Below are 55,506 nucleotides of genomic sequence, written 5' to 3'. Positions count from 1 at the left end.
GCTCAGTCGGCCCCGGTCATCCTGGAGTCCATGACCTTCCCGGACCCGGTCATCCACGTGGCCATCGAGCCCAAGACCAAGGGCGACCAGGAGAAGCTGGGTGTCGCCATCCAGAAGCTCTCCGAGGAGGACCCGACCTTCACGGTCGAGCTCGACGAGGAGACCGGCCAGACCGTCATCGGCGGTATGGGCGAGCTGCACCTGGACGTCTTCGTCGACCGTATGCGCCGCGAGTTCAAGGTTGAGGCCAACGTCGGTAACCCGATGGTGGCCTACCGCGAGACCCTCAAGCGCAAGGTCGACAAGGTCGACTACACGCACAAGAAGCAGACCGGTGGCTCCGGCCAGTTCGCGAAGGTGCAGATGTCCTTCGAGCCCCTCGAGGTCGTTGAGGCCGCGGAGGGCGAGGAGAAGAAGCACTACGAGTTCGTCAACGCCGTCACCGGTGGCCGCGTGCCGCGTGAGTACATCCCCAGCGTCGACGCCGGCGTCCAGGAGGCCATGCTCACGGGTGTCCTCGCGGGCTACCCGATGGTCGACGTCAAGGCGACCCTCATCGACGGTGGCTACCACGAGGTCGACTCCTCCGAGATGGCCTTCAAGATCGCCGGCTCCATGGCGTTCAAGGAAGGTGCGAAGAAGGCCCACCCGGTCCTCCTCGAGCCCGTCATGGCCGTGGAGGTGCGTACCCCCGAGGAGTACATGGGCGATGTCATCGGCGACCTCAACTCTCGCCGTGGCATGATCCAGTCGATGGAGGACGCCGTCGGTGTGAAGGTCATCCGGGCGGCGGTCCCGCTGTCCGAGATGTTCGGCTACGTCGGTGACCTGCGCTCCAAGACGCAGGGTCGCGCGGTGTACTCGATGTCCTTCGACTCCTACGCGGAGGTCCCGAAGAACGTCGCCGACGAGATCATCGCCAAGGCCAAGGGCGAGTGACGCCCCCGGCTTCCGGGGGTCGGACGCAGTCCGTCCGACCCCGGGACCACGGGCCCGCAAGGCGCGGGACCCGCGTAACCAGTAATCTTTCCAACAACCCATCAGTAGAGATTCTCGACTCGGGCACGGCTAGCATGTGGTTAGTCGAATCACGACGAAGAGAACTCCCCGAGTCCCAGGAGGACACAAGTGGCCAAGGCCAAGTTCGAGCGGACCAAGCCGCACGTCAACATCGGAACGATCGGTCACGTCGACCACGGCAAGACGACGCTGACTGCCGCGATCTCCAAGACGCTGCACGACCTGTACCCGGACCTCAACCCCTTCACGCCCTTCGACGAGATCGACAAGGCTCCCGAGGAGCGTCAGCGCGGTATCACGATCAACATCGCGCACGTCGAGTACGAGACCGAGAAGCGTCACTACGCCCACGTTGACGCCCCTGGCCACGCCGACTACATCAAGAACATGATCACCGGTGCCGCCCAGATGGATGGCGCGATCCTGGTGGTCGCCGCCACCGACGGCCCCATGGCCCAGACCCGCGAGCACGTCCTGCTCGCCCGTCAGGTCGGTGTCCCCACCCTCCTCGTCGCCCTCAACAAGTGCGACATGGTCGAGGACGAGGAGCTCCTCGAGCTCGTCGAGATGGAGGTGCGCGAGCTGCTGTCCTCCCAGGAGTACGACGGCGACAACGCCCCCGTCATCCGGGTCTCCGCCTTCCAGGCGCTCGAGGGCGACGCCGCCTGGGCCGAGAAGATCAAGGAGCTCATGGACGCGGTCGACGAGTACATCCCGACCCCCGAGCGCGACATGGACAAGCCCTTCCTCATGCCCGTTGAGGACGTCTTCACGATCACCGGTCGTGGCACCGTCGTCACCGGCCGTGTCGAGCGCGGCAAGCTCCCGATCAACTCCGAGGTCGAGATCCTCGGTATCCGCGAGGCCCAGAAGACCACGGTCACGGGCATCGAGATGTTCCACAAGCAGATGGACGAGGCGTGGGCCGGCGAGAACTGCGGTCTGCTCCTGCGCGGCACGAAGCGTGAGGACGTCGAGCGCGGCCAGGTTGTCGTCAAGCCCGGCTCCATCACCCCGCACACGGACTTCGAGGGCCACGTCTACATCCTCACCAAGGACGAGGGCGGCCGTCACAACCCGTTCTACTCGAACTACCGTCCGCAGTTCTACTTCCGCACCACGGACGTCACCGGCGTCATCACGCTGCCCGAGGGCACCGAGATGGTCATGCCCGGCGACACCACCGAGATGACCGTTGAGCTCATCCAGCCCATCGCCATGGAGGAGGGCCTCGGCTTCGCCATCCGTGAGGGTGGTCGCACCGTCGGCTCCGGCCGTGTCACCAAGATCCTCAAGTGATCTGATGCAGCAGGTCCTGTGAACGCAGCAGGCTGCTGACGACGTCGAATCCCCCCGGTTCCATACGGAGCCGGGGGGATTCGTCATGCCTGGGTCCGGCCGACGGGGGAGAGGCCGACGCAGCAGGCCGACGACGACGGCGGCCGGACGGTGGGCGGCACATGCGGGGTGGGTGGTGTGGTGACGACGGCGGCACCCCACGGGGCGCTGCCGACGCCCGCGACACGCCCGAGCGCGTGGACCGGGTGGGCGGTCTCACAGGAGAGGACCGCCCCCTCGGCTTTCCTCATGAGCCGCGGCGCTGCTAGCGTTGCCTGGCCGGTGCGTGACAGCGCGCCGACCACCTCCCGGGGTCGTCCCGGGAACCAGTCTGACGGACCCGGTGCCCACCGGGTTTCCGTGTGTCCAGACCGGTCCCTCATTGTCAACAGTGAGTGCGTGTGAGCAGGTCGCGTCAGCGACACGCCCGAGCGCGTGGACCGGTCTCCGAAAGCAAGAGAGGTTAGGCGCCATGGCGGGACAGAAGATCCGCATCCGGCTCAAGTCCTACGACCACGAGGTCATCGACAGCTCGGCGCGCAAGATCGTCGACGTCGTGACTCGCGCAGGTGCGACGGTCGTGGGCCCGGTGCCGCTGCCGACCGAGAAGAACGTGTTCTGCGTCATCCGGTCGCCCCACAAGTACAAGGACAGCCGTGAGCACTTCGAGATGCGCACGCACAAGCGGCTGATCGACATCATCGACCCGACCCCCAAGGCCGTCGACTCGCTCATGCGCCTCGACCTGCCCGCGGACGTCAACATCGAGATCAAGCTCTGAGGACTGAAGCCATGACTACGCTTAACCAGCCGGCTCCGGCCGCGCCTGCCAAGGCGCTGCTCGGCACCAAGCTCGGCATGACGCAGATCTGGGACGAGAACGGCATCATGCGTCCCGTCACCGTGGTCCGCGTCGACACCAACGTCGTGACCCAGGTCCGCAACGTCGAGACCGACGGCTACGAGGCCGTCCAGCTCGCCTTCGGCGAGATCGACGAGCGCAAGGTCACCAAGCCCCTCCAGGGCCACTTTGCCAAGGCCGGCGTCGCCCCGCGTCGCCACGTCGCCGAGATCCGCACCTCCCTCGCCTCCGAGTTCACCCTGGGCCAGGAGCTCACCGCCGACATCTTCGAGGTCGGCCAGCTCGTGGACGTCCAGGGCACCTCCAAGGGCAAGGGCTTCGCGGGTGTCATGAAGCGTCACGGCTTCAAGGGCGTCTCCGCCTCGCACGGTGCGCACCGCAACCACCGCAAGCCCGGCTCCGTCGGCGCCTGCGCCACCCCGGGTCGCATCTTCAAGGGTCTGCGCATGGCCGGACGCATGGGCCACGCGACCACCACCGTCCAGAACCTCAAGGTTCGTGGCGTGGACGCCGTCAAGGGCGTCCTGCTCGTCAACGGCGCCATCCCCGGCCCCAAGGGCTCGGTCGTCGTCGTCCGCACCGCGGTGAAGGGAGCCTGACACCATGGCTGACGTTCTCTCCGTCGACATCGTTGACTCCAAGGGCAAGAAGACCGGCACCGCCGAGCTGCCCGCCGAGATCTTCGACGCCGAGCTCAACATCCCGCTCATGCACCAGGTCGTCGTCGCCCAGCTCGCTGCTGCGCGTCAGGGCACCCACGCCACCAAGAACCGCGGCGCCGTCCGCGGTGGTGGCCGCAAGCCCTACCGCCAGAAGGGCACCGGCCGCGCCCGTCAGGGCTCGACCCGCGCCCCGCAGTTCGTCGGCGGTGGGGTTGTGCACGGCCCGCGGCCGCGCGACTACACCCAGCGCACCCCCAAGAAGATGAAGGCCGCCGCTCTGCGCAGCGCCCTGTCCGACCGCGCCCGCAACGGCCGCGTCCACGTCATCACCGAGTTCCTGGCCTCCGAGACCCCCTCCACCAAGGGCGCCCTCGCCGGCCTGCGCAACCTCACGGACCGCAAGGCCCTGGTGGTCGTGGAGCGTGCGGACACCCTGTCCGCCCTGAGCCTGCGCAACCTGCCCGACGTCCTTGTGACCTGGGCCGACCAGCTCAACACCTACGACGTGCTCGTCAACGATGACGTCGTTTTCACTGCCGCCGCCCTGGACACCTTCCTCGGCAAGGGTGAGGAGGAGTCCAAGTGAGCCTCGAGAAGAGCAAGAACCCCCGCGACGTCATCGTCGCGCCGGTCGTCTCCGAGAAGTCCTACGCCTGCATGGACCGTGGCCAGTACACGTTCCTCGTCGCGCCGGGCTCGAACAAGACCGAGATCAAGCAGGCCATCGAGGCCATCTTCGGTGTCAAGGTCGAGTCGGTGAACACCCAGAACCGTCCCGGCAAGACCCGCCGGACCCGCACGGGCCTGGGCAGGACGAAGGCCACCAAGCGCGCGATCGTCACGCTGCGTGAGGGGACCATCGACATCTTTGGCGACGTGGCTAAGTGACACGGAAGGTAAAGAAACGACATGGGAATCCGTAAGTACAAGCCGACGACGCCGGGACGTCGTGGCTCCTCCGTGGCCGACTTCGTCGAGATCACGCGCAGCGAGCCCGAGAAGTCCCTGGTGCGCCCGCTGAGCAAGTCCGGCGGTCGCAACAACAGCGGCCGTGTCACCTCCCGTCACAAGGGTGGCGGCCACAAGCGCGCCTACCGCATCATCGACTTCCGTCGTCACGACAAGGACGGTGTGCCCGCCAAGGTCGCTCACATCGAGTACGACCCCAACCGCACCGCCCGCATCGCCCTCCTGCACTACGCGGACGGCGAGAAGCGCTACATCATCGCCCCCAACAAGCTCGGCCAGGGCGACATCGTTGAGGCCGGTCCGAACGCTGACATCAAGCCCGGCAACAACCTGCCGCTGCGCCACATCCCCACCGGTACCGTGGTGCACGCCGTCGAGCTGCGTCCCGGCGGCGGCGCCAAGATCGCCCGCAGCGCCGGCACGTCCGTCCAGCTGGTCGCCAAGGAGGGCAAGTACGCGCAGCTGCGCATGCCCTCCGGCGAGATCCGCAACGTTGAGGCCGCCTGCCGCGCGACCGTTGGTGAGGTCGGCAACGCCGAGCAGTCCAACATCAACTGGGGCAAGGCCGGCCGTATGCGCTGGAAGGGCGTTCGCCCGACCGTCCGCGGTGTCGTCATGAACCCGGTGGACCACCCGCACGGTGGTGGTGAGGGCCGTACCTCTGGTGGTCGTCACCCCGTGTCCCCGTGGGGCAAGCCCGAGGGCCGTACCCGTCGTCCCAACAAGTCCAGCGACCGCCTCATCGTGCGTCGTCGTCGGACCGGCAAGAAGCGCTGATAGGAGCCTGATATGCCGCGCAGCCTGAAGAAGGGTCCCTTCGTCGACGACCACCTCATGAAGAAGGTGGACGCCCAGAACGAGAAGGGCACCAAGAACGTCATCAAGACCTGGTCCCGTCGTTCGGTCATCACGCCGGACTTCCTCGGACACACCTTCGCCGTCCACGACGGTCGCAAGCACGTCCCGGTCTTCGTCACTGAGTCCATGGTGGGCCACAAGCTCGGTGAGTTCGCTCCGACCCGTACCTTCCGCGGGCACGTCAAGGACGACCGCAAGTCGCGTCGCTGACGCCGACGGAAGTCAGAGAGGCAGAGAACATGGAAGCCAAGGCGCAGGCCAAGTACGTGCGCTGCACGCCGATGAAGGCCCGTCGCATCGTGGACGTCGTCCGCGGCAAGAACGCCCTCGAGGCCGTCAACGTGCTCCGTTTCGCCCCGCAGGCCGCTGCGGTGCCGGTGCGCAAGGTCATCGAGTCCGCCATCGCCAACGCCCGGGTCAAGGCCGAGCGAGCCGGTGAGCGGTTCGACGAGAGCGAGCTCTACATCACCGAGGTGTTTGCTGACGAGGGCCCCACCCTCAAGCGTTTCCGCCCCCGCGCCCAGGGGCGCGCCGGCCGGATCCTCAAGCGCACCAGCCACATCACCGTCATCGTCGGCCCCAAGGCCGACTCCGCGAAGAAGGAAGGAGCCCGGTAATGGGGCACAAGGTCAACCCGACCGGGTTCCGCCTGGGCATCACGACGGACCACCGCTCGCGCTGGTTCGCCGACTCCACGAAGCCGGGTCAGCGCTACCGCGACTTCGTCGAGGAGGACGTCAAGATCCGCCGCCTCATGGAGGACGGCATGGAGCGTGCGGGTATCTCCAAGGTGGACATCGAGCGTACGCGTGACCGCGTCCGCGTCGACCTGCACACCGCCCGCCCGGGCATCGTCATTGGCCGTCGCGGCGCCGAGGCCGAGCGTCTGCGCGGTCAGCTCGAGAAGCTGACCGGCAAGCAGGTTCAGCTCAACATCCTCGAGGTCAAGAGCCCCGACCTCGACGCCCAGCTCGTTGCCCAGGGCATTGCGGAGCAGCTCGCCAGCCGAGTCTCCTTCCGCCGCGCCATGCGCAAGGGCATTCAGTCCGCCATGCGCGCCGGCGCCAAGGGCATCCGTGTCCAGTGCTCCGGCCGTCTCGGCGGCGCCGAGATGAGCCGCAGCGAGTTCTACCGCGAGGGCCGTGTGCCGCTGCACACCCTGCGCGCGAACATTGACTACGGCTTCTACGAGGCTAAGACCACCTTCGGACGTCTCGGCGTCAAGGTGTGGATCTACAAGGGCGACATGACGGAGCGCGAGTTCGCCCGTCAGCAGGCCGAGGCCGGCCAGCGTCGTGGTGCGCGCAACGACCGCCGTGGTGGCCGTGGCGAGCGTCGCGGCGAGCGCGCCCCGCGTCAGAACGAGCAGCAGGCCGAGCAGGCGCCGGTCGCCGAGAACGCTGCCGCAGACCAGGGAACGGAGGCCTGAGCCGTGCTCATTCCTCGCCGGACCAAGTTCCGCAAGCAGCACCGCCCGCGTCGTTCGGGCATGTCCAAGGGCGGCACCCGCATCGCCTTCGGTGACTACGGCATCCAGGCTCTTGAGCCCGCCTACATCACCAACCGTCAGATCGAGGCGGCCCGTATCGCCATGACCCGCCACATCAAGCGTGGCGGCAAGGTCTGGATCAACATCTTCCCGGACCGCCCGCTGACCAAGAAGCCCGCCGAGACCCGCATGGGTTCCGGTAAGGGAGCCCCCGAGTGGTGGATCGCCAACGTCAAGCCCGGACGCATCCTGTTCGAGCTCGGCGGCGTCGACGAGGCCCTCGCCCGCGAGGCCATGCGCCGCGCACAGCACAAGCTTCCGATGAAGACCCGTTTCGTGACACGTGAGGGTGGTGACGTCTGATGGCAATCGGTTCCCAGGGGCTGACCCCCACCGACCTCGACGCCATGGATAACGAGCGCCTCTCTGAGGAGCTCTCCAAGGCCAAGGCCGAGCTCTTCAGCCTCCGGTTCGCCTCGGCGACCGGCCAGCTCGAGGACCACGGCCGTCTCAAGGCTGTGCGTCGCGACATCGCCCGCATCCACACCATCGTGCGCGAGCGTGAGCTCGGCATCCGTACCGCTCCGAGCAGCCAGGAGTCCAAGTGAGCGAGCAGAACACCACCCCCGTTGTCGAGGGCGAGCGCCCTCACCGCAAGGTCCGCCGCGGCTACGTCGTGAGCGACAAGATGGACAAGACCATCGTCGTGTTGCTTGAGGAGCGCTACAAGCACTCCCTCTACGGCAAGGTCCTCCGTCGTTCCAAGAAGGTCAAGGTCCACGACGAGAACAACGAGGCGCACCCCGGTGACCTCGTCGTCATCATGGAGACCCGGCCGCTGAGCGCCACCAAGCACTGGCGCCTGGTCGAGATCGCCGAGCGGGCCAAGTGACCCTCGGCTGACCCCGGCACCCAACGCGACGCCGTCGCCGTCCCTCACGGACAGCGACGGCGTCGTCGCCTCGCGGGTTGGGCAGAACCCGGTGTCCGGGATGTTGCTGGGCCCGGTACCCGTGGGCTTCTCCGGCGGCGAGGACTATCAGTTCTGAGAGCCCGGTGTCCGGGATGTTGCCGGGCCCGGTACTGGTCTGTACGTTATGAGAACGCTCTCATCAAACAGATCGAGGAGTTGACATGAGACGTTCTCCCGTAGTGGCGCTGCTGGGCATGGTTCTGGCGTTTTCTAGCCTGGCGCTCGATTCGCCGGCCCATGCTGCCGCACCCCCTATTGACACTTCGTATTGCCGTCATGAAGAGCAGGATCAGTGCTTGGACTTCCCGGACTTTGCGCTTGACGACCTGCCAGAGCTTACGGTGGGTGAGGTGGTCACCTTTACTGGAAGTGGCGCGTCGATGCCCGGACTATCAGGTGGCGAGACTAATATCGGCGGAGGTTTCTATCCGCTTCACTACGATGGGGATGGGCCTCCGTTTTCCGGGAGGTTCGTGGGACATGCTCGCGAGGATGGGACATGGCGGGTCACGATGACCATTCCCGGCTTCAGCCAGGAGGATCTCGACCGGTGGTCCGGGGTTGTGGTTTGGTTCTACGTCGATGGTATGACCGGCGATACGTGGCGTCGTCACGAAATTATTTACCCGGTGACTATCAAGCCTGCACGAGCATCCACGACGGGTTGGTACCAGGTCGGCTCATCCTGGCACTGGGCTGACGATGACGGAGCCCCGCACCAGGGCTGGAGGCGGATCGGCGATAGCTGGTACTTCTTCGACAAGGCAACCACTGCGATGGCGACCGGGTGGGTCGCGGATGGTGGGTCGTGGTACTACCTGACCGGCTCGGGCGCGATGGCGACCGGGTGGGTCGCGGATGGTGGGTCGTGGTACTACCTGACCGGCTCGGGCGCGATGGCGACCGGGTGGGTCGCGGATGGTGGGTCGTGGTACTACCTGACCGGCTCGGGCGCGATGGCGACCGGGTGGGTCAGGGATGGTGGGTCGTGGTACTACCTGACCGGCTCGGGCGCGATGGTCACCGGCTGGGTCAGAGTGGATGGGCACTGGTCACTGTTCGCTCCGAATGGAGTTTGGCAGTACGACGGCTGATCGTGACGTAGTTCGGAGGACCGGGTCAGTCTCTCGATCCGTCCGCCGACGCCCCGTCGTCTCGTATGGGACGACGGGGCGTCGGCGGTGAGCAAGGGCACAGGCGCCGGCGACCCCCTCAGGTTCCGCGTGATGACGGGCTCGACTAGGCTGTGGGAGTTGCGTGCGCCGAAGGTGCGCCCTCCAGAGACCTCGTGCTCCCTGCGCCTGTGTCTGGCGGGACCCGCGTACCGAGGAACCCTCGCCCCCGTGCGGGGCAGGAGCACGCAAGACCGAAAGAACGTTCGGCCAGGCTCGCGCCCCCCACCGGGATGCCGAGAACCGGCTCGACGACAGGAGAACACTCAATGATCCAGCAGGAGTCGCGACTCACGGTCGCCGACAACACCGGTGCCAAGGAGATCCTTTGCATCCGTGTTCTCGGTGGCTCTGGTCGTCGCTATGCGGGTATCGGCGACACGATCGTCGCTACCGTCAAGGACGCCATCCCCGGCGGCAACGTCAAGAAGGGCGACGTCGTCAAGGCGGTCGTCGTGCGCACCCGCAAGGAGCGCCGCCGCCCGGACGGCTCGTACATCCGCTTCGACGAGAACGCCGCCGTCATCCTCAAGAACGCCGACGGCGAGCCGCGCGGCACGCGCATCTTCGGCCCCGTCGGCCGTGAGCTTCGTGAGAAGAAGTTCATGCGCATCATCTCTCTCGCCCCGGAGGTGATCTGACCATGGCACGCATCAAGAAGGGCGACCAGGTCATCGTCATCGCCGGTAAGGACAAGGGCAAGGTCGGTCGCGTCCTCGAGGTGCGCCCCGCCGATGACCGCGTCATCGTCGAGGGCGTCCAGCGCGTCACCAAGCACACCAAGGTCGGCCAGTCCGCCCAGGGCGCCCGCACCGGTGGCATCGAGACCGTCGAGGCCCCGATACACGTGTCCAACGTCATGATCTACGACGCCGACGCCAAGGGTAAGCGCACCCGCGTGGGCTTCCGCGTCGAGGAGGGCACCCGCCCCAACGGTGCCAAGCGGACCGTTCGCGTGCGCTACGCGAAGAAGTCCGGGGAGGACCTGTGACCATGTCTGAGAACACCACCCCCCGTCTCAAGACGACGTACACCGAGCAGGTGCAGCCCGCCCTGCGCGAGGAGTTCGGCCACCGCAACGTGATGGAGGTCGCCCGCGTCGTCAAGGTCGTCGTCAACATGGGTGTCGGCGAGGCTGCTCACGACTCCAAGATGATCGAGGGCGCCGTGCGCGACCTCGCGGCGATCACCGGCCAGAAGCCGCAGATCACCAAGGCCCGCAAGTCCATCGCGCAGTTCAAGCTGCGTGAGGGCATGCCGATCGGCGCGCACGTCACGCTGCGCGGCGACCGCATGTGGGAGTTCCTCGACCGCCTCATCTCGATCTCGCTGCCGCGCATCCGCGACTTCCGTGGGCTGTCCCCCAAGCAGTTCGACGGCAACGGCAACTACACCTTCGGCCTGACCGAGCAGGCCGTGTTCCACGAGATCGACCAGGACAAGATCGACCGCGTGCGCGGCATGGACATCACCGTGGTGACCACCGCCAAGACCGACGAGGAGGCCCGCTCGCTGCTCAAGCAGCTCGGCTTCCCCTTCAAGGAGAAGTGACATGGCCAAGACCGCTCTCATCGAGAAGGCGAACCGCAAGCCGAAGTTCGGCGTCCGTGCCTACACGCGCTGCCAGCGCTGCGGCCGCCCGCACTCCGTGTACCGCAAGTTCGGCCTGTGCCGTATCTGCCTGCGCGAGATGGCCCTGACCGGCCAGCTCCCGGGCGTGAGCAAGTCCAGCTGGTAAGAACTTACGTCGCAGGTCCGCGAGGAAACCACGACGAGGAAGGGCTGAGGCCCACTCATGACTATGACAGACCCGATCGCAGACATGCTGACCCGTCTGCGCAACGCTAACAACGCCTACCACGACGCCGTCTCCATGCCGTCGAGCAAGCTCAAGGTCAACATCGCTTCGATGCTCAAGGCCGAGGGCTACATCGCCGATTACGAGGTCACGGACGCCGAGGTCGGCAAGACGCTCACGCTGAACCTCAAGTACGGAGCCAACCGCCAGCGGGCCATCCAGGGCCTCAAGCGCGTCTCCAAGCCCGGCCTGCGCGTCTACGCCAAGTCCAACAACCTGCCGAAGGTCCTCGGCGGCCTCGGGGTGGCGATCCTGTCCACCTCGTCCGGTCTGCTGACCGACCGTCAGGCGGAGTCCAAGGGCGTGGGCGGCGAAGTCCTCGCCTACGTCTGGTGAGCACGGGAACGGAGGAATAGCAATGTCTCGTATTGGACGTCTCCCCGTTCCGGTTCCCGCCGGAGTGGACGTCATCATCAACGGCAATGACGTGACCGTGAAGGGCCCCAAGGGCACCCTGACGCGCACCATCGCCGAGCCCCTGAGCGTGAACCGCCAGGAGGATGGTTCCATCCTCGTCACCCGTCCGGACGACGAGCGCGAGTCGCGCTCGCTGCACGGCCTGTCACGCACGCTTATCAACAACATGGTCGTCGGCGTCACCGAGGGCTACACCAAGGACCTCGAGATCGTCGGCACCGGTTACCGCGCCGCCCAGAAGGGCACCGGCATCGAGCTGTCGCTCGGCTTCTCGCACACGGTCGTCGTCGAGGCCCCCGAGGGCATCACGCTCACCGTGAACGGCAACCTCAAGATCGCCGTCTCCGGCATCTCCAAGGAGCAGGTCGGCGAGGTCGCCGCGAACATTCGCAAGATCCGTCCGCCGGAGCCCTACAAGGGCAAGGGCGTGCGCTACGCCGGCGAGAACGTGCGCCGCAAGGTCGGAAAGGCTGGTAAGTGACCATGGCTTACTCGATCAAGAGGGGCAAGTCCAAGACCATCGCCCGCAAGATCCGCCACCAGCGCGTGCGCAAGCGCGTCAACGGCACTCCCGAGCGTCCCCGTCTCGTCGTCACCCGCTCCAACCGCCACATGGTGGCGCAGGTCATCGACGACACCATCGGTCACACCCTGTGCTCGGCCAGCACCCTCGAGGCGGCCGTCAAGGGCGTCGAGGGTCACAAGGTCGGCGCTGCTCACAAGGTCGGCGAGCTCGTGGCCGAGCGCGCCAAGGCCCTGGGCATCGAGGCGGTCGTCTTCGACCGCGGCGGAAACAAGTACCACGGTCGTGTCGCGGCCGTCGCGGAGGGCGCCCGCGAGGGCGGCCTGAAGCTCTGACCCGGACGAAAGCTAAGGAGAATCTGATGGCTGCACCGCAGCGAGACAGGTCCGCGTCGTCCGACGGCTCGGCCCGCAACGGCGAGAACCGCGGCGAGGGCCGCGGGCGTCGTGACCGCAACAACGACCGCCGCGACCGCAACAACGGCCGTGGCAACGACGACAAGTACATCGAGCGCGTCGTCACCATCAACCGCGTGTCCAAGGTCGTCAAGGGCGGCCGCCGCTTCACCTTCACGGCGCTGGTCGTCGTCGGCGACGGCGAGGGCACGGTTGGCGTGGGCTACGGCAAGGCGAAGGAAGTTCCCGCCGCCATCGCCAAGGCCGTCGAGGTCGCGAAGAAGAACTTCTTCCACGTCCCGATGATCCGCCGCACCATCCCGCACCTGGTCCAGGGCGAGGACTCCGCCGGAGTCGTCCTCCTGCGCCCCGCCTCGCCCGGTACCGGTGTTATCGCCGGTGGCCCGGTGCGCGCCGTGCTGGACTGCGCCGGTATCCACGACATCCTGTCGAAGTCCCTCGGCTCCTCGAACGCGATCAACATCGTCCACGCGACGGTCGATGCGCTCAAGAAGCTCGAGCAGCCCGAGGGCGTCGCCGCCCGCCGTGGTCTGCCCCTCGAGGACGTCGCGCCGCAGTCCATGCTGCGCGCACGTGCCGAGGGCGAGGCCGACAGGCGCGCCGAGGCTGAGAAGAAGGAGGCCGAGAAGGCCGCTGAAGGAGTTGAGGCGTGATGGCTGAGACCACCACCAAGCAGCTCAAGGTGACCCAGGTCCGCTCCGGCATCGGTGGAACCCACCGCCAGCGCGAGACCCTGCGCTCCCTCGGCCTGCGCAAGATCCGCCAGTCCGTTGTGCGCGAGGACACCTCCACCGTGCGCGGCATGATCGCCACGGTGGCGCACCTCGTCACCGTTGAGGAGGCCTGAGAACATGGCTGACACCAAGAAGACCGAGGAGAAGGTGCGGATCGTCAAGCTGCACCACCTCCGTCCGGCCCCCGGCTCCAAGAAGGCCAAGACCCGCGTTGGACGCGGTGAGGGCTCCAAGGGCAAGACCGCCGGTCGCGGTACCAAGGGCACCAAGGCCCGCTACCAGGTCAAGGCCGGCTTTGAGGGCGGCCAGATGCCTCTGCACATGCGCCTGCCCAAGCTCCGTGGCTTCCGCAACCCCAACCGTGTGGAGTTCCAGCCCGTGAACGTCGGCCGCATCGCCGAGCTGTTCCCGAAGGGCGGCACCATCACGGTGGAGGACCTCGTCGCTAAGGGCGCCGTTCGCGGCGGCCGGCTCGTCAAGGTCCTGGGCGCCGGCGACATCACGGTTGCGCTCAACCTGACCGTTGACGCCTGGTCCGCCTCCGCCAAGGACAAGATCGAGGCCGCCGGCGGCACCCTCAGCGCTCGCTGAGCCACCGGTCGCACGCACTGTCTGCGGGCTCGTGTCACCACCCCGGTGGTGACACGAGCCCGCAGTCGTGTGAGGCCGACGACTCCCCAACGCGACCGATTCGCGCCACAACGTGACCGATCCCCACTTCCCGCAGGGCTTCGCCCAGTGCAGCGCTGAGGTCGTGCACGGTAGGGTGACCCACGGTGCCCACCGGGCGCCTGACCTCACCGCGTCCCGCGACCCCATGCCCGACGGCGGTGTCCGTGCCCAGCAGCAACAACAGGAGTACGAGTGCTCACTGCGTTCATGCAGGCGTTCCGCACGCCCGACCTCAGGGGAAAGCTCCTCTTCACCCTGGGCATCATGGCCCTCTTCCGCCTTGGTTCCGTCCTGCCGACGCCCGGGGTGAACATCGCCAACGTTCAGACGTGTGTTGGCCAGAGCAAGGACGCGGGTCTGCTGGGTCTCATCAACGTCTTCTCCGGCGGCGCGCTGCTCCAGCTGAGCGTCTTCGCACTGGGCATCATGCCCTACATCACCGCCTCCATCATCATCCAGCTCCTGCGCGTGGTCATCCCGCGCTTCGAGGAGCTGCACAAGGAGGGCCAGTCCGGTAACGCGACGCTCACGCAGTACACCCGTTACCTCACCATCGGCCTGGGTGTCCTGCAGTCCTCCACCATTGTGGCCACCGCCGCTTCCGGCGCACTGTTCCCCACCTGCACGGTCTCCGTCATCCCCGACGCCTCCCCCTTCGACCTCGCCCTCATGATTGTCACGATGACGGCCGGCACCGGCCTCATCATGTGGCTGGGCGAGCTCATCACCGAGCACGGCATCGGCAACGGCATGTCCCTGCTCATCTTCACCTCGATCGTCGCGCGCATGCCGCAGAACCTGTTCTCCATCGTCGGCACGAACAACGGCGCCACCAAGTTCCTCACGGTGCTCATCGTCATCCTCGCGGCCACCCTCGCCGTCGTCTTCATCGAGCAGGCCACCCGACGCATCCCCGTGCAGTACGCCAAGCGCATGGTCGGTCGTCGCCAGTACGGCGGCTCCACCACCTACATCCCGATCAAGATCAACACCGCCGGCGTCATCCCCGTCATCTTCGCCTCCTCGATCCTGGCCATGCCCCAGCTCATCGCCCAGTTCGGCAACAAGGAGTCCAGCTGGGTGCGCTGGATCTCGAACAACCTGTCCCAGACCGACACCGTCTACCTCGTCGGTTACGGCCTGCTCATCCTCTTCTTCGCCTTCTTCTACACGGCCATCACCTTCAACCCGGAGGAGATCGCGGACAACATGAAGAAGTACGGCGGCTTCATCCCCGGCATCCGGGCGGGAGAGCCGACGGTGCGCTACCTGACGTACGTCATCAACCGGGTGACCGCCGCCGGCTCCGTCTACCTGCTCATCCTGGCCCTGCTGCCGACCGTCGCGGTCATCTGGCTCGGCCTGTCCCAGAACCTGCCGTTTGGTGGTACGACGATCCTCATCATGGTGGGCGTCGGCCTCCAGACGGTCAAGGAGATCAACTCCCAGCTCCAGCAGCGCCACTACGAAGGGTTCCTCTCATGAGTGCACGTATGGTCCTGCTCGGCCCGCCCGGGGCCGGCAAGGGCACCCAGGCCGCCCGCATCTCCGAGCGCCTTAACATCCCCGCCATCTCCACCGGAGACATCTTCCGCAGCCACGTCGCCCGCGCCACCGAGCTCGGCATCCTCGCCAAGTCCTACATGGACAGGGGCGAGTACGTCCCGGACTCGGTCACCAACGCCATGGTTGAGGATCGTCTCAGCCAGGCCGACGCCGCCGAGGGCTTCCTCCTGGACGGCTACCCGCGCACCGTGTCCCAGGTCCACGCGCTCGACGCCATGCTCGCCCAGCGCGGCCTCGCCCTCGACGTCGTCCTCGAGATCACCGCCGACGCCGAGGCGGTCGTCGCCCGGCTCCTCAAGCGCGCCACCGAGCAGAACCGTGCCGACGACACCGAGGACGTCATCCGCCATCGCCTCGAGGTCTACGCCGAGCAGACCGAGCCCCTCGTCGCGATCTACGCGGACAAGGGCCTGCTCGTCTCCGCCGACGGCATCGGCACTCTCGACGAGGTCACCGACCGCGTCATGACGGCACTCGTAGAGGCCGGTGTGAGCGCCTGAGGCACGACGACGGCGGGTCGGGCCGCATACGGGCCACCCGCCGTCCTCGCCGTCGGGCAGCGACAGCTTCTCTTGCTGGAAGGACCCCACCGTGATCGGACGCGAGCAGATCCAGATCAAGACCCCGGACCAGGTGCGTCTCATGCGCCGCGCCGGGCTCGTCGTCGCCGACATTCACGCCGCCCTGCGCGAGGCCGTCCGCCCCGGCATCACCACCGCCGAGCTCGACGCCGTGTGCGCCGAGGTCATCTCCCGCGCCGGGGCGCACTCGAACTTCCTCGGTTACCACGACTACCCGGCCACCGTGTGCACCTCCGTCAACGACGAGGTGGTCCACGGCATTCCGGGTGAGCGCGTCCTCGCTGAAGGTGACCTCATCACCTTCGACTGCGGCGCCTACATCCTGGACGAGGACGGCACCCAGTGGCACGGCGACGCGGCCTTCACCACCGTCGTCGGCGGCCGCTACGCCAGCGAGTCCGACCGGATCCTGGACACCGCCACCCGCAGCGCCCTGTGGGCCGCCATTGCCGCCGTCGCCCGCGCGGCCGCCGGCGAGGCGACGGGGCGTGGAGCGCGTCTGAACGCCATCGGCGACGCCGTCGAGGAGGTGGTCGACGCCGTCGAGCAGGAGCACGGCTACCGCCTGGGCATCCTGGAGGAGTACGTCGGCCACGGCATCGGCACGGCCATGCACATGGCGCCCGACGTCCTCAACTACTCCGTGAGGCGCAAGGGGCCGCGCCTGCGCCCGGGCATGGTCCTGGCCATTGAGCCGATGCTCACCGCCGGCTCGCCGCAGGTGCATGAGCTCGAGGACGGCTGGACCGTCGTCACCAATGACGGCTCCCGGGCCGCCCAGTGGGAGCACACGGTGGCCATCGTCCCGGGTGGCGTGTGGGTGCTCACGGCGCCCGACGGCGGTGTCGAGGGCCTGAGTGCCTTTGACATCGAGCCCAAGCCGCTGCGCTAAGAACCCGGCGTTCCCGACGGCGTTTCCGACGCCGCCCCCCATCACCGCAGCGTCCCCGTTACGCTTCGGCACATGGAAGACACCGTCGTCTCGCCCCTGAGCCCGCCCGTTCACGTCCTGCCCGCCCCACGCTCCTTTGAGGTGAGCGAGGCCGGGTTCACGCTGCTGAGGACCACCCCGCTGCTGTTCCAGGCCGGCACCGAGGACAGTGCCGCCATCCTGGCCCAGAAGCTGCGCGACGGCCTGGGCTGGCCCTCCAGCGCCGAGCGCCTGCCGGTGGTGGGCAACCGGGCCGGAGCACCGGTCGCCGGCGCGCTCACGCTCCTGCTCGACCCAGGGCAGGATCTCGGACCCGAGGGCTACACGCTCGACTCGACCCCCGAGGGCATCGTGCTGCGCGCCGCCACCCGGCTCGGCGCGCTCCACGCCGTGCGCACCCTCCTGCAGCTGCTGCCCCCGCGCGTCATGGACCCCGAGGGCGCGCTGTGGGGACCGGCCGACGACGAGGTCCTCGCCGTCGTGCCCGGCGCCCACATCGAGGACGCCCCGCGCTGGAGCCACCGCGGCGTCATGATCGACGTCGCCCGCAGCTTCCTGCCGGTCGATGACCTGCTGCGCGTCGTCGAAGCCGTCAGTCTGCTCAAGATCAACGTGCTGCACCTGCACCTCGTGGACGACCAGGGCTGGCGCCTGGAGATCACCAACGAGGGTCGCGCCGAGGACGACACCCACGACTACACGCAGCTGACCGAGGTCTCCGGACGCACGGCCGTCGCCCTGCCCGCCTGGAACGGCCGTCCGGGCCGCACCGGCTGGTACACGCAGGAGGACTACCGGCGGATCCTCGCCTTCTGTCACAGCCGGGGCATGGAGGTCATCCCCGAGATCGACCTGCCCGGCCACGTGGGGGCTGCCCTGCACGCCCTGCCCGGCCTGTGCACCCCGGGCAGCTCCCACACCTCCACCCCCGAGGAGCCCACCGCCCCGGCGGACTGCGGCATCGTCGTCGGCTACTCCTACCTCGACCCTCATGCCCCGGCCACGCGCGCCTTCCTGCGCCACGTCCTGACCCAGGTGATGGACCTCGACCCCGAGGGCAGGCGCGTCCACCTCGGCGGCGATGAGCCCTGGGCGATGGCCGATCGTTACGGCGCGGGGCCGGGTTCGGCCTACGCCGAGCTGCTGACCTGGGCCTGCGAGGTCGTGCGCGAGCACGGGCGCGTGCCCATCGGTTGGAACGAGGCCTGGTCCGCCCAGCCGGCCCAGTCCCTCCCGTCGGCCCAGCCGGCCCAGAGCGCCGTCGGGACGCCCGGGGATGCCGCGGCGTCCATGCAGCTGCAGGTGTGGGACGTGCGCGGCGAGGAGTCCGCCGAGGGCCAGCGCCTGGCTGCCGAGCGGGGGGCGCGCTTCATCATGTCCCCCAGCCGGCACGCCTACCTCGACATGATCTGGGATGCCCAGGCGCCGCTGGGCCTGGACTGGGCCGGTGTGCTGGACCTGAGCGCGGCGCGCGACTGGGACCCCGTCGGGTCTGTTGAGGCCGTGGGGGAGTCCAGCATCGAGGGCGTGGAGGCGACTGTGTGGTCGGAGACGGCGCGCGGCGTCGAGGACGTCGAGACGCTGCTGCTGCCGCGCCTGCTTGGCACGGCCGAGGTCGGCTGGTGCCAGGCGCTGCCCGAGGACGGCAGCGAGCGCGCCCTGACGCTGGACGGCTTTGCGCACCGTTGCGCCGCCTATGGTGCCCGCATGCGTGCCGCCGGGACCCGCTTCGTCCTCGTGCCCGGGGTGCCGTGGCGCCAGGCCGGCCCCGACTATCCGAAGGTCGCGGCCGAGCAGGACGCCGCGCGTGCGGCCCGGTCCTGAGCCGGGTCGGGCCGGGTGGGCCGCGGCCCGTCGGACCGGGTGAGGCCGGGCTCGGCCACGCGCCGACAGGGCCCGTCTGTGGCCGGAAACACCGTCACTGTGCCCGATCTCGCGTGGTGAGGCCCGGCGGCCCTGCCGTATTGTTAAAGGCCGGTGCGTCCTACGGTCCGCGCGCAGCATCAACTGAGCGTGGGCGACGGGGCGTGTCGTCCGACGGCGACGTCGTCGGAGGAACTCGAGCGAGCAAGCACCGATGGAGGAACATGGCTAAGAAGGATGGCGTCATCGAGGTCGAGGGATCGGTCGTCGAGGCCCTTCCGAATGCGATGTTCCGGGTGGAGCTGAGCAACGGGCACGTCGTGCTCGCGCACATCTCCGGCAAGATGCGGCAGCACTACATCCGCATCCTCCCCGAGGACCGCGTGGTCGTGGAGCTGAGCCCCTACGACCTCACGCGCGGTCGCATCGTCTACCGGTACAAGTGACAGTCCTCCCCTGACGGGGATGACGGAGGAACATCATGAAGGTCAAGCCGAGCGTCAAGAAGATCTGTGACAACTGCAAGGTGATTCGTCGCCACGGCCGCGTCATGGTCATCTGCGAGAACCCGCGGCACAAGCAGCGCCAGGGCTGATCCCAGCGCTGACGGCCGCCGTCCGGGCGGCCGCACATAAGCACCCACCCCAGCTCACCACCGGTGAGCAACCCCCGGTTCCTGGAGGCCGGGGCCGCTGCGACTGATGGCGGAGGAGGTGGGCGACGACCTCCGGGAGCACACAGGAGAACCACACCGTGGCACGTATTTCCGGTGTCGACCTGCCTCGCGAGAAGCGAGTCGAGGTCGCCCTCACATACATCTTCGGGATCGGCCGCACTCGTGCGGACGAAACCCTCGTGGCGACGGGCGTCAACCCCGACACCCGAGTCAAGGACCTCACCGAGGACGAGCTCGTCCTGCTTCGCAACCACATCGACGCGAACTACCAGGTGGAGGGCGACCTTCGCCGCGAGGTCCAGGCGGACATCCGCCGCAAGATCGAGATCGGCTGCTACCAGGGCCTGCGCCACCGCCGTCACCTGCCGGTGCACGGCCAGCGCACCAAGACCAACGCGCGCACCCGCAAGGGCCCCAAGCGCACCGTGGCCGGTAAGAAGAAGGCCAAGTAAGCAGCAGTCCATGAGCGCGGGCTCGGCTGCCCGCCATGGAACGACGACCTAGATCGAAGAAGGAAACATGCCTCCCAAGAGCCGCACCGCCGTGCGCAAGACGCGTCGCAAGGACCGCAAGAACGTCACCCACGGCCACGCCTACATCAAGTCCACCTTCAACAACACCATCGTGTCCCTCACGGACCCGCACGGTGCCGTCATCGCCTGGGCCTCCTCCGGCCAGGTCGGCTTCAAGGGCTCGCGCAAGTCGACCCCCTACGCCGCCCAGCTCGCCGCTGAGGCCGCCGCCCGCCGTGCGCAGGAGCACGGCATGAAGAAGATCGACGTCTTCGTCAAGGGCCCCGGCCCGGGCCGTGAGACCGCGATCCGCTCCCTCCAGGCCGCCGGCCTCGAGGTCGGCTCCATCTCCGACGTCACGCCCCAGGCTCACAACGGCTGCCGTCCGCCCAAGCGTCGGCACGTCTGAGACGACCGAGGCCGACGGCGTCCGTGCCCCCGGGCCCGTGACGTCGTCGGCTCCTCGCGTCCGCCCCTCACGGGCGGACGCGGACGGGCCGGGTCCTCTCGGAGACCGTCCACATCCCGCAGGATCGGCGTCATATAGCGGGCGCCGCCACGAAAGGAAACCACGTGCTCATTGCACAGCGACCCACCCTCTCCGAGGAGGTCATCGAGGAGGACCGCCGCTCGCGGTTCGTCCTGGAGCCTCTCGAGCCCGGCTTCGGCTACACGCTCGGCAACTCCCTGCGCCGCACGCTGCTGTCGTCCATCCCGGGCGCCGCCGTGACCAGCGTGCGCATCGACGGCGTGCCCCACGAGTTCCGCACCATCCCCGGGGTCAAGGAGGATGTCGCTCAGATTATCCTCAACATCAAGGAGATCGTGCTCTCGAGCGAGAACGACGAGCCGGTCGTCATGTACCTGCGCAAGTCGGGCCCGGGTGTCGTCACCGCCGGTGACATCACCCCGCCCGCCGGCGTGGAGATCCACAACCCCGACCTCGTCATCGCCACCCTTAACGAGAAGGGCAAGCTCGAGATCGAGCTGACGGTTGAGCGTGGGCGCGGTTACGTCTCCGCGGCCCAGAACAAGGACCCGAACGCGGAGATCTCCCGCATCCCCGTGGACTCCATCTACTCGCCGGTCAAGAAGGTCTCCTACGCGGTTGAGGCCACTCGTGTCGAGCAGCGCACGGACTTCGACCGCCTCGTGGTCGACGTCGAGACCAAGGCCTCGATCACTCCTCGTGACGCGCTTGCCTCTGCCGGCAAGACCCTCGTCGAGCTCTTCGGCCTGGCCCGTGAGCTCAATGTTGAGGCCGAGGGCATTGAGGTCGGCCCCTCGCCGATGGACCAGGCCCTCCAGCAGGACCTCGCCCTCATGATCGACGAGCTCAACCTCCAGGCCCGTTCCTCCAACGCGCTCAAGCGCGAGGGCATCCACACCGTCGGTGAGCTCGTCGCGCGCAGCGAGGCGGACCTGCTCGACATCCGCAACTTCGGTGCCAAGTCGATCTCCGAGATCAAGGAGAAGCTCGCCGAGCTGGGCCTGTCCCTCAAGGGCTCGCCGGTCGACTACATCGCGGACGACGACTACACCAACCCCACCTTCAGCGACGAGCAGGCCTGAACCCGCGCGCTCCGCTCGCCAATCACTTAGGAGACAACAATGCCTCGCCCCACCAAGGGTCCCCGTCTGGGTGGCTCCGCCCAGCACGAGCGCCACATGCTGGCCAACCTGGCCACGCAGCTCTTCATCCACGAGTCCATCACGACGACGGAGGCCCGCGCCCGCCGCCTGCGTCCCTACGCCGAGAAACTCATCACCAAGGGCAAGCGTGGCGACCTGCACGCGCGCCGCACGGTGCTGAAGAAGGTGACGGACAAGTTCGCCGTCTACCGCCTCTTCGAGGAGATCGCCCCCCAGTTCAAGGACCGCGAGGGCGGTTACACCCGCATCATCAAGGTGGCCCCCCGCAAGGGTGACAACGCCCCCATGGCCGTCATCTCCCTCGTGCTCGAGCCCGTGGCCAAGAAGGCGGTTGTGGACGACGCCGTCGCCACCGCCAAGCGCGCCGCTGAGAAGGCTGTCGAGAAGAAGTCCGCCAAGAAGGCCGCTGAGAAGGGTGCCGAGGAGGCCGCCGAGGCCCCGGTTGAGGCTCCGGTCGAGGAGACCGCTGCTGAGCCCGTCGAGTACGCCGGCGCCGTCCGTCTTGCCGAGGGCTCGGCTGAGGCCCCCGACGCCGACCACCAGATCAAGGGCAACGAGGACTCCAAGAAGTACCACGTTCCCGGCTCGCGCTGGTACGACGCCACCATCGCCGAGGTCTGGTTCGCCACCGCCGAGGACGCCGAGGCCGCAGGCTTCGCCCCCGCTGGCGGCGCCGCCGCCCAGAAGGTCGCGGACTGAACCACCTTCGAGGTCTGACCTGTACGACCGCGGGCCCGTCACCACACGGTGACGGGCCCGCGGTCGTGTATGGAGCGGGTGGGCTCGGACCGGGTGGCCGTGCGTGTGGCATTTTGCTGGCCTTGCGGCTTTAGCGCCACCAGGCCGGCGTGCTGCCACGGGCTCAGCTGCCGGTGGCGCTCACCGCCGTATGGGCATCCCTGGCGCCGGGGCACTGCCCCCGTGGGCGCGCCAGCTCGGGTCCACTGGCGCGCGCCCCGGTGGGTCTTGGTGCGCCGCGAGTTCGGGGGTGACGTGTCGAGTTCGAGCCTCTTGACCCTCGAACTTGGCGTTGGTAGGTGACGTGGGGAGGCTGGCCGGTGCCGTGCGGGCTCGTGCCCGGGGTGCTGGGAGGGGGCGTGCACGCTCATGTGACTGGTGTGATCTGGCGGATCTGGGTTTTTCGTTGGTATTGCGCCGTTTTGGTTCTCTTGGTCAAAACGGTTTTTTGGCTCCCATGTGCATGGGCGTGGTCCATGCACATGGGAGCCGAGGCTCTCGAGGGCGCCGATCGAGAAAACCGCATGATTCCGCGGCTTGCGACAGAGGTCGACAAGCGTGAGCGTGCAAGCCCCTCCGCCGTGGGGGCCGCGACGGCCGCCACCGCCCGATCGTCGGCCCCGCCGCAGCCCAGTCGTCGGCCCCGCCGCCGCGGAAGTCGCGATGCTCGCCTTCCCGACGTCGGGCGGGGTCGGGTGTCAGGTGTCGAGCATCGCCATGACCTCGCGGACGGCGCGGGCCACCTCCTGCGGGGCGTCGATCGTCATGAAATGCCCGGAGTCGGGGACCTCGCGCACCACCAGGCGGGAGAAGGCCCTCCGCGCCGAGGCCAGCCGCCCGCGCGAGGCATAGGGCGGAGCCTGAAGCAGAAGCGTCGGAACGCGCACGGGGCCGTCGGCCAGCGCCCGGGAGCGCAGGAGGTCGGCCTGCTGGGCCGAGTAGGCCAGGGACTCCGCCGCACCACCCGTGAGCGAGGAAACGGTCCAGGTGTCCTGCCAGGCGGGCGAGTCCAGGGCCTGAGGCCGTGTGACCATGCCGCGCATGGACGCCCGCGCCAGGGCCGCAAGGCCCCGGTGGGCGCCCGGCACCTTCAGCAGGCCGCGCGTCGCCGCCAGGCCGAGCGCGGCCAGAGGCGCACGGCCTCTCACGGCGCCGACAGCCAGGACAGGCGTCAGCCTGGGCTGGTGGGCGACGGAGGGGTCCACGAGGACGATGCCATCGACCAGACCGGGACGACGACGCGCCAGAAGCTCGGCCTCGAAGGCCGCCATCGAGTGGGCCACGAGGACGGTCGGGGCGCCATCGGCCACCCCCAGGTCCTCCAGCAGCCGGGCGAGGATGCCCGCCTGAGTGTGCAGTGCCGGCAGCCCATGGCAGTGGGTGCCCAGACGCCCCTGCCGGTCGACGACGACGTGGGTGCCGGGCAGCAGCCCCAGCACCGGCTCCCAGAAGGCGGAGCCCAGGCCCGCCCCCGCCAGGAGGACAAGCGTGGGCTCACCGGCACCGGGCGGCCTCAGACGGCGGGCGGTCACACCGGCGCGACGCGCCCAGCGCTCCGGACTCCCGACCGCGGGTCCCGAGGTGGCAGCACCTCCGGCGTCGGCACCACCGGCGGCGGGTTTCGGGGCGCCGGCACGGGCGCCGTCGTCAGCACCGGAACCGGGAACACCGGAGACAGCGGGCCTAGGCCGCAAGGCGGGCATCGCCGTCGGACCTCCTGGTAAGACGCAGGGCGAGGACGGCCGCCAGCAGGGAGGACAGGAGCACCTGCCCCATCTGCGGCCAGACCTGGCTGCCGGGAGCCAGGACGATCGCCGTCAGGGTGACGACGTCGACGACACCGAGGGCCCCCGCCCCCACCAGGGCCGTGCGCAGCTGCGGGTGCGGCGCCCCCCGGTCGCGCAGCCCCAGCACCAGCAGCCCCGTGGCCATGAGGAAGCCGGCACCGACCGTGCCCGAGGCGATGGTGTGGACGAGGCCGGAGACCGTCGTCGTGTCCTGGCACATGGCGTTCGTCGTCGGGGCACAGGGCATGTTGCCCAGCGCGTCCGCCACCGTCCCCACCCCGCAGGCCGCCAGCGCGAGAGCCACGGCGGTGGACCAGTCGCCGAGCCAGGCCCGCCACCCGCGCACCCCCAGGGCCGCGATGGCCAGCAGCAGCACGCCGGTGATGAGGTCGCCCCCGCGAAAGACCCACTGCCAGGGCTGGTCGTCCGCCGCCAGCTCGGACAGGTAGCCGGGCGGGACGTCACCGCTCCACAGCAGCGGCCCCAGGACCCACGTGTTGTAGGCGAGCAGCACGCCGGCCGCCAGCAGGCGCCTCATCGTGAGGGCCTGACGAGGGGGAAGGCGATGGTCTCGCGGATCGAGGCGCCCGTGAGCATCATGACAAGACGGTCCATGCCGACCCCCAGCCCGCCCGAGGGCGCCATGCCGTGCTCCAGGGCCTCCAAGAAGGCCTCATCCAGCTCCATCGCCTCCGCGTCACCGCTGGCGGCCGCCAAGGACTGGGCCGTCAGCCGCTCGCGCTGGATCACCGGGTCCACGAGCTCGGAGTAGGCGGTGGCGACCTCCGAGCCGAAGACGATGAGGTCCCAGCGCTCGGCCAGCACCGGGTCCTGGCGGTGCGGGCGTGTGAGCGGCGAGGTCTGTGCGGGGAAGTCGCTGAAGAAGGTCGGCTGGGCGGTGCTGGACTCCGCCAGGTGCTCGTAGAGCTCCTGGACCAGGGTGCCCCACCCCCATGACGGGTCGTGGCGCAGGCCCAGGCGCTCGGCGTGGGAGCGCAGCACGGCCGTGGGGGTGGAGGTCGTCACCTGCTCGCCCAGGCCCTGGGAGACGGCGTCGCACACGCTCACGGTCCGCCACGGCCGGGCGAGGTCCACCTCGTGCTCGGTGCCGCCCACGGTGCCCCGCACGACGGTGGTGCCCAGGGCCTCATGCGCCGCCGAGACCACGAGGTCCTGGACGACCGTCTTCATCACCTCGTAGTCGGCGTAGGCCTGGTAGGCCTCCAGCATCGTGAACTCGGGGTTGTGGGTGGAGTCCGCCCCCTCGTTGCGGAAGCTCCGGCCGATCTCGAAGACGCGGTCCATGCCGCCGACGACGAGCCGCTTGAGGTAGAGCTCGGGGGCGATGCGCAGGTACAGGTCCAGGTCGTAGGCGTTGATGTGGGTGCGGAAGGGGCGCGCGTTCGCCCCGCCGTGCACCGGCTGGAGGATGGGCGTCTCGACCTCCAGGTAGCCGCGATCGAGCAGACGGGAGCGCACGGCCTGCACCGCCCGGGACCGGGTCTCGACGAGGTGGCGCTGACGCGGGGAGGTGATGAGCGCCAGGTGGCGCTGGCGCACCAGGGTCTCGGGGTCGGTCAGGCCCCGGTGCTTGTCCGGCAGCGGTCGCAGGGCCTTGGCGGTCATCGTCCAGCCGGAGGCCACCAGGCTCGCCGTGCCGGTGCGCGAGGTGCCCGGCACGCCGGTCACGGCCACCTGGTCCCCGACGCGCACCAGGCGCTGGAAGTCGGTCAGGGCCTGGGGGGCCGCGTCCCGCTCGAGGAGCACCTGGACCTCCCCGCCCCAGTCGCGCAGGTCGGCGAAGAGCACTCCGCCGTGGTCGCGCAGCCCGACGACGCGCCCGGCGATGGTCCGCTCGCCACCGCCGTCGAGCGCCTGCGCGCAGCCGGCCGTCACGGTGGTGCTCGCCGGGTAGGGCGTGAGCCCCTGGCTGAGCATCCGCTCGCGGCTGGCGGCGCGGGCACGCACCTCGTGGGGCAGGCGCGCGGCCGGCTGCGGCTCGGCGACGGCGCGGGTGAGGGCCAGCATGCGGGCGCTGTCCTCCTCGCTCAGGCGCGGCTGGGACGAGTCCTGGCCGCTGAAGAGACTGGGCGGGCGCAGGAAGCCTTCGGCGACGGCGACGACGGCCGAGACGCGCACGAGGTCCCCGCCGTCGGGGTAGCACAGCAGCCGCGGCACCCAGTCGGGCTCGTAGCGGGAGTTGGAGCGGTACAAGGACTCCAGCTGCCACCAGCGCGAGGCCGCCATGAGCACCTGGCGGCGGGCGCGCTGGAGCGGCCCGGCACCCAGACGCGCGCCCTGGTCGAAGATGTCGCGGAAGACGGCGAAGTTGAGCGAGACCTGGGTGACGGACAGGGCGGCGGCCTCGGCCATGAGCGTGCTCACCATGAGCTCGGTGACACCGTGGTCGGCGTCGGGGTGGCGGCGCATGACGTCCAGGCTCAGGCCCGTGGCGCCCCAGGGCACGAAGGACAGCAGGGCGGCAACCTGCCCGCGCTCGTCGCCGTCGGGGAACAGGGCCTCAACGAGGACGCACTGGCCGTCGGAGGGGTCGTCGAGTCCGCGGCCCAGCGCCATGGAGAAGCCGCGCTCCGCCTCGCCGTTGAGCCAGGTGGTGGCAAGCGTGCTGAGCTCGGCCAGCTCCTCGGCAGGGATGCTGCGATGGCGCCGCACCCGCGCCGTGTACCCGGCGCCGGAGGCGTGGCGCACGGCCTGGCGGACCTCCGTGAGGTCGTTGAGGCGGAAGCGGGCCGGACGCAGGACCGCCTCGTCGCCGATGTGCAGGGCGTGCATACCCGCCTGCACCCAGGCGCGGGCCCCGGCCTCGGAGGCGCCGATGACGGCGGGTGTGAGCCCGTAGGAGGTGCAGTGGCGGCAGAAGGCGGCCACGGTGGCGGGCCAGGTGGCCGGGTCGCCCATCGGGTCGCCGGAGACGAGGGCGACGCCGAGGCTGGGGCGGTAGGCGACAGCGCCGCGCTCGGTGAGCAGCACGGACTTGTCGCGGCGGGTGGCGAAGTAACCGAGCGAGTCCTGGGGGTGGGCGGCCAGGAGCGTGCGCACGCGCTCCTCCTCGTCCACGCTCATGCGCGCGGCCAGCCGCTGCGAACGCATGAGCGTGGCCAGGCCGGCCAGGAAGGACAGGGCCCATCCCAGGCCGAAGAGGCTGAAGGCCACGTCCGGGAACTGCTGGATGATCTCGACGAGGGGGTGGGGGTCGCCCGCCAGGAACAGGTGCGTGAGGGCCGAGGGGTGGGTGACGAGGACGGCCAGGGCGGCCAGGGCGGTGCTGGCGCCGACGCCGAGCGTCGTGACGGTCAGAGCCCGGCGCAGGTTACCGGGCCTCATGCGCACTCGGTAGGAGCTGCGGTCACGCAGGAGCAGGACGACGAGCAGGACCAGCGTGAGGGCATTGAAGCCGAGGGCCAGCAGGTCCAGGTTGGTGACGCCCTCCTCGCGCAGGAGCATGAGGGAGACGTCGGCCGTGACGAACAGCACGATGCTCAGCACCGCCAGGACAGTGGTGGCCACCCAGGCGACGCGGATGCGGCGCGAGAGGGCCGAGCCGAGGATGAGGATGACGACGGCGGTGAACCAGTCGAGCACCGGCAGGGGGACGAACCAGATCAGGACGAAGTTGATGAACCCGCTCAGGCCGGGGACCGAGTCGAGGAAGGTGGACAGCAGTGCCACCACTCCTACCGTCATCACGGCCCGGGGCAGCAGAATCGAGCTCCGGGTCGCTCCGGCGGTGCGAGGGCGCGGAGAGCGGGGATGAGGCATGGATGCATCCTGGCAGCCGTCGGTGTGTGTGCGGATCCCCCGATGAGAGGAGATCTCCTCCTACCAGGGTCGGGGGATCTTCAGGGTGAGGGTCAGGGTGTTTCTCAGGGGCGGGCCAGGTCCCAGCAGCGGGCACCGCCGGTCATCCCCGCCTCGTTGGGTACGACGACGACGTCGTCGCCCATCAATGCGAGCTGCGAGGCGAGAATCCGCCGGGAGTTGCCGCCCCCGAGGTAGAGGCGGTCCCACAGGTACATGGGCCGCAGGGCGTCGACGACGCGCCGCACCCGCCGCGACCAGTGGGCGTCGCCCAGGCGCAGGCGCTCGTGCTCACCGATGTAGTCGTCATACGTCAGGCCCCAGCGGATCGGCCCCTGGGAGACCTCCACGTGAGGGGCCAGCACGCCGTTGTCGAAGACCGCGTTACCCAGCCCGGTGCCAAGCGTGACGATCATCTCGTGGCCCTTGCCGGTGACGACGCCGGCGGCGGCGACCTCCGCGTCGTTGAGGACGAGTACGGGCCGCTCCAGGCGCTGGGCGAGTGCCGCCCCCATGTCGAAGCGTCGCCACTGCTCGACCAGCTCGGGCAGCACCTTCGAGCGCGGGCCGTCACGGGTGATGTAGTGGGGGGTGGCGACGACGATGCCGTGGCGGATCATGCCGGGCATCCCCACCGTCACACGGTCCGCCTGCGGTAGCTGGGCGGCGAGCTCGGCGATGGTGTCGACGAGGGTCAGTGGTGGCAGGGGGTAGGGCGTCGAGGTTCGCACGGCCCGGGAGATCATCGCGCCCTCGGGGGACAGCACGGAGGCCTTAATTCCGCCCCCGCCGCAGTCGACGGTCAGGGTCGTGGGACTACTCATGGCGGAAGGTTACCGGCGGGCGTGGTCGAATAGCGCCATGCTCACCGATGTGAAGCCGGGCGACGCGCCGACCCCGGGCGCCGTCGTCGAGGAGGCCGAGGGGGCCGAGGCTAAGAACGGGGCCACCGTGCGCCTGAGGCTCGACCTCGCCTACGACGGCGTCGGCTTCTCCGGCTGGGCCGCCCAACCCGGCCTGCGCACCGTCGAGGGCGAGCTCACCGACGCCCTCGAGACCGTCCTGCGCACGCCCGTGCGGCTGACCGTCGCCGGGCGCACGGATGCCGGCGTGCACGCCGCCGCCCAGGCCGTCCACCTCGACGTGCCGCTCGCCGCCTGGCAGGCGCTGCCCGGACGCTCCGGGCGGCGCCCCGAGGACGCCCTGCTCACCCGCCTGGCCGGGGTCCTGGCCCGCCAGGCCCACCTCGCCGCCGACGCCGGCCTCACCGGCCCGGTCCCGCGCGGCGCCAGCGACGTCGTCGTCACCGGTGCGCGCGTGGCGCCCGAGGGCTTCGACGCCCGTTTCTCCGCCCTCAGCCGCCGCTACGTCTACCGCATCGCCGACGGCGGCCCCGCCGGGGCCCCGCGCAACGCCTCCCGCCGCGGCCAGGTGCTGTGGCTGCCCGAGGCGCTGGACGTCGAGGCCATGGACCGCAGCGCCCGCCCCCTGCTGGGCGAGCACGACTTCCTGTCCTACTGCCGTCCGCGCGAGGGGGCGACGACGGTGCGCACCCTCAAGCGCCTGGACTGGCGCCGCCCCACCCGGGGGGCCGACGCCGGTCTTGTGACCCTCACGGTGGTCGCGGATGCCTTCTGCCACTCGATGGTGCGTTCGTTGGTCGGGGTGGGTCTCGCCGTCGGACGCGGTAGCCGTGACGAGGCCTGGCCCGCCGCCCTGCTCGAGCGCCGCTCACGCGATGGCGCCGCCCCGGTGGCCCCCGCCCACGGTCTGACGCTTGAGGAGGTCGTCTACCCCAGCGACGACGCCCTCGCCGAGCAGGCGCGGCGCTCGCGGGTGGTGCGTCGCCTGCCTGCCGATCCCCTCGCCGAGGACTGCGGCTGCTAGGCCCGGGCTCACGGCAGCGTGTCGGGTCTCACGGTCCCGGTGGCGTCAGTTCTTTTGACCCCCCTTCCGGAGCCCCGGTAGGGTGGGTAACCGTCGTGCAGCACGCATGTGCGCGTCCGCGGTGCCGTCCCACTCGCCCCGGATCGCCAGTGCTCCGACCACTCACCTGACCATGGTGGTCTCGTCGGGCCGCGAAAGCTTCAACGTGCTGCCCGATGACCCACTCGCCAAGAGAAACGAAGGCAACGCCCGTGCGCACGTACACACCGAAGCCCGGCGACGTCGAGAAGAACTGGTACGTCATCGACGCCACCGACGTCGTCCTCGGCCGCCTTGCGGCCCAGGCCGCGACCCTGCTCCGTGGGAAGCACAAGCCCCAGTTCGCGCCCCACGCGGACTGCGGCGACTACGTCGTCATCATCAACGCCGACAAGGTCGCCCTCACCAACGGCAAGGCTGACAAGAAGTTCGCCCACCGTCACTCCGGTTTCCCGGGTGGCCTCACCTCCGTCTCGTACCGCGAGCTGCTCGCGACGCGTCCGGAGCGCGCCATCGAGAAGGCCGTCAAGGGCATGGTGCCCCACACCAAGCTCGGCCGTCAGCAGCTGAAGAAGCTCAGGGTCTACCGAGGCGCCGAGCACCCGCACGCCTCGCAGAACCCCCAGACTTTCGAGATCACCCAGGTCGCCCAGTAAGCGCTCCAGCGCCCGGCACCCCGCGACAAGCAAAGGACACATCGTGGCTGAGACCACTGTCGACATCGACGCGCTGGACGAGGAGAACGCCCCCTCCAGCTACACCACTGAGACCGACGGCGCCGCCGAGGGCCGCGGCCAGTCCATCACCGCTCCCGGTGCTGGCCTGGGTCGCCGCAAGGAGGCTGTCGCCCGCGTCCGTCTCGTCCCCGGCACTGGCCAGTGGACGCTCAACGGCCGCACGCTTGAGGACTACTTCCCCAACAAGCTGCACCAGCAGCTCGTGCGCGCCCCCTTCACCCTCCTCGGTCTTGAGGGCCGCTTCGACGTCGTCGCCCGTATCAACGGTGGCGGCATCTCCGGCCAGGCCGGCGCCCTGCGCCTGGGCATCGCCCGCGCCCTCAACGAGATCGACCGTGAGGCCAACCGCCCGTCTCTGAAGAAGGCCGGTTTCCTCACCCGCGACGCCCGCATCGTCGAGCGTAAGAAGGCCGGTCTGCACAAGGCCCGCCGCGCCCCGCAGTACTCCAAGCGCTGACCCGCGCCCGCGCTGCCGACGCCCCGCCTCCCCGCTCACGCGGTGGACGGCGGGGCGTCGTCGTTGTGCCACCGGGCCGGGCGCCGTCGGCCGGGCCTCCCACGGGTCCCGGACCGTGCCGGTGCCGGCGTGGGAGGATGAAGCCCGTCCCACGACCCCCATCCGGAAGGACTGGCTCACACATGGCACGACTCTTCGGCACGGACGGCGTGCGCGGCCTCGCCAACGACCTGCTCACCCCCGCCCTCGCGGTCCAGCTCGGCGAGGCCGCCGCGCAGGTGCTCACCCGCGGGGCGCCCGCCTCCTCCCGCTCGCGCACCGGCCGTTTCCGCGCCATTGTCGGCCGCGACACGCGCGCCTCGGGCGAGTTCCTGGACCACGCGATCAGCGCGGGCCTGGCCTCCTCAGGCATCGACGTCACGCGGGTCGGCGTTCTGCCCACCCCGGCCATCGCGCACCTGACCGCCACGCAGGACATCGAGCTCGGTGTCATGATCTCCGCCTCCCACAACCCCTTCCAGGACAATGGGATCAAGTTCTTCGCCCGAGGCGGCTACAAGCTCGAGGACGCCGTCGAGGACAAGATCGAATCCCTGCTGGGCCGCACGGACCCCCCGCCGGTCGGTGCCGGCGTCGGCCGCGTCATTAAGGGCGAGACGGTGGCCGACCAGACCTACATCAACCACCTCGTCGACTCCACCGGCACGGACCTGTCAGGCCTGAGGATCGTCGTCGACGCCTCCAACGGTGCCGCCTTCACCGTCGGTCCCGCCGCCCTGCGCGCGGCCGGGGCCGAGGTCATCGTCATCAACGCCTCCCCGGATGGTCTCAACATCAACGCCGCCTGCGGCTCCACCCACCCCGAGCAGCTGCAGACCTATGTCCCCAGCGTCGGGGCCGACATGGGCTTCGCCTACGACGGCGACGCCGACCGCTGCCTGGCCGTCGACGCCGAGGGCAACCTCATCGACGGCGACCAGATCATGGGTCTGCTCGCCGTGGGGATGAAGGCGGATGGCCTGCTGGCCTCCGACACGCTCGTCGTCACCGTCATGAGTAACCTCGGCCTCCTGCTCGCCATGAAGGAGCACGGCATCCGCACCGTGCAGACCGGCGTGGGGGACCGCTACGTGCTTGAGCGGATGGTCCAGGGCGGCTACACGCTCGGCGGCGAGCAGTCGGGCCACGTCATCGACACCCTGCACGCGACGACCGGTGACGGCGTGCTTACGTCGCTGCGGGTCGCGGCCCGGGTCACGCGCTCGGGCGCGAGTCTGGCCGAGCTGGCGAGCGTGGTCACGCGCCTGCCGCAGACGCTCATCAACGTGCGCGGGGTCGACAAGGCGGCCGCCCACACCGACGCCGCCGTCCAGAAGGCCGTCGCCCAGGCGGAGGAGCGCCTGGGGCAGGCCGGTCGTGTGCTGCTGCGTCCTTCGGGCACTGAGCCCCTGGTACGCGTCATGGTCGAGGCCGCGACCCAGGCCGAGGCGGACGCCGTCGCCGCGGGCCTCGCCGAGGCGGTCAAGGACAACCTCTCCCTCGCCTGAGACCCGGCGCTCGCACGCGAGGCCCCCGTCGCGCTCACCCGCGCCGTCGGGGGCCTCGTGCGCGACGCTCCACGGGGAGGGACGGGTAGCGGTGGGCAGCGCCGATGGGTACCCGGGCAGGCGGGACGAGGTGCCCATGGTCGGGCGCTCGCGGCCCACCTAGTCTGCGTCGCGACGCAGGTCCCTGCTAGCGACCACTGAGAGGTGACTCATGACCGTCGCACCCCACCACCCGCTCCTGTCGCGCCGTCACGCCCTTGCCCTGCCACTCGTCGCCGGGGCCGCCCACGCCCTGGCCGCCTGCGGGGCCCGGGACACCACCGACCCGCAGGCCGGGGCGTCCTCGCCCACCGCCCCCGAGCCCTCCGCCGCGCAGGCCCCGTCAGCCGCTGCCACCGCCGGCGCGCCGGTCAGTGTCCGCCTCACCGGGGCCCTGGGCGGGCACACCCTCGACGTGAGGCTCGGCCCCCTCGTGCGCGTGGACGCCTCCTCCTCCGTCCTGCCCTTCCACGTCGAGCGCCCCGCCGACGACCCGAACCAGGAGTGGCTCCTGAGCCCGTCCTTCGACTGGGCCGGCCCCAGCGACGAGTACGGGCTGAGGTGGATGAGGCTCATCGACCCGCTCTCCAGCCGCGTGTGGCGCTCCACCGCGACACGAGACGCCGTCCACGGCGGCGCCATCGACGTCGGCGAGGCCCGCGACTACTACGCGACCTTCGGGGGCGTCGACCCCGACGTGGAGAGCGTCGTCGTCATGCTCAACCAGAGCGGGTTCGTCCCCACGGCGGTCATCGACCTCGAGCAGGCCCAGGACCCCGACCTCCTGCGCCAGGTCCTCGACGACGCCGAGCCCGCCAGCGGGCGCCTCGAGCCGCTGGCGCTGGAGCACTACACCGAGGCCGTCAACCGCTCGGCGAGTGGTCTGACGACGAAGGACGCGGTGACGGTCACGGTCTCCAACGACGTCTCCTTCGCCACGGACTCCGCCGAGCTGACGTCCCAGGCCGACACGATCCTCCAGGGCGTGGCCGACTCCCTCGCCTCCTACCCCGACGGCGGTGCCCTGAGCGTCGTCGGGCACACCGACGATGTCGCCGACGACGCCTACAACCAGGCGCTGTCCGAGCGCCGGGCGCAGGCGGTGTGGGACCGGCTCACCCAGCTCACCGACCTGTCGGCGTGGAGCTCCAGCGTCACCGGCAAGGGCGAGAGCGAGCCGAGGCAGGAGGGGACGAGCGAGGAGGCGAGGGCCGCCAACCGCCGCGTGGAGATCGTCATCGCCCCCACCGCGGGGACGGACGGGCACGGGTCCAGGGGCCTGTCCTCCGACACCGCCCCGCCAGCACCCGCCGGTCCCAGCGCCCCGGGCCCCCAGGGCGTGAGCGTGGCGCGGGCCTCCGACGGGGAGAGCCTCACCATCACCCTGGAGCAGGTCGTGCGGCGCGGTGGGCTCCTGTTCGGCGAATTCGTTATCTCCGACATGAGCGACAACGCCTCGCTGTCCTCGTGGTTCACCGACAACCGGGGGTGGGGGCTCGACAACGCCCGCGGCGAGAGCGTGGGGGTGGCCTCGATCCAGGCCGCCAGCGGTGTCACCCTCCTGTCCGGCGGGAGCTACGTCTTTCCCGTCGACTACCTGCCCCCGGGCGCCGATGGTCGCCGCCCCCTCGCCGACCTCTACCTCGCCTCGCTCGGCGCCGGCACGACGGGCCGGGTGTGCGTCGTGTGGCCGGACACCGGTGAGGACACGGTCATCGTGGACCGTCCGGCGGACTCGTCGATCGACGCGGCCAACACGCCCTGGCGTCTGACCGACGTCCCCGTCGTCGCCGGCTGACCGGCCCGCCCCCGCCGCCCGCCGCCGCGCCGAGGAGTTGGGCGGGGGTTGGGGGAGAGCCGACGGCGAGGGCGTGTGGGTCAGGCCTTGCGCAGGAGCACCCGCTGGACGTGGTGGTCCGCGCCCTTGTGCAGCACGAGCGTCGCCCGCGGGCGCGTCGGCGCGATGTTCTCGCGCAGGTTGACCAGGTTGACGCTCTCCCAGATCTCCCCGGCCATCGCCAGGGCGACGTCGTCGGCGATCGAGGCGAAACGCCGGAAATAGGAGTCGGGGTCGGTGAAGGCCGTGCGCTTGAGGGTCAGGAACCGGTCGAGGTACCAGTGGCGGATGTCGCTCGGGTCGGCGTCGACGTAGATCGAGAAGTCGATGAAGTCGCTGACCGCCAGCGCCGACACGTCAGCCACCGGCCCCTCCTCCGGCCGCGCGTGGACCCGGCGCGCGGGCTGGAGGACGTTGAGGCCTTCGAGGACGAGCACGTCCGGGCGCTCCACCACCGTGTGCCGGCCGGGCACGACGTCGTAGACCTGGTGGGAGTAGACCGGGGCCTCCACGCGCGGCACCCCGGACTTGACCGCCATGATGAAGTCGAGCAGCGCCCGGCGGTCGTAGGACTCCGGGAAGCCCTTGCGGGCCGTCAGCCCCCGCTGCTCCAGCACGGCGTTGGGCAGCAGGAACCCGTCGGTCGTCACCAGCGACACCCGCGGCGTCTGAGGGAAGCGGGCCAGCAGGTGGGCGATGAGGCGCGCCGTCGTCGATTTGCCGACGGCGACCGACCCGGCCACCGCGACGACGAAGGGGGTCGGGCTCTCGTTGACGCCCAGGAAGTCCGCGGTCAGGCGCCCGCGCTCGCGGGTCGAGGCGATGTACGTCTCCAGCAGGGCGGTCAGGGGGCGGTAGACGACGTCGACCTCGGGCAGGTCGATGGGGTCGCCCAGGCCGCGCAGCTTCTCGACGTCGGCCTGCGTCAGCGGCAAGGGGGCCGAGGCTGCCAGGGCCCGCCACTGCTCACGGTCGAGCTCGATGTAGGGAGAGGCGCTGCTCACCGCACCAGTGTGGCGCATCGTCAGTGTCTGGGCGGCACGGACGGCTCCGGCCCGCGCGCATACGCCCAACATCACACGCCCACATCCTGGCCGCCTCTGGCCAGGGAGCACGGGGGAGTGCTTCGCTGAGCACTCATGTGCGGAATCGTTGGTCACACCGGCCCCCTGACAGCGTCCGACCGTTCACTCACCGTCCTGCTGGACGGCCTGAGCCGCCTGGAGTACCGCGGCTACGACTCCGCCGGGGTCGCCCTGGTCACCGCCGACGGCGTATCCGTCACCAAGGCCGCCGGCAAGCTCGAGCACCTGCGCGCCGAGCTCGACGCCGCCCCTCCCGCCCCCGCCACGGCGGGCATCGGCCACACCCGCTGGGCCACCCACGGCGGCCCCTCGACCGTCAACGCCCACCCCCACCGGGCCGGGCGCCTCGCCGTCGTCCACAACGGCATCATCGAGAACTTCCGCCCCCTGCGCGCCGAGGTCGAGGCGGCCGGGCGCACCCTGCTGTCCTCCACCGACACCGAGGTCGCCGCCCACGTCCTGGACCTCGACTACGCCCGGCGCCTGGAGGCCGCCGGCGCGGGGGCGGACCCCGCCGTCGTCCTTGTTGAGTCCATGCGCGCCGTCGCCGCCCGCCTGGAGGGCTCCTTCGCCCTGCTGGCCGTCACCGACCTCGCCCCCGGCACCATCGTCGCCGCCCGCCGCTCCAGCCCGCTGGTCATCGGCCTGGGCGACGGCGAGTCCTTCCTCGGCTCCGACGTCGCCGCCTTCGTCTCGGCGACCCGACGCGCCGCGGAGGTCGACGACGACCAGGTCGTGCTGCTGCGCGGTGGCGAGGTCACCGTGTGGGACGCCGAAGGCACGGTCGTCGAGCCGCGCACCTGGGAGGTCACCTGGGACGCCTCGGCGGCGGTCAAGGGCGGCTACGAGACCTTCATGGACAAGGAGATTCACGAGCAGCCCGTCGCCGTCGCCGACACCCTGCGCGGACGGGTGGACGAGCGCGGCGAGATCCAGCTCGACGAGATGCGCATCGACCCCGCCGTCCTGCGCAGCGTCGACAAGATCATCGTCATCGCCTGCGGCACCGCCGCCTACGCCGGGCACGTCGCCAAGTACGCCATCGAGCACTGGTGCCGCGTTCCCGTCGAGGTCGAGCTCGCCCACGAGTTCCGCTACCGCGACCCGGTGGTGAGCGAGAAGACCCTCACGGTCGCCATCTCCCAGTCCGGCGAGACGATGGACACGATCCAGGCCGTGCGCCACGCCCGCGAGCAGGGCTCCAAGGTGCTGGCCATCGTCAACACCTACGGCTCGACCCTCGCCCGTGAGGCCGACGCCGTGCTCTACACCCACGCGGGCCCCGAGGTCGCGGTGGCTTCGACCAAGGCCTTCCTCGCCCAGATCACCGCCTGCTACCTGCTCGGCCTCTACCTCGCCCAGCTGCGCGGCAATAAGTGGCCCGACGAGGTCGCCGACTACCTCGCCCACCTCGCCCAGATGCCCGCGAAGATCCAGGACCTGCTCGACGGCCAGGAGGAGCGGGTGCGCGCTCTCGGCGCTGAGCTGGCGGACAAGACCTCCTTCCTGTTCCTGGGCCGGCATGTCGGCTACCCGGTGGCGCTGGAGGGTGCGCTCAAGCTCAAGGAGCTCGCCTACGTGCACGCCGAGGGCTTCGCCGCCGGCGAGCTCAAGCACGGGCCGATCGCCCTGGTCGAGGAGGGCCTGCCCGTCTTCGTCATCGTGCCCACCCCGCGCAGGCCCCTCCTGCACGACAAGGTGGTGAGCAACATCCAGGAGGTCCGTGCGCGCGGGGCTCGCACGATCGTTATCGCCGAGGAGGGCGACCTCACGGTCGAGCCCTTCGCCGACGACGTCATCCGTGTGCCCCGGACCCCGACACTCATGTGGCCGCTGCTGACGGTGGTGCCGCTGCAGGTCTTCGCGGCCGCGCTCGCCCGGGCCAAGGGCCTGGACATCGACCAGCCGCGCAATCTCGCCAAGTCCGTCACCGTCGAGTGACGATGGCGCGGCGCCCGGGTGGGGCTTGCACGCTCATGTGACAGTTGTTAACGGTTGCACTGGGGTTTGGGGTGGTGGCCTGAGCTCCCATGTGCATGGAGGTTGCCCATGCACATGGGAGCCGAAGTACTCGAGAAGGCCGCTCTCAAAAACCGCAGAATTCCGCCGTTTTCGACAGATGTTGAAAACCGTGAGCGTGCAAGCCCCTCAGCACGGGTGAGTTCTGTGGCGTGGCGGCGACTCCCGCGGCGATCCGGCTGGGCCTCAGGTCCCCTCGGCGACGACGAAGGCCAGGGCGAGACCGGCGTCGTGGCTGAGCGAGAGGTGCCAGCGGGCGATACCCAGCGACCGGGCCGTGTGCTCGGCGACCCCCGAGAGCACGAGGCGGGGCGGTGTGCCCGGGGAGGAGACGACCTCGATGTCGGTCATCCTCCACCCGGCGGGGGTCTCGCGGCCCGTCTCCTGAAGGGCCGAGCCGAGGGCTTTGAGCACCGCCTCCTTCGCGGCCACCCGGGCTGCGAGCGAGTCGGTGCGGGTCGCCTCGCGCTCGCGCGGCGTCAGCAGGCGTCGGGCGAGGGCGGGGCAGCGCGCGAGGCTCTCCGCCAGCCGGGCGACGTCGACGAGGTCGGTGCCCACCGCGATCAACATGCCACCAGTGTGCCGCAGACGCGGGCGCGTCGTGTCACTCATCCCGCCCCCACCAGGTGCGCGAAAATGAGGGTATGAGCAGGACTCTTGACGCGCTCAACGCCTACGCGGCCGCCGATATCACCGCCGCGGAGGCTCCACTGACCCGCGGCACCGACGCCTACATGCACGCCGCCGCCCAGGCCCTGGCCCAGGCCGCCGCCGAGGAACTGCGCACCGACCGCGGTGCGGTCGTGGGCTCGCGCGTCCTGCTCCTGGTCGGCGGCGGGCACAACGGCGGCGACGCCCTGCTGGCCGGCGCGCTCCTGGCACGCCGAGGCTGTGAGGTCTTTGCCCTGCTCGCCACGGACCACCCCCACGCCGCCGCGCTTGCCGAGGCCGAGCGCGCGGGGGTTCTCCTCGACCCTGACGCGGGCGGCGCGGACCTCGTCCTCGACGGCTTGACCGGCATCGGCGCCCGCGGCCCGCTGCGTCCGCGGGCGGCTGCCCTCATCGCCCCGCTCGTCGGGGTCGGCGCACCGGGGGAGCGGTCCTTCCGTGTCCTAGCGGTGGACCTGCCCAGCGGCACCGGGGCGGACGACGGCACCGTCGCGGGCCCGGTCCTCGCCGCCGACCGCACCGTCACCTTCACCTGCCTGCGCGGCGCCCATGTGCTGGCCCCCTCCCGGGACCTGTGTGGGCGTATCGACGTCGTCGACCTCGGGCTGCCGGTCCCGGGGACCGCGCCCATCGCCGTCCTGCCGGGCCCGCCTACCATCGAGGCCGGCGGCGGGGATGCCGCCGGGGGCTGCTGTGGGGCCGCAGTCGGGACCGCCGCCGGGGGCACGGGCGAGGCCGGAGTTGGGTGGGCCGCCGGGCTCACGGACACCGCGCTCGCCGGGCGTCTGCACGTGCCCGGGGACCGGGACCACAAGTACACGCGCGGCGTCGTCGAGGTCTGGGCCGGCTCCGAGACCTACCCCGGTGCCGCCGTCCTGACCTGTACGGCCGCCTGCCGGACCGGCGCCGGCATGGTTCGCCTCGCCGCCCCGCGCCGCGTCGAGGACCTCGTGCTCGCCCAGCGTCCCGAGACGGTCCCGGTGCCCGGCCGACACCAGGCCCTCGTCATCGGTCCCGGCACCGACCCCGACGATGAGGCCCGCGCCACCGGCCTGAGCCGCGTCCTGCGCACCCTCATGCCGATGACGCCACCACGCGTCGCCCGCGATGGTGCCCCCGGTGGCGACGCCGCCGGTGTCTCCGACAGTGTTCGTGGCGCTGTCTCCCATGGTGCCCCCGGAGGTACGTCCGGCATCGGCCTCGGCGATGCTCCCGGCCTTGGGCCGGAGGATGCCTCCGAGGGCGCCCCGCTGCCCGCTGTCATTGACGCCGGGGCCCTGCCCCTCCTGCCCGCCCTGCTGGCCGAGGGGCGCCGCCTGGCCCCCACCGCCGTCCTCACCCCGCACGCGGGGGAGGCGGCCTCCCTCCTGACGGCCCTCGGACGACCGACGAGGCGCCCCGAGGCCGAGGACCCCGTCACGGCTCCCGCTCTCGCCCGCGAGCTGGCCCACCGCACGGGGGCCTGCGTGCTGCTCAAGGGCACCCCCACCATTGTCGCCACCCCCTCGGGAGACACCGCCACGCTCGACTCCGGTCCCGGCTGGCTCGCCACCGCTGGGAGCGGGGATGTCCTGGCCGGCGTCCTCGGCACGCTCCTGGCCGCCGAGCAGGCGAGTGCTGAGTGGGTCGGCACTGAGGCCGGGCGTGGTGGGCGGGCCGGGCACGCCGGGGTCGGTAGTCATGCGGGCGGCGCGGATGCCCCGTCCGTCGACACCGGGGCCGGGACTCACGCGGTTGGCGCGAGCTCCCCGTCCGTCGGTGCCGCCTCCCAGGCCGGCGGCGCGGGCGTGCTCGCCGAGCCCGACGTCGCCGTCTGTGCCGCGCTGGCCGTGCGCGTCCACGCCCTCGCCGGCGCGATCGCCTCCGGCGCCGGACTGCCCAACTCCGCCGTCCGCTGGCCCGGCCCCGCCATCGGCGGGCTGGATTCCGCGCCCACCCGACCCGCCCCCGCCGTCGGACGGCCCATCACCGCCCTCGACCTCGCCGGCGCCGTGCCCGCCGCCGTGGAGCACCTGCTCTCACTGGTGGAAGAATCCCGACCGTGAAGCAACCCGCCACCACCTCCCGCGCCGTCATCGACCTCGACGCCCTCGCCCACAACGCGCGCGTCCTGGCCGAGGTTGCAGGGACGCCCTGGATGGCGGTCGTCAAGGCCGACGCCTACGGTCACGGCATCGCACCGGTGAGCCTGACCTGCCTGGCCGCCGGCGCCACCTGGCTCGGCGTCGCCCAGCTCGCCGAGGCCCTGCACCTGCGCGACCTGCTCGACCAGGCGGGCATCGCCCGCCCCGAGCCCGGCCCCGACGCCGTCCCCACCCCCCGGGCACCTCGCCTCCTGAGCTGGCTCGCCCCCGTCCTCACCCCGCAGGCCGCCGCCGCCCCCGGCTCCCCGCTGCGCCGCGCCCTTGAGGCCGACCTCGACATGTCCGCCTCCACCCTCGACCAGCTCGAGGCCGTCGTCGCCGCCTGCGCCGCCCACGTGGCCGTCGGCGGCGTCCCCGGCCGCCTCCACCTCAAGGCCGACACCGGAATGTCGCGCGCCGGAGCCGTCGCCGAGGACCTGCCCGCGCTCGCGGAGGCCGCCCGCGCTGCCGAGAGAACCGGAGTGCTCGACGTCGTCGGACTGTGGTCCCACCTCTCACGGGCCGACGAGCCCGACTCCGGCTCCACCGAGGAGCACCTGGCGCGCTTCGCCCGCGCGGAGGCCGTGGTGACCGGCGCCGGCCTCACCCCCCGGCTGCGCCACCTCGCTGCCACCGGCGGCCTGCTGTGGCACCCGGACACGCGCCTCGACCTTGTGCGCGCCGGCATCGGCCTGTACGGCCTGTCCCCGGACCCCGCCGTCGCCACCTCCGCGGAGCTGGGTCTGACCCCCGTCATGCGCCTGGAGGCGCCCCTGACGCTCACCAAGCGGGTCCCCGCCGGCACCGCTGTGTCCTACGGAGGGACCTGGGCCGCCCCCACGGAACGGTGGCTTGGGCTCGTCCCGCTCGGCTACGCCGACGGCGTCCCCCGCCACGCTGCCGGAGCCGGGCCGGTCGCCGTCGGCACCCTGCGCACCACCATTGTGGGCAAGGTCTGCATGGACCAATTCGTCATCGACCTCGGACCCGCCGTCGACGACGACGGCCGCCCCCTGCCCTGCCCCGCCCGCGCGGGGGACACCGCCGTGCTCTGGGGGGCGCCGGACGCCACCGGTACCGTCCCCACCGCCGACGACTGGGCCGCCGTGTGCGGCACCATCGGCTACGAGATCGTCACTCGCCTGGGCCCCCACGTGCCCCGCGTCACCACGAGCCAGGAGGAGCAGTGAGCCAGGATCACGTCGCGAACCGCGACCACGCTGTCGGCCGCACGGTTGTCGTCGAGACGGCCGACGCCGACGCCACCCGCGCGCTGGGCGTCCGCCTCGCTGCGCTCCTGCGGGCCGGAGACCTCGTGATGCTCTCCGGCGCGCTCGGCGCGGGCAAGACGACCCTCGCCCAGGGCATCGGCTCCGCCATGGACGTGCGCGGGCGCGTGTCCTCCCCGACCTTCATCATCGCCCGGGTCCACCCCGCCCTGGGGCAGGGGCCAGACCTCGTCCACGTCGACGCCTACCGGCTGTCGAGCCTGGAGGAGGTGGATGCCCTCGACCTGGACACCTCCCTGGCGGAGTCCGTCACGCTCGTCGAGTGGGGTGAGGACAAGGTTGAGGCGCTGAGTGAGAGCCGTCTCGAGATCCGGGTCGAGCGCCTCCATGGCGCGCTCACGGGTACCGGCGCGGGCACCGTCGCGGGCGGCGGGGAGGGGGAGGCGGCGCTCGCGGACCTGGAGGAGATCGACGACGGCCGCCGCAGCGTCACCGTGACCGCCCTCGGGCCGCGCTGGGCAGATGTTGATCTCACTGTCCTCACCGACCTGACCGCCCTGGCCTGAGGCCACGGTCCGGACGCTTGCCTGCACGCCCGTCCAGCACGGTGACGTCGCGCCCGGCTGCGCGGACGAGGTGCCGGTGCGGCGGGTGCGGCCGGTACTCCTCCACGACCCGCAGTGACCGCCCGCCGGGCGCGTGCACCTAGGCTGTCCCCGTGCGCATCCTGTCCATCGACTCCTCCCTCGGCACCGAGCTCCTCGTCTGCGACGTCTCTTTCGACGACGGACGTGCCGCTCTGACGGTCCTCGCCCACCCCTCCCAGCCGGACTCGCGCCGCCACGCCGAGTCCTTGGGCCCCATGCTCGCCTCCGCCCTCGAGGACCCTAAGGTCGTCGCACACCGACTGGACGCCGTCGTCGCGGCTACGGGCCCGGCCCCCTTCACCGGGCTGCGCGCGGGCCTCGTCTCCGCCCGCACCGTCGCGCGCGTGCGCGACGTGCCCGTCCACGGCGTGCCCAGTCTCGACGCCGTCGCCCGCGCCGCCCTCGACGAGTTGGGGGAGGGGAGCACCGTGCGCGTGCTCACTGACGCGCGTCGCCAGGAGGTCTACACCGCCCTCTATCGCGCGCAGGGTCCCGACGACGTCGAGCGCCTGAGCGACATTGAGGTCCGCTCTCCCGCCGACCTGCCTACCACGGACGCCGACGCCGTCGCCGGCTCGGGGGCGCGCCTCTACCCGGCCGTTGTCGCCGACAGGCCGGTCCTTGTGCCCTCTTCCGGCGACGCCACCGCGCAGGTGCGCGTCGCGCTGGCCCGGCTGGCCGCAGGGCAGGGGCCGCTGGACACCGAGCCGCTGTACCTGCGCCACGCCGACGCCCAGGTCCCTGTCGCCCGCAAGCGCGCCCGTTGAGCTCGGTGGATCCGGTGGGGCCGGTGGGTCCGGCTGTCGAGGGGGCCGATGGCGCGCTGCGTCTGCGGCCCATGACCGAGGCGGACCTGCCGCTCGTCGCGGCCCTGGAAGCAGAGCTCTTCGGCGCTGAGGCGTGGAGCGCCGCGCTGCTGGCCGACGAGCTCGCAGCCACCGACGGACCCGGGGCGGACCGTGCCTACGTCGTCGTCGAGACGGCCGACGGCGGGACACACGAGCTCGAGGCTCAGGCCCCTGCCGACGGGTCCGGGACCGCTGACGGGTCCGGGACCGCTGACGGGGCCGGGACCGCCGACGGGGCCGACGGCGACCACGCCGCACGCGAGCCCGGCGGTGCGGGGCTCGTCGGCTACGCGGGCCTGTGGTACGGCGACGGACGCGGCGACGCCGACCTGCTCACCATCGCCACCGTTCCGGCGGCTCGCAGGCGCGGCGTGGCCGCCCTCATGCTCGAGCACCTGCTCGCCCGGGCGCGCGGACAGGGCTGCGAGCACGTGCTGCTGGAGGTGCGTGCCTCCAACACGGGTGCTCAGGCCCTTTACGCGCGCCACGGCTTCGAGGTGCTGGGCGTCAGGAGGCGCTACTACACGGGGCCGGAGGAGGACGCCCTGGTCATGCGCCTGCGGCTGGGGCCGCCTCGGGGGCCGGGGCCCGTGGGCGCCGAGGCCGTCGCCGGGAGCTGAGCTGGGCGGCCGGTGTCGCTCGGGCTGGGGATGGCCGACGTCGCCGTCGCCGTCGGGACGGTGAGCCGGGCGGCCGCCGACGCAGCCGCGTCCCACCCCAATCGGTGGCCGATGTCATTTGCCTGACGAATGTGTCACCAAAAGTCGCCATCCCCGGGCCCGACGGCCCTGTCCGCCGACAAGGGCGGGCGCCGCGGCGGCCCAGGTCTTTCCGCGCCATGACGCCGCGGACGCGGAGGGTGCACGTCGCCGCCCAGTCATAGGACCAAGGGCGTCCTGCCCGTCGCTACGCTATGGACGTGGCCCAAAAGACTATTTCCCCCAAGAAGAGGCGCACCGCCTTCACGACCACCGTGTTCATGAAGCGACTCATGGCGTGGTCCGGCATCGTCTTCCTCCTCTTCGTCATCTTCCACATGTACGGCAACACCCACTACTTTGAGGGTGAGATCGCCTACGACCACTACGCCGTCTGGCTGCGTCAGCTGCTCCAGCCGCTGCTGCCCTACGGCGGGTTCCTGTGGATCATGCGCCTGGTGCTGGTGGCGCTGCTCCTGGCGCACGCCGGCTCCGCTTTCCACTTGTGGTACCGCAACCGCAAGGCTCGCGGCAACGACAAGTACGCGGTCAAGAAGGCCAACGCCGAGTACTACGCCTCCCGCTACGCCATGCGCACCATGCGCTGGGGCGGCGTCATCCTCCTCCTCTTCCTCGTCTGGCACATCCTGCAGTTCACGACGCTCTCGCTGACCCCCGGCGGCGAGTACGTCCACGGGCGCGCCTTCCAGAACATGTACTACGGCTTCCAACTGTGGTGGGTGTACCTCATCTACCTCATCGCCGTCTGCGCCCTGGCCCTGCACGCCTGGCACGGCGTGTGGTCCGCCCTGCAGACCCTCGGCCTGACCCGCACGAGGATCGTCCCCTACATCCGCATCATCGCGACGCTGGTGGCCCTCGTGCTCCTCATCGGCTTCATGGCCCCGCCCACGGCCATCCTCTTCGGCTGGACGGACCTGCCGATGAGCGACACCGAGTACTACCCCCAGTTCTGCGAGGCCATCGGTTCCGCGGCCTCCGAGTTCGCCGAGCACTGCGGCGTTGCTGCCCACTGATACGAGAGTTGAGTGACTACACCCATGACTGCTGAGCTCATCGAGGGCCTCTACCGCCAGGGCGACGCGATCGCCGACACCAAGGCCCCCCACGACGTCCCGATCGCGCAGCGCTGGGAGCAGCGCAAGTTCGAGGCCAAGCTCGTCAATCCCGCCAACCGCCGCAAGCTCGACGTCATCGTCGTCGGCTCCGGCCTGGCCGGCGGCGCCGCTGCCGCCTCCCTGGGCGAGCAGGGCTACAACGTCAAGGTCTTCTTCTACCAGGACTCCGCCCGCCGGGCGCACTCCATCGCCGCCCAGGGCGGTATCAACGCCGCGAAGAACTACCGCAACGACGGCGACTCCACCTACCGGCTCTTCTACGACACGGTCAAGGGCGGCGACTACCGCGCCCGTGAGGACAACGTCTACCGCCTGGCCGAGGTCAGCGCGAACATCATCGACCAGTGCGTCGCCCAGGGCGTGCCCTTCGCCCGCGAGTACGGCGGCCTGCTCGACAACCGCTCCTTCGGTGGCGTGCAGGTCTCGCGCACCTTCTACGCCCGCGGCCAGACCGGCCAGCAGCTGCTCATCGGCGCCTACCAGGCCCTCGAGCGCCAGGTGCACGCCGGGACGGTCAAGGAGTTCCGCCGCCACGAGATGGTCGAGCTCATCCTTGTGGGTGGCAAGGCCAAGGGCATCATCGCCCGCGACATGGTCACCGGCGAGATCGAGACCCACCTGGCCGACGCCGTCGTCCTGTGCACCGGTGGTTACGGCAATGTCTTCTTCCTGTCGACCAATGCCATGGGCTGCAACGCCACCGCCGTCTGGCGCGCGCACCGCAAGGGTGCGTACTTCGCCAACCCCTGCTATACGCAGATCCACCCGACCTGCATCCCCCAGTCCGGCGACTTCCAGTCCAAGCTCACCCTCATGAGTGAGTCCCTGCGCAACGATGGGCGCATCTGGGTGCCCAAGAAGGCCGAGGACTGCGACAAGGACCCGCGCACGATCGCCGAGGAGGACCGCGACTACTACCTCGAGCGCATCTACCCGGCCTTCGGAAACCTCGTCCCCCGTGACATCGCGTCCCGCCAGGCGAAGAACATGTGCGACGAGGGGCGCGGCGTCGGCCCGGCGATTCGCGAGCGCGACGCCGCCGGCAACGAGCGCATGATGCGCCGCGGCGTCTACCTCGACTTCTCCGAGGCCATCGGCCGTTTGGGCAAGGCTGCGGTCTCCGCCCGCTACGGCAACCTCTTCGAGATGTACCAGCGCATCACCGGTGACGACCCCTACGAGGTCCCGATGCGTATCTACCCCGCCGTGCACTACACGATGGGCGGCCTGTGGGTCGACTACGACCTTGAGTCCAACATTCCGGGCCTGTTCGTGGGCGGCGAGGCGAACTTCTCCGACCACGGCGCCAACCGCCTGGGCGCCTCCGCCCTCATGCAGGGCCTGGCCGACGGCTACTTCGTCCTGCCGAACACGCTCAACGACTACCTCGCCGACATGCTGCGCGAGGGCAAGGTGGACCCCAACGCCCCTGAGATTGCCGAGGCTGAGGCCGCGGTCAAGGAGCGTATCGAGCGGCTCATGGCGCTCAAGGGCACCCGTTCCGTGGACGACTTCCACATGGCGCTTGGCCGCATCATGTGGGAGTACTGCGGCATGGAGCGCCGCGACGAGGGCCTGCGCGAGGCGATCACGCAGATTCGCGAGCTCAAGGCCGAGTTCTGGCGCGACGCCCGGGTCACGGGCGAGGCGATGGAGCTCAACCAGTCCCTGGAGAAGGCGGGCCGCCTGCTCGACTTCTTCGAGCTCGCCGAGCTCATGTGCATCGACGCCCTGCACCGTCGTGAGTCCTGCGGCGGTCACTTCCGGGCCGAGTCCCAGACCCCCGAGGGTGAGGCTCTGCGTCACGACGACGAGTTCCTCTACGTCGCGGCCTGGGAGTTCGGCGGGGACGACCAGCCCCCGGTCCTCCACAAGGAGGCCCTCCTCTACAACGACATCGAGCTCAAGCAGCGGAGTTACAAGTGAACATCAAGCTCAAGATCTGGCGCCAGAAGAACCAGAACACCGCGGGCCGCTTCGAGGAGTACTCGATGTCGGGCATCGAGGAGCACATGTCGTTCCTCGAGGTCCTGGATCTGCTCAACGAGCAGCTCTTCCAGGCCGGTGAGGAACCCGTCGCCTTCGACTCGGACTGCCGTGAGGGCATCTGCGGCCAGTGCGGCGTCGTCATCAACGGTCAGGCCCACGGCCCGATCCGCTCGACGACCTGCCAGCTGCACATGCGACACCTCGCCGAGGACCCCTCCTTCAAGGACGGCGACACCATCACCATCGAGCCCTGGCGCTCGACCGGCTTCCCGGTCCTCAAGGACCTCATCGTGGACCGCTCCGCCCTGGACCGCATCGTCCAGGCCGGTGGCTACATCTCGGTCAACACCGGTGCCGCCCCGGACGCGCACGCCGTCCCGGTCAAGAAGGAGAAGGCTGACGCCGCCTTCGAGGCTGCGGCCTGCATCGGCTGCGGTGCCTGCGTCGCGGCCTGCCCCAACGCCTCCGCGATGCTCTTCACCGGCGCGAAGATCTCCCACCTGGGCCTGCTCCCGCAGGGCCAGCCGGAGCGTCTGCCCCGTGTCGTGAGCATGCTCAACCAGCACGACGCCGAGGGCTTCGGTGGCTGCACCAACATTGGTGAGTGCGCCGCCGTCTGCCCCAAGTCCGTCCCGCTGGAGGTCATCACACGACTCAACCGCGACCTCGGCCACGCCCTGTGGGCCGACGCCCGCGCCCACTGAGCCCTCGCCTCAGCTGACCCGCACGCCCCCGCGCCCCTCCATAGGCGCCGGGGGCGTGCGCGTGCCCGCGAGACCGATCCGCGGACGCAAGAGCGCGTGCGGGCCGGTAGGTGGGGGTCTGAGCGGGGTCGTGTGGCCCGAACAGGGCGTGGGATATGCCCCTCAGCGACCCCGGCGAACTCCTCTGTTTGCTCTCGAACATACGGTGTTGTGCCGTACTTTCGAGAGCAGACCGAGGAGTTGGAGGGTGGAGGCGCGCCGTGCGCCCGCCGAGGGGCCACGAGCACGCGCCAGGATGGGCGCGTCTGGTCGCGGCGCCCGGAGGACCCGACGACGACCGGCGTCGATCTCGTTGCCCAGGTCTTGATCTCGTCCCTCGCACGTCGATCTCGTTCCGCACACGTTGACCTCGTTCCGTGAACGAACGAGATGGAAGGCCGACGAACGAGATGGACGGGCTTGGCGTGCGCTGTCCAGGCCCTGGGTCTGGTGACGATGACGTCGGGCCATGTCCCGTGGGTGTCGTCGGGAGCTGACGCCCGTGTGTGCAGTGTGGTCACGGGCGGCGTGCGCGAGCGGCGGCCCGAGCCCGTCCGCACCTGCGCGACGACGGGAGCAGGGCCCGAGGGGACCGCGCCCTGGCGCCAGGAGTGTCCACGACGCGGACATGACCGGCCTGGGCGCTCGACCCGCCGGGAGGAAACGGCGTGATTCCGCGACTCTCCCCGGAGGCGTCGACGGCATCCGCGGCTCATGTCCGCCGTGTGGACACCAGCGGCGCGCGAGCGGCGGCCCGAGCCCATTCGCGCCTGCCGGCCGACGAGCTGGTAGGAGCACGAGGGTCTCCAGGCCGACGACTGCCACGGGCCCGGTGGGCGGGCACCTGGACGAACCACCCCTGACACCAACCAGAAGTATCACCCCCACAAACACCCGAGGCGTCACCGATGCCCTGAGACATCACAACGGCACAACACCGTACTTTCGAGAGCAGACCGAGGAGTTGGAGGGTGGAGGCGCGCCGTGCGCCCGCCGAGGGGTCTCGAGCGCGCGCCAGGATGGGCGTGTCTGGTCGCGGCGCCCGGAGGACTCGACGAGTACCGGCGTCGATCTCGTTGCCCAGGTCTTGCTCTCGTCCCTCGCACGTCGATCTCGTTCCGCACACGTTGATCTCGTTGCGTGAACGAACGAGATGGAGGGCCGAGGGACGAGATGGAGGGCCGAGGGACGAGATGGACGGGCTCGGACGTGCCGGCGTCCCGCCTCCGGGCAGCCGCTAGGCTGAAGCGCGTGAGCGAACCGCTGATCCTGGGAATCGAGTCCACCTGCGACGAGACGGGCGTGGCCCTCGTGCGCGGGCGCGAGCTGCTGGGCGACGTCGTCGCCACCTCCATGGACGAGTACGCCCGCTTCGGCGGCATCATCCCCGAGATCGCCTCCCGCGCCCACCTGCAGTCCTTCCTACCCACCCTCGACGCCGCCCTCGAGCGGGCCGACGTCGACCTGTCCGAGGTGGACGCCGTCGCCGTGTGCGCCGGCCCCGGCCTCATCGGCTCCCTCACCGTCGGCATCAGCGCCGCCAAGGCCCTGGCAGCGGCCACCGGCACACCCCTGTACGGCGTCAACCACGTCATCGGGCACCTCGCCGTCGACGAGCTCGTCGACGGGCCCCTGCCCGAGCGCTTCGTCGGCCTCATCGTCTCCGGCGGGCACTCCAGCATTCTCGCCGTGCGCGACATCGCCACCGACGTCGTCGAGCTCGGCGGGACCCTCGACGACGCCGCGGGCGAGGCCTTCGACAAGGTCGGGCGCCTCCTCGGCCTGCCCTACCCGGGCGGCCCGCACGTCGACCGTCTCTCCCAGGAGGGCGATCGCACGGCGATCCGCTTCCCGCGCGGGCTGGCCGCCGGCAAGGACAAGGAGCGCCACCGCTACGACTTCTCCTTCTCCGGGCTCAAGACGGCGGTCGCCCGCTACGTCGAGTCCCTGGAGGACCAGGGGCTTGAGGTGCCGCAGGCGGACGTGTGCGCCGGCTTCTCCGAGGCGGTCAATGACTCGCTGACCGCCAAGGCCGTCCAGGCCTGCCTCGACGAGGGCGTCGACGCCCTCGTCATCGGGGGCGGCTTCTCCGCCAACTCCCGTCTGCGCTCCCTGGCGGCGCAGCGCTGCGAGGCGGCCGGTCTCACGCTGCGCGTGCCGCCGCTGCGCTACTGCACGGACAACGGGGCCCAGATCGCGGCGCTCGGGGCCGCCGCGGTGCGTGCCGGCGTCGAGCCGAGCCCGCTCGACTTCGCCCCGGACTCCGCCATGCCCCTGGACACCGTCGTCGCCCGCTGACGCGGGTCGGCCGGGCACGGCATCGGCCCGGCCGGCCTGCGGGCTCAGCGCTCAGCGGGTACGGGCTCGACGACGAGCACGGCTCCCCGGTCGTGCTCGTCGCGCACACCCACCCGGGTCGCCACCCAGGTCTCCGCCCCGTCGCCCTTGAGGCGCAGGGAGGCGCGCAGGGCGTCGGGGGACACGGGCAGACCCCGCTTGTGGATCTCCAGGCGGCCGATGCCGCGCTCGCGCACCCGCGCCCGCAGGGCCTTGAGATTGAGCGGCAGCACCTCGCGCACGCGCCAGCAGCGCAGGAAGGGGGCGAGCGACGCCTCCGGTAGCGTGTCGCCGGTCAGGTAGGCGATGCGCGTGCCCACGGGGCGCGAGGCCGTGCGGCGCGCCAGCTCGGCGACCAGCCCGGCACGGATCGCGGCGCCATCGGGCTCCAGGAGGAGCTCACCGATCTGCGCGGTGGAGGACACGGGCTCGAGCTGCTCCGGGGCTGCGGAGGGGTCCGTGCAGGCCGGGTCGGTCAGACGCCGGGCCCGTGGCTCGCCGTCGGCGCCCGTGGACAGAACCAGGGCCGAGCGGCCCGGCCCCTCCGGGGCCAGAGGCCCGCACCAGATGCCGGCCTCGACGACCTCCCCGTCCACGCTCACCCACTGGACGTGGGCATCCGAGGGCAGGAGCGCGTGGTCGATGCCGGGTGCCACCTTGACTCCCACGGCGTCGACGCGCCCCAGCAGCGCGAGGACCTCGCTCAGCCGCGGCGACCACTGCTCGGGGTCCGTCAGCCGTCGCCCGCCTGCCCGCCGGGCCGGGTCGGCGAAGACGGCGTCGACGCCCTCGGCCTCCAGGTCCACCGACAGGGCGTCGGCGCACAGGACCCGAGCGTCCTCGAAGGGCATGAGGTTGACGGTCGCCAGGGCCGCCGTCGGCTCGTCCCTCTCGACGGCCAGGACGTCCAGGCCCAGGCCCGCCAGGGCGAGGGCGTCGCCACCGATCCCGCAGCCGAGGTCGGCGACCCGGTGCACGCCCGCGGCGGCGTAACGGGCGGCGTGGTGGGCGGAGACCGCCAGGCGGGTCGCCTGCTCCAGGCCGTCGGGCGTGAAGAGCATCTGCTGGGCGAAGTCGCCGAACTTCGCGGCCGCGCGCGAGCGCAGGCGCTGCTGGGTGAGGGCGGCGGCGACGAGAGCCGGGTCGTGGCCGGCGGCGCGTAGGGACTCGCTCAGGCTCAGGGCCTGCGACTCGTCGTAGGGGGGCAGGCTGCCCAGCAGGTCCCAGCCCTGCGGGGTCAGGAGCGGGGCGAGGGCGGCGGCCGGGGACGTGTCGTTCACCCGGTGATCCTCCCACGGCCGAGGTGCGGTGGGGGCCTGGCGCCGCCCGGCTCATGGAGGGCGTCCGGCTCAAGGACGGCGCCCGGCGATAGGGTGACGGTCAACCGGCCGAGCAGGATGGGCCGGGTGAGATGAGGAGGGCCGGTCGTGGCTGCGGACAGCGCAGGGGACGGCGTGGGGGACGTGGGTGCCGAGAACCACGCGGGCACCGGGGGCGCCGCGTCGCGCGAGGCCGGTGCGACGACCGGCGGCGTCGGCGTGGACGGGTGGCGGCTCGCCCGACCGTGGCGGCTGCGCCCGAGCCTCCGGGCGGTGCTGGCCGTGGCCCTCCTCGTCGTCCTCGTGCCTAACGCGTGGGTCTGGGCGGCCAGTGCCGGGCACGTGGGCGTGCACGGCGACGACGACCCGAGCGCACCCGTCGCCATCGTCCTGGGCGCCCGGGTGTACGAGTCGGGCAGGCCCTCGCCGTGGCTCGCCTACCGCCTCGACGTTGCCGCCGACCTCTACCTGTCGGGACGCGTGGGCGCCCTCCTCGTCTCCGGCGACGGGCGCCAGGCGGCGCACGATGAGCCCGCCGTCATGCGCGACTACCTCGTGGCCGCCGGGGTCCCGGAGCAGGCCATCGTCCTCGACCCGGCCGGTTACGACACCCACGACACCTGCGTACGCGCCCGCGAGGTCTTCGGGGTGAGCCACGCCCTTGTCGTCACGCAGGACTTCCACGAGCCCCGGGCGGTGGCCCTGTGCCGCCACGCCGGGATCGACGCCCAGGCGGTGGCGGACACGCGCGCACGGGCGAACCGGGGTACCTGGCTGTCCTCGTGGGTGCGCGAGCGGGCGGCGGCGCTCAAGGCCGGCTGGGACGTGCTCAGCGGGCGTGATCCGGTGCTGGGCGCGGCGAGCACGGAGGTGGATGAGGCGGTCGCCTGGACGCGTGGGCACCGCGACGAGTAGGCGCAGGGGCGGGCTGCACGCTCACTCTTTTCGGCGTACGTCGGAATCCACGGAATTCCGCGGTTTTCTAGTTCGGCGTTCTCGAGTGATTCGGCTCCCATGTGCATGGGTAAGGCCCTTGCACATGGGAGCCTCAGAGGCCGTTGTAGCAGGAAGGGCGCAATCCGCGGAATACCAAGGAAAAGTCCAATTCCGCCAAGTCACACCTGTCACATGAGCGTGCAGCCCCGACCCGCCACCCCGCGGCAAGCACTCATGGCGAGCTCGAGGCCGATCTCGCCGCCAAGCCCACCCGCTCAGCCCCGCTCCGCGCGCCCTGCCTGTCGCGCCGCGGCGGCGTCACTCATCGGGACAGGCCAGCCCGCACTCGCCGACGGACAACGTGCACACCGATGGACAACCTCAATCCCCCAGGACCGCCGAGATGACTCACACAGGTTGTCGTACGAGGATGACGTTGTCCTTGGGGGTTTACGTCGTCCTTTATCCCGTCGTCTGAGGACACCGCTCAGCGACATCCGCATGGTTGAATGTGAACGTGGTCACGTCGCGTCAACCTGTTGAGCCGCGCCCCTTCACGCCGAAGGCCGTGGCGCTGCTCGTGCTGTTCGGGGTGGGTATCCCCGCCCTGTTCGTGCTCATCGTCTCCGTGTCGAGCCTGATCGTCTGGGGAGCGTCGTGAGCGCCCGGCTCTCCTGGCGCGCCCTGCTGGCAGCGGTCCTGGCCGTTGCCGCCTACACCGCCGCGCTGCGCTGGGTGGACGGATTCGGGAATCTGGTCGGCGACTCCAAGGGCCTGTCCGCTCTCTTGGAGGCCGCCCCGCTGGCCGCGTTCCTGTGCTGCCTGGTGCAGGCCTTCCGCTACGGCTGGGGCGTGCTGCGCCCGATCGTGGCGGCCCTGGCCCTGCCGGCGACGGTGGCCGCCATTTTCGACTTCCTGCTCGACCAGCCTGACGCCGTTGTCGTCTACGCCGTCTTCTCCCTTGTCCCCGCCTTCGTGGGGGAGGGGGCCGGCCAGCTGGTGCGCCACCTCACCCGCCCCAAGCCGGGCGAGACGGGCACGGAGCCGGACGCGGCGCTCGCCCGGACGCGCGAGCACCGCGGCGACGGGCAAGCGCAGGGGCAGTGAACGCCGTCGGCGAACCCGGCGCCACGACCTGGCACTCACGTTGACTGAGTGCTAACGCCGCGCGTAGATTCGACGACAGACGCGGCAGCGAGACCCGGTGCCGCGGACCGCGCTCCCGGCGCTGACGGACCGGCCCCCGCGACGGCGGCCCGCCTCACTGAGGGCGTGCACACCACCACATACACGACGCGCGCCGTGCGCGCGAAGGACGCTGAAGAAGCGAGAAGGGGAGGACGCCATGGCGATCTCCATCAAGCCGCTCGAGGACCGCATCGTCGTCCAGACGGTCGAGGCCGAGCAGACCACTGCCTCCGGTCTGGTCATCCCGGACACCGCCAAGGAGAAGCCGCAGGAGGGCAAGGTCGTGGCCGTGGGCCCGGGCCGCGTCGACGACTCCGGCAAGCGCATCCCGGTCGATGTCGCCGAGGGTGACCTCGTCATCTACTCCAAGTACGGCGGCACCGAGGTCAAGTACGCCGGCGAGGACTACCTCATCCTCTCCGCTCGCGACGTCCTCGCCGTCGTCACCAAGTGACGCGGGCGCCCCTCGCTGGTTGAGGGGCACAGCACGGGGCCGGTTGGGACTATTCCAACCGGCCCCGTGCCGTGTGTTGCGGTTGCTGCCTGCGGTGCTCTCGGGCGCTCAGGCGCTGTAGGGACGGCGGCTGAGCACTGAGCGGCGCTCCTCCTCCGTCATCCCGCCCCACACCCCGTAGGGCTCGTGCGCCGCCAGCGCGTGCTCGCGGCAGCGGATGAGAACCGGGCAGGTCGCGCACACGGCCTTGGCGCCGTCGGCGCGGCGTCGGCGAGAGCTGCCCCGCTCGCCCTCGGGGTGGAAGAAGACGGAGGAGTCCATGCCCCTGCACGCGCCTTCGTAACGCCACTCCCACCCGGAGCTCACAGGCGTGAGACGGAGTTGATGCGTCTGCATGCCGTACCTCCTCCAGGGTCTCGTGGTAAGACGTGGGAGGTCAGACAACCGGCCCGCGTCGTGGGCTGGGTCGCATTATGCTCCGATGGCGGCGGATGTCCAAGGATAAACAATGAAAATCCGGAGATTCTTTTGGTTTAATCCTCCGTTGGGACTCTGGTCACATGATGGTAGCGAGCGGCATATGCCTCTTGTGTGCCTATGTGGGGGCGGTGGCCCCGCCTCGCCGCCCCGACGGCGCCCGCCCGCCGCCCAACCCGCGCGTGAGCATGATGACGCGCCCCCCGAGGTGCGTGCGCCGACGCCGCCGACCTACCATGCGGAGAGTGAGCGACTCAATCACCAACTCCGACCTCTTCGCACCCACCGGCCTGACCTACGACGACGTCCTCCTCCTGCCGAGGCTCACCGACGTCATCCCCTCCGAGGTCGACACGACCTCACACCTGACCAAGAACATCACCCTGTCCACACCGCTGCTCTCCGCAGCCATGGACACCGTCACCGAATCCGACATGGCGATCGCCATGGCCCGCCAGGGCGGCATCGGCATCCTCCACCGCAACCTGTCCATCGAGGACCAGGCCCAGCAGGTGCGCAGGGTCAAGCGCTCGGAGTCGGGGATGCTCTCCGACCCCGTGACCATCGCCCCGGACGCCACCATCGCCCAGCTCGACGAGCTGTGCGGCCACTACAAGGTCTCCGGTCTGCCCGTCGTCGACGACGGCGGCAACCTCCTGGGCATCATCACCAACCGTGACCTGCGCTTCGTGCCCGCCGAGCGCTGGGCCGAGCTGCGCGTGCGCGACTGCATGACCCCGCGCGAGCGGCTCATCACCGGCCCGACCGGCATCTCCCGCGACGACGCCAAGGCCCTGCTCGCCGAGCACCGCATCGAGAAGCTGCCCCTCATCGACGGCGAGGGCCGCCTCACCGGCCTCATCACGGTCAAGGACTTCGTCAAGACCGAGCAGTACCCCAACGCCACCAAGGACGCCGAGGGCCGCCTCGTCGTCGGCGCCGCCGTCGGCTACTGGGGAGACACGTGGGAGCGC

General features: G+C 70.5%; 62 protein-coding genes (2 of these 62 cut by a window edge). 54 read left to right on the top strand and 8 right to left on the bottom strand.

The genetic code is table 11. The features are described from left to right. The 34 genes from fusA to rplQ form a co-directional block, all read left to right on the top strand. On the top strand, positions 1-939 hold the final stretch of the coding sequence (gene fusA / locus ID810_RS09605) for an elongation factor G (RefSeq protein ID WP_166856093.1). 1,197 nt of this gene lie to the left of the window's left edge; 939 of the gene's 2,136 nt are visible here — the last part of the coding sequence; its start codon lies beyond the left edge, outside the window; it ends in the stop codon at positions 937-939. Between the two features lie 189 nt (positions 940-1,128). Next, positions 1,129-2,319 (top strand): elongation factor Tu, encoded by a 1,191-nt coding sequence (tuf, locus tag ID810_RS09600; RefSeq protein ID WP_166856090.1) that lies wholly within the window; start codon positions 1,129-1,131, stop codon positions 2,317-2,319. Between the two features lie 511 nt (positions 2,320-2,830). Then, positions 2,831-3,139, top strand: coding sequence for a 30S ribosomal protein S10 (gene rpsJ, locus ID810_RS09595; RefSeq protein ID WP_005987219.1), 309 nt, complete (start codon positions 2,831-2,833; stop codon positions 3,137-3,139). A gap of 11 nt (positions 3,140-3,150) precedes the next feature. Further along, positions 3,151-3,819: a 50S ribosomal protein L3 gene (rplC, locus tag ID810_RS09590; RefSeq protein WP_166856088.1), complete on the top strand. Its 669-nt coding sequence runs from the start codon at positions 3,151-3,153 to the stop codon at positions 3,817-3,819. Between the two features lie 4 nt (positions 3,820-3,823). Beyond that, positions 3,824-4,468 (top strand): 50S ribosomal protein L4, encoded by a 645-nt coding sequence (rplD, locus tag ID810_RS09585; RefSeq protein ID WP_166856085.1) that lies wholly within the window; start codon positions 3,824-3,826, stop codon positions 4,466-4,468. Continuing rightward, on the top strand, positions 4,465-4,770 hold the full coding sequence (rplW, locus tag ID810_RS09580; protein WP_166856083.1) for a 50S ribosomal protein L23: 306 nt from the start codon (positions 4,465-4,467) through the stop codon (positions 4,768-4,770). The genes rplD and rplW overlap by 4 nt, the downstream gene beginning before the upstream one ends. Positions 4,771-4,791: 21 nt before the next feature. Then, positions 4,792-5,628 (top strand): 50S ribosomal protein L2, encoded by an 837-nt coding sequence (gene rplB, locus ID810_RS09575; protein ID WP_166856081.1) that lies wholly within the window; start codon positions 4,792-4,794, stop codon positions 5,626-5,628. Positions 5,629-5,640: 12 nt separating this feature from the next. Beyond that, positions 5,641-5,919 carry a 30S ribosomal protein S19 gene (gene rpsS, locus ID810_RS09570; RefSeq protein ID WP_006548387.1) on the top strand — a complete coding sequence of 93 codons (279 nt, stop codon included), beginning with the start codon at positions 5,641-5,643 and terminating at the stop codon, positions 5,917-5,919. A 29-nt stretch (positions 5,920-5,948) separates the two neighbouring features. Further along, entirely contained in the window at positions 5,949-6,326 is a 378-nt protein-coding gene (gene rplV, locus ID810_RS09565; RefSeq protein ID WP_166856079.1) for a 50S ribosomal protein L22, read from the top strand. Next, positions 6,326-7,138, top strand: a complete 813-nt coding sequence (gene rpsC / locus ID810_RS09560) for a 30S ribosomal protein S3 (protein ID WP_166856077.1) — start codon at positions 6,326-6,328, stop codon at positions 7,136-7,138. Before rplV ends, rpsC begins: the two co-directional genes overlap by 1 nt. Before the next feature lie 3 nt (positions 7,139-7,141). Continuing rightward, positions 7,142-7,561 (top strand): 50S ribosomal protein L16, encoded by a 420-nt coding sequence (gene rplP, locus ID810_RS09555; protein WP_166856075.1) that lies wholly within the window; start codon positions 7,142-7,144, stop codon positions 7,559-7,561. Continuing rightward, complete coding sequence (rpmC, locus tag ID810_RS09550; protein WP_166856073.1) at positions 7,561-7,806, top strand: 50S ribosomal protein L29; 246 nt, start codon at positions 7,561-7,563, stop codon at positions 7,804-7,806. The genes rplP and rpmC overlap by 1 nt, the downstream gene beginning before the upstream one ends. Further along, positions 7,803-8,090: a 30S ribosomal protein S17 gene (gene rpsQ / locus ID810_RS09545; protein WP_166856071.1), complete on the top strand. Its 288-nt coding sequence runs from the start codon at positions 7,803-7,805 to the stop codon at positions 8,088-8,090. Before rpmC ends, rpsQ begins: the two co-directional genes overlap by 4 nt. 242 nt (positions 8,091-8,332) lie before the next feature. Then, entirely contained in the window at positions 8,333-9,265 is a 933-nt protein-coding gene (locus tag ID810_RS12850) for an N-acetylmuramoyl-L-alanine amidase family protein (protein WP_195858783.1), read from the top strand. A 347-nt stretch (positions 9,266-9,612) separates the two neighbouring features. Beyond that, positions 9,613-9,984, top strand: a complete 372-nt coding sequence (rplN, locus tag ID810_RS09535) for a 50S ribosomal protein L14 (protein WP_166856067.1) — start codon at positions 9,613-9,615, stop codon at positions 9,982-9,984. 2 nt (positions 9,985-9,986) lie between these two features. Then, the gene (gene rplX, locus ID810_RS09530; RefSeq protein WP_166856065.1) at positions 9,987-10,334 is read left to right on the top strand and encodes a 50S ribosomal protein L24; all 348 of its coding nucleotides are present in this window, start codon (positions 9,987-9,989) and stop codon (positions 10,332-10,334) included. A gap of 2 nt (positions 10,335-10,336) precedes the next feature. Then, positions 10,337-10,894 (top strand): 50S ribosomal protein L5, encoded by a 558-nt coding sequence (gene rplE, locus ID810_RS09525; protein WP_166856063.1) that lies wholly within the window; start codon positions 10,337-10,339, stop codon positions 10,892-10,894. Position 10,895: 1 nt separating this feature from the next. After that, entirely contained in the window at positions 10,896-11,081 is a 186-nt protein-coding gene (locus ID810_RS09520; protein WP_166856061.1) for a type Z 30S ribosomal protein S14, read from the top strand. Positions 11,082-11,138: 57 nt separating this feature from the next. Beyond that, positions 11,139-11,537, top strand: coding sequence for a 30S ribosomal protein S8 (gene rpsH, locus ID810_RS09515; RefSeq protein ID WP_166856059.1), 399 nt, complete (start codon positions 11,139-11,141; stop codon positions 11,535-11,537). Positions 11,538-11,559: 22 nt separating this feature from the next. Then, a complete protein-coding gene (gene rplF, locus ID810_RS09510; protein ID WP_166856057.1) occupies positions 11,560-12,099 on the top strand; it encodes a 50S ribosomal protein L6 in 540 nt (179 codons plus the stop codon). 2 nt (positions 12,100-12,101) lie between these two features. After that, entirely contained in the window at positions 12,102-12,476 is a 375-nt protein-coding gene (gene rplR / locus ID810_RS09505) for a 50S ribosomal protein L18 (RefSeq protein ID WP_166856055.1), read from the top strand. Positions 12,477-12,502: 26 nt separating this feature from the next. Next, positions 12,503-13,210 carry a 30S ribosomal protein S5 gene (rpsE, locus tag ID810_RS09500; protein ID WP_166856053.1) on the top strand — a complete coding sequence of 236 codons (708 nt, stop codon included), beginning with the start codon at positions 12,503-12,505 and terminating at the stop codon, positions 13,208-13,210. Beyond that, complete coding sequence (rpmD, locus tag ID810_RS09495) at positions 13,210-13,404, top strand: 50S ribosomal protein L30 (RefSeq protein ID WP_166856051.1); 195 nt, start codon at positions 13,210-13,212, stop codon at positions 13,402-13,404. Before rpsE ends, rpmD begins: the two co-directional genes overlap by 1 nt. Before the next feature lie 4 nt (positions 13,405-13,408). Further along, the gene (rplO, locus tag ID810_RS09490) at positions 13,409-13,882 is read left to right on the top strand and encodes a 50S ribosomal protein L15 (RefSeq protein WP_166856049.1); all 474 of its coding nucleotides are present in this window, start codon (positions 13,409-13,411) and stop codon (positions 13,880-13,882) included. Positions 13,883-14,155: 273 nt separating this feature from the next. Next, positions 14,156-15,448, top strand: a complete 1,293-nt coding sequence (gene secY, locus ID810_RS09485; RefSeq protein ID WP_166856047.1) for a preprotein translocase subunit SecY — start codon at positions 14,156-14,158, stop codon at positions 15,446-15,448. Then, positions 15,445-16,029: an adenylate kinase gene (locus ID810_RS09480; protein ID WP_196781494.1), complete on the top strand. Its 585-nt coding sequence runs from the start codon at positions 15,445-15,447 to the stop codon at positions 16,027-16,029. Before secY ends, ID810_RS09480 begins: the two co-directional genes overlap by 4 nt. A gap of 91 nt (positions 16,030-16,120) precedes the next feature. Further along, on the top strand, positions 16,121-17,002 hold the full coding sequence (gene map / locus ID810_RS09475; protein WP_166856045.1) for a type I methionyl aminopeptidase: 882 nt from the start codon (positions 16,121-16,123) through the stop codon (positions 17,000-17,002). Between the two features lie 72 nt (positions 17,003-17,074). After that, entirely contained in the window at positions 17,075-18,865 is a 1,791-nt protein-coding gene (locus ID810_RS09470; protein ID WP_166856043.1) for a family 20 glycosylhydrolase, read from the top strand. 263 nt (positions 18,866-19,128) lie between these two features. Beyond that, entirely contained in the window at positions 19,129-19,350 is a 222-nt protein-coding gene (infA, locus tag ID810_RS09465; protein ID WP_111835832.1) for a translation initiation factor IF-1, read from the top strand. A gap of 35 nt (positions 19,351-19,385) precedes the next feature. After that, positions 19,386-19,499 (top strand): 50S ribosomal protein L36, encoded by a 114-nt coding sequence (gene rpmJ / locus ID810_RS09460; RefSeq protein ID WP_005987264.1) that lies wholly within the window; start codon positions 19,386-19,388, stop codon positions 19,497-19,499. Between the two features lie 158 nt (positions 19,500-19,657). After that, a complete protein-coding gene (rpsM, locus tag ID810_RS09455; RefSeq protein WP_166856041.1) occupies positions 19,658-20,032 on the top strand; it encodes a 30S ribosomal protein S13 in 375 nt (124 codons plus the stop codon). A 67-nt stretch (positions 20,033-20,099) separates the two neighbouring features. After that, the gene (rpsK, locus tag ID810_RS09450; protein ID WP_166856038.1) at positions 20,100-20,501 is read left to right on the top strand and encodes a 30S ribosomal protein S11; all 402 of its coding nucleotides are present in this window, start codon (positions 20,100-20,102) and stop codon (positions 20,499-20,501) included. 164 nt (positions 20,502-20,665) lie between these two features. Further along, the gene (locus ID810_RS09445; protein ID WP_166856036.1) at positions 20,666-21,664 is read left to right on the top strand and encodes a DNA-directed RNA polymerase subunit alpha; all 999 of its coding nucleotides are present in this window, start codon (positions 20,666-20,668) and stop codon (positions 21,662-21,664) included. A gap of 39 nt (positions 21,665-21,703) precedes the next feature. Continuing rightward, a complete protein-coding gene (rplQ, locus tag ID810_RS09440; protein ID WP_166856034.1) occupies positions 21,704-22,444 on the top strand; it encodes a 50S ribosomal protein L17, sunset domain variant in 741 nt (246 codons plus the stop codon). 737 nt (positions 22,445-23,181) lie between these two features. On the opposite strand, the gene ID810_RS09435 is transcribed toward rplQ, so the two are convergent. The 4 genes from ID810_RS09435 to ID810_RS09420 all read right to left on the bottom strand — a co-directional run bounded on the left by ID810_RS09435 (position 23,182) and on the right by ID810_RS09420 (position 28,913). Then, on the bottom strand, positions 23,182-24,186 hold the full coding sequence (locus ID810_RS09435; RefSeq protein ID WP_166856032.1) for an alpha/beta fold hydrolase: 1,005 nt from the start codon (positions 24,184-24,186) through the stop codon (positions 23,182-23,184). Further along, on the bottom strand, positions 24,167-24,808 hold the full coding sequence (locus ID810_RS09430) for a DUF998 domain-containing protein (RefSeq protein WP_166856030.1): 642 nt from the start codon (positions 24,806-24,808) through the stop codon (positions 24,167-24,169). The genes ID810_RS09435 and ID810_RS09430 overlap by 20 nt, the downstream gene beginning before the upstream one ends. Further along, positions 24,805-28,050 carry a bifunctional lysylphosphatidylglycerol synthetase/lysine--tRNA ligase LysX gene (lysX, locus tag ID810_RS09425; RefSeq protein WP_166856028.1) on the bottom strand — a complete coding sequence of 1,082 codons (3,246 nt, stop codon included), beginning with the start codon at positions 28,048-28,050 and terminating at the stop codon, positions 24,805-24,807. The genes ID810_RS09430 and lysX overlap by 4 nt, the downstream gene beginning before the upstream one ends. A 104-nt stretch (positions 28,051-28,154) precedes the next feature. Next, positions 28,155-28,913, bottom strand: coding sequence for an ROK family protein (locus ID810_RS09420; RefSeq protein WP_166856026.1), 759 nt, complete (start codon positions 28,911-28,913; stop codon positions 28,155-28,157). Between the two features lie 37 nt (positions 28,914-28,950). On the opposite strand from ID810_RS09420, the gene ID810_RS09415 reads away from it, so the two are divergent. From ID810_RS09415 to ID810_RS09395, 5 genes are all read left to right on the top strand, one after another. Beyond that, the gene (locus ID810_RS09415) at positions 28,951-29,976 is read left to right on the top strand and encodes a tRNA pseudouridine synthase A (protein ID WP_166856024.1); all 1,026 of its coding nucleotides are present in this window, start codon (positions 28,951-28,953) and stop codon (positions 29,974-29,976) included. 251 nt (positions 29,977-30,227) lie between these two features. Beyond that, entirely contained in the window at positions 30,228-30,671 is a 444-nt protein-coding gene (gene rplM / locus ID810_RS09410; RefSeq protein WP_166856022.1) for a 50S ribosomal protein L13, read from the top strand. Positions 30,672-30,714: 43 nt separating this feature from the next. Continuing rightward, positions 30,715-31,209 (top strand): 30S ribosomal protein S9, encoded by a 495-nt coding sequence (gene rpsI / locus ID810_RS09405; RefSeq protein ID WP_166856020.1) that lies wholly within the window; start codon positions 30,715-30,717, stop codon positions 31,207-31,209. A gap of 182 nt (positions 31,210-31,391) precedes the next feature. Then, positions 31,392-32,756, top strand: a complete 1,365-nt coding sequence (gene glmM / locus ID810_RS09400) for a phosphoglucosamine mutase (protein WP_166856018.1) — start codon at positions 31,392-31,394, stop codon at positions 32,754-32,756. A 211-nt stretch (positions 32,757-32,967) separates the two neighbouring features. Beyond that, positions 32,968-34,593, top strand: a complete 1,626-nt coding sequence (locus ID810_RS09395) for an OmpA family protein (protein WP_166856016.1) — start codon at positions 32,968-32,970, stop codon at positions 34,591-34,593. Between the two features lie 80 nt (positions 34,594-34,673). On the opposite strand, the gene coaA is transcribed toward ID810_RS09395, so the two are convergent. After that, entirely contained in the window at positions 34,674-35,654 is a 981-nt protein-coding gene (gene coaA, locus ID810_RS09390; RefSeq protein WP_166856014.1) for a type I pantothenate kinase, read from the bottom strand. Positions 35,655-35,771: 117 nt separating this feature from the next. Between coaA and glmS the strand changes: the two genes are divergently transcribed. Beyond that, entirely contained in the window at positions 35,772-37,658 is a 1,887-nt protein-coding gene (gene glmS, locus ID810_RS09385; protein WP_166856012.1) for a glutamine--fructose-6-phosphate transaminase (isomerizing), read from the top strand. 264 nt (positions 37,659-37,922) lie between these two features. Here glmS and ID810_RS09380 read toward each other — a convergent pair whose 3' ends face one another. After that, positions 37,923-38,306 (bottom strand): holo-ACP synthase, encoded by a 384-nt coding sequence (locus ID810_RS09380; RefSeq protein WP_166856010.1) that lies wholly within the window; start codon positions 38,304-38,306, stop codon positions 37,923-37,925. A 74-nt stretch (positions 38,307-38,380) separates the two neighbouring features. Between ID810_RS09380 and ID810_RS12505 the strand changes: the two genes are divergently transcribed. From ID810_RS12505 to tsaD, 9 genes are all read left to right on the top strand, one after another. Beyond that, the gene (locus ID810_RS12505) at positions 38,381-40,450 is read left to right on the top strand and encodes a bifunctional ADP-dependent NAD(P)H-hydrate dehydratase/NAD(P)H-hydrate epimerase (protein WP_166856008.1); all 2,070 of its coding nucleotides are present in this window, start codon (positions 38,381-38,383) and stop codon (positions 40,448-40,450) included. Further along, positions 40,447-41,718, top strand: coding sequence for an alanine racemase (gene alr, locus ID810_RS09370; RefSeq protein ID WP_243856572.1), 1,272 nt, complete (start codon positions 40,447-40,449; stop codon positions 41,716-41,718). Before ID810_RS12505 ends, alr begins: the two co-directional genes overlap by 4 nt. After that, the gene (gene tsaE / locus ID810_RS09365; RefSeq protein WP_166856006.1) at positions 41,715-42,323 is read left to right on the top strand and encodes a tRNA (adenosine(37)-N6)-threonylcarbamoyltransferase complex ATPase subunit type 1 TsaE; all 609 of its coding nucleotides are present in this window, start codon (positions 41,715-41,717) and stop codon (positions 42,321-42,323) included. The genes alr and tsaE overlap by 4 nt, the downstream gene beginning before the upstream one ends. A gap of 152 nt (positions 42,324-42,475) precedes the next feature. Beyond that, positions 42,476-43,171, top strand: a complete 696-nt coding sequence (gene tsaB / locus ID810_RS09360; protein WP_166856004.1) for a tRNA (adenosine(37)-N6)-threonylcarbamoyltransferase complex dimerization subunit type 1 TsaB — start codon at positions 42,476-42,478, stop codon at positions 43,169-43,171. 71 nt (positions 43,172-43,242) lie between these two features. Continuing rightward, positions 43,243-43,872 carry a ribosomal protein S18-alanine N-acetyltransferase gene (gene rimI, locus ID810_RS09355; protein ID WP_166856002.1) on the top strand — a complete coding sequence of 210 codons (630 nt, stop codon included), beginning with the start codon at positions 43,243-43,245 and terminating at the stop codon, positions 43,870-43,872. A gap of 359 nt (positions 43,873-44,231) precedes the next feature. Beyond that, positions 44,232-44,987: a succinate dehydrogenase cytochrome b subunit gene (locus tag ID810_RS09350; protein WP_166856168.1), complete on the top strand. Its 756-nt coding sequence runs from the start codon at positions 44,232-44,234 to the stop codon at positions 44,985-44,987. Between the two features lie 24 nt (positions 44,988-45,011). After that, entirely contained in the window at positions 45,012-47,015 is a 2,004-nt protein-coding gene (locus ID810_RS09345) for a fumarate reductase/succinate dehydrogenase flavoprotein subunit (protein WP_166856000.1), read from the top strand. Beyond that, a complete protein-coding gene (locus ID810_RS09340) occupies positions 47,012-47,782 on the top strand; it encodes a succinate dehydrogenase/fumarate reductase iron-sulfur subunit (RefSeq protein WP_166855998.1) in 771 nt (256 codons plus the stop codon). Before ID810_RS09345 ends, ID810_RS09340 begins: the two co-directional genes overlap by 4 nt. A 1,290-nt stretch (positions 47,783-49,072) precedes the next feature. Further along, positions 49,073-50,119, top strand: coding sequence for a tRNA (adenosine(37)-N6)-threonylcarbamoyltransferase complex transferase subunit TsaD (tsaD, locus tag ID810_RS09335; RefSeq protein WP_166855996.1), 1,047 nt, complete (start codon positions 49,073-49,075; stop codon positions 50,117-50,119). A 44-nt stretch (positions 50,120-50,163) separates the two neighbouring features. On the opposite strand, the gene ID810_RS09330 is transcribed toward tsaD, so the two are convergent. Then, the gene (locus ID810_RS09330) at positions 50,164-51,438 is read right to left on the bottom strand and encodes a class I SAM-dependent methyltransferase (protein ID WP_166855994.1); all 1,275 of its coding nucleotides are present in this window, start codon (positions 51,436-51,438) and stop codon (positions 50,164-50,166) included. A gap of 147 nt (positions 51,439-51,585) precedes the next feature. Between ID810_RS09330 and ID810_RS09325 the strand changes: the two genes are divergently transcribed. From ID810_RS09325 to groES, 4 genes are all read left to right on the top strand, one after another. Next, positions 51,586-52,392: a SanA/YdcF family protein gene (locus ID810_RS09325; RefSeq protein ID WP_235931462.1), complete on the top strand. Its 807-nt coding sequence runs from the start codon at positions 51,586-51,588 to the stop codon at positions 52,390-52,392. A gap of 532 nt (positions 52,393-52,924) precedes the next feature. Then, complete coding sequence (locus ID810_RS09320; RefSeq protein ID WP_195858782.1) at positions 52,925-53,074, top strand: hypothetical protein; 150 nt, start codon at positions 52,925-52,927, stop codon at positions 53,072-53,074. Then, positions 53,071-53,520, top strand: coding sequence for a hypothetical protein (locus ID810_RS09315; RefSeq protein ID WP_166855991.1), 450 nt, complete (start codon positions 53,071-53,073; stop codon positions 53,518-53,520). Before ID810_RS09320 ends, ID810_RS09315 begins: the two co-directional genes overlap by 4 nt. Before the next feature lie 238 nt (positions 53,521-53,758). Further along, the gene (gene groES, locus ID810_RS09310; protein WP_166855989.1) at positions 53,759-54,055 is read left to right on the top strand and encodes a co-chaperone GroES; all 297 of its coding nucleotides are present in this window, start codon (positions 53,759-53,761) and stop codon (positions 54,053-54,055) included. A gap of 108 nt (positions 54,056-54,163) precedes the next feature. Here the strand turns inward: groES and ID810_RS09305 are convergent, their stop codons facing one another. Then, positions 54,164-54,451, bottom strand: a complete 288-nt coding sequence (locus ID810_RS09305) for a WhiB family transcriptional regulator (protein ID WP_166855987.1) — start codon at positions 54,449-54,451, stop codon at positions 54,164-54,166. Between the two features lie 317 nt (positions 54,452-54,768). Here ID810_RS09305 and guaB point away from each other — a divergent pair, with 317 nt between their 5' ends. Continuing rightward, positions 54,769-55,506, top strand: partial view of an IMP dehydrogenase gene (guaB, locus tag ID810_RS09300; RefSeq protein WP_188232588.1) — the beginning only. Its footprint extends 792 nt past the window's final position; only the first 738 of its 1,530 coding nucleotides appear in the window; it begins with the start codon at positions 54,769-54,771; its stop codon lies beyond the right edge, outside the window.

The sequence above is a fragment of the Actinomyces respiraculi genome, assembly GCF_014595995.2.
GTDB lineage: Bacteria > Actinomycetota > Actinomycetes > Actinomycetales > Actinomycetaceae > Actinomyces > Actinomyces respiraculi.
Note: the sequence above shows the minus strand (reverse complement) of the source record. Positions and strands in the feature narration are given on the sequence as shown.

Excerpts from the sequence above, each read along its gene's own strand:
- rpsJ (WP_005987219.1), top strand. The coding sequence starts at position 2,831 with ATGGCGGGACAGAAGATCCGCATCCGGCTCAAGTCCTACGACCACGAG.
- rplC (WP_166856088.1), top strand. The coding sequence starts at position 3,151 with ATGACTACGCTTAACCAGCCGGCTCCGGCCGCGCCTGCCAAGGCGCTG.
- rplD (WP_166856085.1), top strand. The coding sequence starts at position 3,824 with ATGGCTGACGTTCTCTCCGTCGACATCGTTGACTCCAAGGGCAAGAAG.
- rplB (WP_166856081.1), top strand. The coding sequence starts at position 4,792 with ATGGGAATCCGTAAGTACAAGCCGACGACGCCGGGACGTCGTGGCTCC.
- rpsS (WP_006548387.1), top strand. The coding sequence starts at position 5,641 with ATGCCGCGCAGCCTGAAGAAGGGTCCCTTCGTCGACGACCACCTCATG.
- rplV (WP_166856079.1), top strand. The coding sequence starts at position 5,949 with ATGGAAGCCAAGGCGCAGGCCAAGTACGTGCGCTGCACGCCGATGAAG.
- rpsC (WP_166856077.1), top strand. The coding sequence starts at position 6,326 with ATGGGGCACAAGGTCAACCCGACCGGGTTCCGCCTGGGCATCACGACG.
- rpmC (WP_166856073.1), top strand. The coding sequence starts at position 7,561 with ATGGCAATCGGTTCCCAGGGGCTGACCCCCACCGACCTCGACGCCATG.
- ID810_RS12850 (WP_195858783.1), top strand. The coding sequence starts at position 8,333 with ATGAGACGTTCTCCCGTAGTGGCGCTGCTGGGCATGGTTCTGGCGTTT.
- rplN (WP_166856067.1), top strand. The coding sequence starts at position 9,613 with ATGATCCAGCAGGAGTCGCGACTCACGGTCGCCGACAACACCGGTGCC.
- rplX (WP_166856065.1), top strand. The coding sequence starts at position 9,987 with ATGGCACGCATCAAGAAGGGCGACCAGGTCATCGTCATCGCCGGTAAG.
- rplE (WP_166856063.1), top strand. The coding sequence starts at position 10,337 with ATGTCTGAGAACACCACCCCCCGTCTCAAGACGACGTACACCGAGCAG.
- ID810_RS09520 (WP_166856061.1), top strand. The coding sequence starts at position 10,896 with ATGGCCAAGACCGCTCTCATCGAGAAGGCGAACCGCAAGCCGAAGTTC.
- rpsH (WP_166856059.1), top strand. The coding sequence starts at position 11,139 with ATGACTATGACAGACCCGATCGCAGACATGCTGACCCGTCTGCGCAAC.
- rplF (WP_166856057.1), top strand. The coding sequence starts at position 11,560 with ATGTCTCGTATTGGACGTCTCCCCGTTCCGGTTCCCGCCGGAGTGGAC.
- rplR (WP_166856055.1), top strand. The coding sequence starts at position 12,102 with ATGGCTTACTCGATCAAGAGGGGCAAGTCCAAGACCATCGCCCGCAAG.
- rpsE (WP_166856053.1), top strand. The coding sequence starts at position 12,503 with ATGGCTGCACCGCAGCGAGACAGGTCCGCGTCGTCCGACGGCTCGGCC.
- rpmD (WP_166856051.1), top strand. The coding sequence starts at position 13,210 with ATGGCTGAGACCACCACCAAGCAGCTCAAGGTGACCCAGGTCCGCTCC.
- rplO (WP_166856049.1), top strand. The coding sequence starts at position 13,409 with ATGGCTGACACCAAGAAGACCGAGGAGAAGGTGCGGATCGTCAAGCTG.
- ID810_RS09480 (WP_196781494.1), top strand. The coding sequence starts at position 15,445 with ATGAGTGCACGTATGGTCCTGCTCGGCCCGCCCGGGGCCGGCAAGGGC.
- ID810_RS09470 (WP_166856043.1), top strand. The coding sequence starts at position 17,075 with ATGGAAGACACCGTCGTCTCGCCCCTGAGCCCGCCCGTTCACGTCCTG.
- infA (WP_111835832.1), top strand. The coding sequence starts at position 19,129 with ATGGCTAAGAAGGATGGCGTCATCGAGGTCGAGGGATCGGTCGTCGAG.
- rpmJ (WP_005987264.1), top strand. The coding sequence starts at position 19,386 with ATGAAGGTCAAGCCGAGCGTCAAGAAGATCTGTGACAACTGCAAGGTG.
- rpsK (WP_166856038.1), top strand. The coding sequence starts at position 20,100 with ATGCCTCCCAAGAGCCGCACCGCCGTGCGCAAGACGCGTCGCAAGGAC.
- rplQ (WP_166856034.1), top strand. The coding sequence starts at position 21,704 with ATGCCTCGCCCCACCAAGGGTCCCCGTCTGGGTGGCTCCGCCCAGCAC.
- ID810_RS09435 (WP_166856032.1), bottom strand. The coding sequence starts at position 24,186 with ATGCCCGCCTTGCGGCCTAGGCCCGCTGTCTCCGGTGTTCCCGGTTCC.
- ID810_RS09430 (WP_166856030.1), bottom strand. The coding sequence starts at position 24,808 with ATGAGGCGCCTGCTGGCGGCCGGCGTGCTGCTCGCCTACAACACGTGG.
- lysX (WP_166856028.1), bottom strand. The coding sequence starts at position 28,050 with ATGCCTCATCCCCGCTCTCCGCGCCCTCGCACCGCCGGAGCGACCCGG.
- ID810_RS09420 (WP_166856026.1), bottom strand. The coding sequence starts at position 28,913 with ATGAGTAGTCCCACGACCCTGACCGTCGACTGCGGCGGGGGCGGAATT.
- ID810_RS09415 (WP_166856024.1), top strand. The coding sequence starts at position 28,951 with ATGCTCACCGATGTGAAGCCGGGCGACGCGCCGACCCCGGGCGCCGTC.
- glmM (WP_166856018.1), top strand. The coding sequence starts at position 31,392 with ATGGCACGACTCTTCGGCACGGACGGCGTGCGCGGCCTCGCCAACGAC.
- ID810_RS09395 (WP_166856016.1), top strand. The coding sequence starts at position 32,968 with ATGACCGTCGCACCCCACCACCCGCTCCTGTCGCGCCGTCACGCCCTT.
- coaA (WP_166856014.1), bottom strand. The coding sequence starts at position 35,654 with ATGCGCCACACTGGTGCGGTGAGCAGCGCCTCTCCCTACATCGAGCTC.
- glmS (WP_166856012.1), top strand. The coding sequence starts at position 35,772 with ATGTGCGGAATCGTTGGTCACACCGGCCCCCTGACAGCGTCCGACCGT.
- ID810_RS09380 (WP_166856010.1), bottom strand. The coding sequence starts at position 38,306 with ATGTTGATCGCGGTGGGCACCGACCTCGTCGACGTCGCCCGGCTGGCG.
- ID810_RS12505 (WP_166856008.1), top strand. The coding sequence starts at position 38,381 with ATGAGCAGGACTCTTGACGCGCTCAACGCCTACGCGGCCGCCGATATC.
- rimI (WP_166856002.1), top strand. The coding sequence starts at position 43,243 with ATGACCGAGGCGGACCTGCCGCTCGTCGCGGCCCTGGAAGCAGAGCTC.
- ID810_RS09350 (WP_166856168.1), top strand. The coding sequence starts at position 44,232 with ATGAAGCGACTCATGGCGTGGTCCGGCATCGTCTTCCTCCTCTTCGTC.
- ID810_RS09345 (WP_166856000.1), top strand. The coding sequence starts at position 45,012 with ATGACTGCTGAGCTCATCGAGGGCCTCTACCGCCAGGGCGACGCGATC.
- groES (WP_166855989.1), top strand. The coding sequence starts at position 53,759 with ATGGCGATCTCCATCAAGCCGCTCGAGGACCGCATCGTCGTCCAGACG.
- ID810_RS09305 (WP_166855987.1), bottom strand. The coding sequence starts at position 54,451 with ATGCAGACGCATCAACTCCGTCTCACGCCTGTGAGCTCCGGGTGGGAG.